General features: G+C 63.4%; 57 protein-coding genes, 1 tRNA gene, 2 pseudogenes and 1 riboswitch (1 of these 61 cut by a window edge). Of the genes and pseudogenes, 38 read left to right on the top strand and 22 right to left on the bottom strand.

The window, feature by feature from the left end; genetic code table 11:
• Both FJ443_RS05795 and FJ443_RS05790 read left to right on the top strand, forming a co-directional pair.
• Positions 1-180, top strand: partial view of an acyl-CoA dehydrogenase gene (locus FJ443_RS05795; protein ID WP_140663060.1) — the end only. 1,590 nt of this gene lie to the left of the window's left edge; 180 of the gene's 1,770 nt are visible here — the last part of the coding sequence; its start codon lies off the left edge, out of view; the stop codon is at positions 178-180.
• Positions 181-199: 19 nt separating this feature from the next.
• Positions 200-949 carry a crotonase/enoyl-CoA hydratase family protein gene (locus FJ443_RS05790; protein WP_140520816.1) on the top strand — a complete coding sequence of 250 codons (750 nt, stop codon included), beginning with the start codon at positions 200-202 and terminating at the stop codon, positions 947-949.
• A gap of 140 nt (positions 950-1,089) precedes the next feature.
• Here the strand turns inward: FJ443_RS05790 and pdxH are convergent, their stop codons facing one another.
• A complete protein-coding gene (gene pdxH, locus FJ443_RS05785; RefSeq protein ID WP_140498039.1) occupies positions 1,090-1,707 on the bottom strand; it encodes a pyridoxamine 5'-phosphate oxidase in 618 nt (205 codons plus the stop codon).
• Positions 1,708-1,747: 40 nt separating this feature from the next.
• Here pdxH and FJ443_RS05780 point away from each other — a divergent pair, with 40 nt between their 5' ends.
• From FJ443_RS05780 to FJ443_RS05765, 4 genes are all read left to right on the top strand, one after another.
• The gene (locus FJ443_RS05780; RefSeq protein ID WP_140498041.1) at positions 1,748-2,209 is read left to right on the top strand and encodes an RT0821/Lpp0805 family surface protein; all 462 of its coding nucleotides are present in this window, start codon (positions 1,748-1,750) and stop codon (positions 2,207-2,209) included.
• Between the two features lie 98 nt (positions 2,210-2,307).
• On the top strand, positions 2,308-3,255 hold the full coding sequence (locus FJ443_RS05775; protein WP_140580765.1) for a DnaJ C-terminal domain-containing protein: 948 nt from the start codon (positions 2,308-2,310) through the stop codon (positions 3,253-3,255).
• 105 nt (positions 3,256-3,360) lie between these two features.
• Positions 3,361-4,179 carry an enoyl-ACP reductase FabI gene (gene fabI / locus FJ443_RS05770; RefSeq protein WP_140514802.1) on the top strand — a complete coding sequence of 273 codons (819 nt, stop codon included), beginning with the start codon at positions 3,361-3,363 and terminating at the stop codon, positions 4,177-4,179.
• A gap of 51 nt (positions 4,180-4,230) precedes the next feature.
• Positions 4,231-4,818, top strand: a complete 588-nt coding sequence (locus tag FJ443_RS05765) for a histidine phosphatase family protein (RefSeq protein ID WP_140559375.1) — start codon at positions 4,231-4,233, stop codon at positions 4,816-4,818.
• A 106-nt stretch (positions 4,819-4,924) separates the two neighbouring features.
• On the opposite strand, the gene FJ443_RS05760 is transcribed toward FJ443_RS05765, so the two are convergent.
• Positions 4,925-5,185, bottom strand: a complete 261-nt coding sequence (locus FJ443_RS05760; RefSeq protein WP_140663059.1) for a DUF1344 domain-containing protein — start codon at positions 5,183-5,185, stop codon at positions 4,925-4,927.
• 182 nt (positions 5,186-5,367) lie between these two features.
• Between FJ443_RS05760 and aroC the strand changes: the two genes are divergently transcribed.
• Together aroC and ribB are read left to right on the top strand one after the other, a co-directional pair.
• Positions 5,368-6,489, top strand: coding sequence for a chorismate synthase (gene aroC / locus FJ443_RS05755; RefSeq protein WP_140520814.1), 1,122 nt, complete (start codon positions 5,368-5,370; stop codon positions 6,487-6,489).
• Positions 6,490-6,606: 117 nt separating this feature from the next.
• Positions 6,607-7,707: a 3,4-dihydroxy-2-butanone-4-phosphate synthase gene (gene ribB, locus FJ443_RS05750; protein ID WP_140514808.1), complete on the top strand. Its 1,101-nt coding sequence runs from the start codon at positions 6,607-6,609 to the stop codon at positions 7,705-7,707.
• Between the two features lie 50 nt (positions 7,708-7,757).
• Here the strand turns inward: ribB and FJ443_RS05745 are convergent, their stop codons facing one another.
• The gene (locus tag FJ443_RS05745; protein WP_140663057.1) at positions 7,758-8,981 is read right to left on the bottom strand and encodes an MFS transporter; all 1,224 of its coding nucleotides are present in this window, start codon (positions 8,979-8,981) and stop codon (positions 7,758-7,760) included.
• 120 nt (positions 8,982-9,101) lie between these two features.
• Between FJ443_RS05745 and FJ443_RS05740 the strand changes: the two genes are divergently transcribed.
• Complete coding sequence (locus FJ443_RS05740) at positions 9,102-9,707, top strand: TetR/AcrR family transcriptional regulator (protein WP_140498058.1); 606 nt, start codon at positions 9,102-9,104, stop codon at positions 9,705-9,707.
• Positions 9,708-9,752: 45 nt separating this feature from the next.
• Here FJ443_RS05740 and bluB read toward each other — a convergent pair whose 3' ends face one another.
• Complete coding sequence (gene bluB / locus FJ443_RS05735; RefSeq protein WP_140663055.1) at positions 9,753-10,505, bottom strand: 5,6-dimethylbenzimidazole synthase; 753 nt, start codon at positions 10,503-10,505, stop codon at positions 9,753-9,755.
• Between the two features lie 48 nt (positions 10,506-10,553).
• Positions 10,554-10,734, bottom strand: a riboswitch (cobalamin riboswitch).
• Positions 10,735-10,855: 121 nt separating this feature from the next.
• On the opposite strand from bluB, the gene FJ443_RS05730 reads away from it, so the two are divergent.
• From FJ443_RS05730 to FJ443_RS05705, 6 genes are all read left to right on the top strand, one after another.
• Complete coding sequence (locus FJ443_RS05730; protein WP_140655744.1) at positions 10,856-11,782, top strand: histone deacetylase family protein; 927 nt, start codon at positions 10,856-10,858, stop codon at positions 11,780-11,782.
• A 3-nt stretch (positions 11,783-11,785) separates the two neighbouring features.
• Positions 11,786-12,037: an exodeoxyribonuclease VII small subunit gene (locus tag FJ443_RS05725; RefSeq protein ID WP_140498064.1), complete on the top strand. Its 252-nt coding sequence runs from the start codon at positions 11,786-11,788 to the stop codon at positions 12,035-12,037.
• Positions 12,038-12,135: 98 nt separating this feature from the next.
• Positions 12,136-12,402, top strand: coding sequence for a DUF2277 domain-containing protein (locus FJ443_RS05720; RefSeq protein ID WP_010914875.1), 267 nt, complete (start codon positions 12,136-12,138; stop codon positions 12,400-12,402).
• Between the two features lie 40 nt (positions 12,403-12,442).
• The gene (locus tag FJ443_RS05715; RefSeq protein WP_140498066.1) at positions 12,443-13,363 is read left to right on the top strand and encodes a pirin family protein; all 921 of its coding nucleotides are present in this window, start codon (positions 12,443-12,445) and stop codon (positions 13,361-13,363) included.
• A gap of 77 nt (positions 13,364-13,440) precedes the next feature.
• A complete protein-coding gene (gene dxs / locus FJ443_RS05710; RefSeq protein WP_181167185.1) occupies positions 13,441-15,378 on the top strand; it encodes a 1-deoxy-D-xylulose-5-phosphate synthase in 1,938 nt (645 codons plus the stop codon).
• A 148-nt stretch (positions 15,379-15,526) separates the two neighbouring features.
• On the top strand, positions 15,527-15,820 hold the full coding sequence (locus FJ443_RS05705) for a hypothetical protein (protein ID WP_140498068.1): 294 nt from the start codon (positions 15,527-15,529) through the stop codon (positions 15,818-15,820).
• A gap of 25 nt (positions 15,821-15,845) precedes the next feature.
• On the opposite strand, the pseudogene FJ443_RS05700 reads toward FJ443_RS05705, so the two are convergent.
• A pseudogene (locus FJ443_RS05700) lies at positions 15,846-16,249 on the bottom strand (GFA family protein).
• 175 nt (positions 16,250-16,424) lie between these two features.
• Between FJ443_RS05700 and FJ443_RS05695 the strand changes: the two are divergent.
• The 3 genes from FJ443_RS05695 to FJ443_RS05685 all read left to right on the top strand — a co-directional run bounded on the left by FJ443_RS05695 (position 16,425) and on the right by FJ443_RS05685 (position 18,855).
• Positions 16,425-17,189 carry a TlyA family RNA methyltransferase gene (locus tag FJ443_RS05695; RefSeq protein WP_140514818.1) on the top strand — a complete coding sequence of 255 codons (765 nt, stop codon included), beginning with the start codon at positions 16,425-16,427 and terminating at the stop codon, positions 17,187-17,189.
• Positions 17,186-18,421, top strand: a complete 1,236-nt coding sequence (locus tag FJ443_RS05690) for a class I SAM-dependent RNA methyltransferase (protein WP_140498072.1) — start codon at positions 17,186-17,188, stop codon at positions 18,419-18,421. The genes FJ443_RS05695 and FJ443_RS05690 overlap by 4 nt, the downstream gene beginning before the upstream one ends.
• A 149-nt stretch (positions 18,422-18,570) precedes the next feature.
• Entirely contained in the window at positions 18,571-18,855 is a 285-nt protein-coding gene (locus tag FJ443_RS05685; RefSeq protein ID WP_140494980.1) for a hypothetical protein, read from the top strand.
• A gap of 21 nt (positions 18,856-18,876) precedes the next feature.
• On the opposite strand, the gene tldD is transcribed toward FJ443_RS05685, so the two are convergent.
• On the bottom strand, positions 18,877-20,289 hold the full coding sequence (tldD, locus tag FJ443_RS05680; RefSeq protein ID WP_140494978.1) for a metalloprotease TldD: 1,413 nt from the start codon (positions 20,287-20,289) through the stop codon (positions 18,877-18,879).
• Positions 20,290-20,453: 164 nt separating this feature from the next.
• Positions 20,454-20,999: an invasion associated locus B family protein gene (locus tag FJ443_RS05675; protein ID WP_140494976.1), complete on the bottom strand. Its 546-nt coding sequence runs from the start codon at positions 20,997-20,999 to the stop codon at positions 20,454-20,456.
• A 258-nt stretch (positions 21,000-21,257) separates the two neighbouring features.
• Between FJ443_RS05675 and coxB the strand changes: the two genes are divergently transcribed.
• From coxB to rnhA, 12 genes and pseudogenes are all read left to right on the top strand, one after another.
• Positions 21,258-22,274 (top strand): cytochrome c oxidase subunit II, encoded by a 1,017-nt coding sequence (coxB, locus tag FJ443_RS05670; RefSeq protein ID WP_181171573.1) that lies wholly within the window; start codon positions 21,258-21,260, stop codon positions 22,272-22,274.
• A 38-nt stretch (positions 22,275-22,312) separates the two neighbouring features.
• Positions 22,313-23,965, top strand: a complete 1,653-nt coding sequence (gene ctaD, locus FJ443_RS05665) for a cytochrome c oxidase subunit I (RefSeq protein WP_140494972.1) — start codon at positions 22,313-22,315, stop codon at positions 23,963-23,965.
• Between the two features lie 72 nt (positions 23,966-24,037).
• Positions 24,038-24,982, top strand: a complete 945-nt coding sequence (locus FJ443_RS05660; RefSeq protein WP_140663053.1) for a heme o synthase — start codon at positions 24,038-24,040, stop codon at positions 24,980-24,982.
• A gap of 2 nt (positions 24,983-24,984) precedes the next feature.
• Complete coding sequence (locus FJ443_RS05655; protein WP_140494968.1) at positions 24,985-25,146, top strand: hypothetical protein; 162 nt, start codon at positions 24,985-24,987, stop codon at positions 25,144-25,146.
• Between the two features lie 8 nt (positions 25,147-25,154).
• Complete coding sequence (locus FJ443_RS05650) at positions 25,155-25,787, top strand: cytochrome c oxidase assembly protein (RefSeq protein WP_140564259.1); 633 nt, start codon at positions 25,155-25,157, stop codon at positions 25,785-25,787.
• 1 nt (position 25,788) lies between these two features.
• Positions 25,789-26,667: a cytochrome c oxidase subunit 3 gene (locus FJ443_RS05645; protein WP_140494964.1), complete on the top strand. Its 879-nt coding sequence runs from the start codon at positions 25,789-25,791 to the stop codon at positions 26,665-26,667.
• A gap of 76 nt (positions 26,668-26,743) precedes the next feature.
• A pseudogene (locus FJ443_RS31560) lies at positions 26,744-26,940 on the top strand (hypothetical protein); the annotation flags it as partial.
• A 4-nt stretch (positions 26,941-26,944) separates the two neighbouring features.
• The gene (locus FJ443_RS05635) at positions 26,945-27,331 is read left to right on the top strand and encodes a DUF983 domain-containing protein (RefSeq protein ID WP_140494962.1); all 387 of its coding nucleotides are present in this window, start codon (positions 26,945-26,947) and stop codon (positions 27,329-27,331) included.
• A complete protein-coding gene (locus FJ443_RS05630) occupies positions 27,328-28,083 on the top strand; it encodes an SURF1 family protein (RefSeq protein WP_181165148.1) in 756 nt (251 codons plus the stop codon). Before FJ443_RS05635 ends, FJ443_RS05630 begins: the two co-directional genes overlap by 4 nt.
• 87 nt (positions 28,084-28,170) lie before the next feature.
• Complete coding sequence (gene ispH / locus FJ443_RS05625; protein WP_140655760.1) at positions 28,171-29,181, top strand: 4-hydroxy-3-methylbut-2-enyl diphosphate reductase; 1,011 nt, start codon at positions 28,171-28,173, stop codon at positions 29,179-29,181.
• A 5-nt stretch (positions 29,182-29,186) separates the two neighbouring features.
• Positions 29,187-30,149 carry a homoserine kinase gene (locus FJ443_RS05620; RefSeq protein ID WP_140559382.1) on the top strand — a complete coding sequence of 321 codons (963 nt, stop codon included), beginning with the start codon at positions 29,187-29,189 and terminating at the stop codon, positions 30,147-30,149.
• Positions 30,146-30,679 carry a ribonuclease HI gene (gene rnhA / locus FJ443_RS05615; protein WP_140494956.1) on the top strand — a complete coding sequence of 178 codons (534 nt, stop codon included), beginning with the start codon at positions 30,146-30,148 and terminating at the stop codon, positions 30,677-30,679. Before FJ443_RS05620 ends, rnhA begins: the two co-directional genes overlap by 4 nt.
• A 171-nt stretch (positions 30,680-30,850) precedes the next feature.
• Here rnhA and FJ443_RS05610 read toward each other — a convergent pair whose 3' ends face one another.
• The 3 genes from FJ443_RS05610 to FJ443_RS05600 all read right to left on the bottom strand — a co-directional run bounded on the left by FJ443_RS05610 (position 30,851) and on the right by FJ443_RS05600 (position 32,706).
• Complete coding sequence (locus FJ443_RS05610) at positions 30,851-31,330, bottom strand: DUF2938 domain-containing protein (protein ID WP_140663052.1); 480 nt, start codon at positions 31,328-31,330, stop codon at positions 30,851-30,853.
• A 2-nt stretch (positions 31,331-31,332) separates the two neighbouring features.
• Positions 31,333-31,815 carry a peroxiredoxin gene (locus FJ443_RS05605; protein ID WP_140514835.1) on the bottom strand — a complete coding sequence of 161 codons (483 nt, stop codon included), beginning with the start codon at positions 31,813-31,815 and terminating at the stop codon, positions 31,333-31,335.
• 84 nt (positions 31,816-31,899) lie between these two features.
• Positions 31,900-32,706 carry a protein-disulfide reductase DsbD domain-containing protein gene (locus FJ443_RS05600; RefSeq protein ID WP_140514836.1) on the bottom strand — a complete coding sequence of 269 codons (807 nt, stop codon included), beginning with the start codon at positions 32,704-32,706 and terminating at the stop codon, positions 31,900-31,902.
• A 169-nt stretch (positions 32,707-32,875) separates the two neighbouring features.
• Between FJ443_RS05600 and FJ443_RS05595 the strand changes: the two genes are divergently transcribed.
• The gene (locus tag FJ443_RS05595; protein WP_140494949.1) at positions 32,876-33,484 is read left to right on the top strand and encodes a YqgE/AlgH family protein; all 609 of its coding nucleotides are present in this window, start codon (positions 32,876-32,878) and stop codon (positions 33,482-33,484) included.
• Between the two features lie 22 nt (positions 33,485-33,506).
• Here the strand turns inward: FJ443_RS05595 and FJ443_RS05590 are convergent, their stop codons facing one another.
• The 4 genes from FJ443_RS05590 to thrC are packed head-to-tail and all read right to left on the bottom strand — an operon-like array spanning position 33,507 to position 39,715.
• Positions 33,507-36,395 carry an EAL domain-containing protein gene (locus FJ443_RS05590; RefSeq protein WP_140655766.1) on the bottom strand — a complete coding sequence of 963 codons (2,889 nt, stop codon included), beginning with the start codon at positions 36,393-36,395 and terminating at the stop codon, positions 33,507-33,509.
• 3 nt (positions 36,396-36,398) lie between these two features.
• A complete protein-coding gene (locus tag FJ443_RS05585) occupies positions 36,399-36,995 on the bottom strand; it encodes a GNAT family protein (protein ID WP_140663050.1) in 597 nt (198 codons plus the stop codon).
• A gap of 15 nt (positions 36,996-37,010) precedes the next feature.
• The gene (locus FJ443_RS05580; RefSeq protein ID WP_140494943.1) at positions 37,011-38,303 is read right to left on the bottom strand and encodes a pitrilysin family protein; all 1,293 of its coding nucleotides are present in this window, start codon (positions 38,301-38,303) and stop codon (positions 37,011-37,013) included.
• Positions 38,304-38,317: 14 nt separating this feature from the next.
• Positions 38,318-39,715, bottom strand: coding sequence for a threonine synthase (thrC, locus tag FJ443_RS05575; RefSeq protein ID WP_140558194.1), 1,398 nt, complete (start codon positions 39,713-39,715; stop codon positions 38,318-38,320).
• A 129-nt stretch (positions 39,716-39,844) separates the two neighbouring features.
• On the opposite strand from thrC, the gene FJ443_RS05570 reads away from it, so the two are divergent.
• Positions 39,845-40,570: a hypothetical protein gene (locus tag FJ443_RS05570; protein ID WP_140494939.1), complete on the top strand. Its 726-nt coding sequence runs from the start codon at positions 39,845-39,847 to the stop codon at positions 40,568-40,570.
• 35 nt (positions 40,571-40,605) lie between these two features.
• On the opposite strand, the gene FJ443_RS05565 is transcribed toward FJ443_RS05570, so the two are convergent.
• Complete coding sequence (locus FJ443_RS05565) at positions 40,606-41,295, bottom strand: HAD family phosphatase (protein WP_140558193.1); 690 nt, start codon at positions 41,293-41,295, stop codon at positions 40,606-40,608.
• Between the two features lie 165 nt (positions 41,296-41,460).
• Between FJ443_RS05565 and FJ443_RS05560 the strand changes: the two genes are divergently transcribed.
• Positions 41,461-42,594, top strand: a complete 1,134-nt coding sequence (locus FJ443_RS05560) for a site-specific DNA-methyltransferase (RefSeq protein ID WP_140558191.1) — start codon at positions 41,461-41,463, stop codon at positions 42,592-42,594.
• Positions 42,595-42,660: 66 nt separating this feature from the next.
• On the opposite strand, the gene FJ443_RS05555 is transcribed toward FJ443_RS05560, so the two are convergent.
• Complete coding sequence (locus FJ443_RS05555) at positions 42,661-43,272, bottom strand: HAD family phosphatase (protein WP_140558189.1); 612 nt, start codon at positions 43,270-43,272, stop codon at positions 42,661-42,663.
• Positions 43,265-44,539, bottom strand: coding sequence for an A/G-specific adenine glycosylase (mutY, locus tag FJ443_RS05550; RefSeq protein WP_224680328.1), 1,275 nt, complete (start codon positions 44,537-44,539; stop codon positions 43,265-43,267). The genes FJ443_RS05555 and mutY overlap by 8 nt, the downstream gene beginning before the upstream one ends.
• Between mutY and FJ443_RS05545 the strand changes: the two genes are divergently transcribed.
• The 3 genes from FJ443_RS05545 (at position 44,538) to smc (ending at position 49,492) form a co-directional block, all read left to right on the top strand.
• Positions 44,538-45,038, top strand: a complete 501-nt coding sequence (locus tag FJ443_RS05545; RefSeq protein WP_140555929.1) for a DUF721 domain-containing protein — start codon at positions 44,538-44,540, stop codon at positions 45,036-45,038. The two genes, mutY and FJ443_RS05545, sit on opposite strands and share 2 nt — an antisense overlap.
• A gap of 137 nt (positions 45,039-45,175) precedes the next feature.
• The gene (locus FJ443_RS05540; RefSeq protein ID WP_140494928.1) at positions 45,176-45,919 is read left to right on the top strand and encodes a DsbA family protein; all 744 of its coding nucleotides are present in this window, start codon (positions 45,176-45,178) and stop codon (positions 45,917-45,919) included.
• Positions 45,920-46,033: 114 nt separating this feature from the next.
• On the top strand, positions 46,034-49,492 hold the full coding sequence (gene smc, locus FJ443_RS05535; protein ID WP_140629253.1) for a chromosome segregation protein SMC: 3,459 nt from the start codon (positions 46,034-46,036) through the stop codon (positions 49,490-49,492).
• A gap of 78 nt (positions 49,493-49,570) precedes the next feature.
• On the opposite strand, the gene FJ443_RS05530 is transcribed toward smc, so the two are convergent.
• The 3 genes from FJ443_RS05530 to FJ443_RS05520 form a co-directional block, all read right to left on the bottom strand.
• Complete coding sequence (locus FJ443_RS05530; RefSeq protein ID WP_140555925.1) at positions 49,571-49,939, bottom strand: VanZ family protein; 369 nt, start codon at positions 49,937-49,939, stop codon at positions 49,571-49,573.
• A 67-nt stretch (positions 49,940-50,006) separates the two neighbouring features.
• Positions 50,007-50,081: transfer RNA gene (locus tag FJ443_RS05525), tRNA-Gln, on the bottom strand.
• 133 nt (positions 50,082-50,214) lie between these two features.
• Positions 50,215-50,559, bottom strand: coding sequence for a VOC family protein (locus FJ443_RS05520; RefSeq protein WP_140494922.1), 345 nt, complete (start codon positions 50,557-50,559; stop codon positions 50,215-50,217).
• A 214-nt stretch (positions 50,560-50,773) separates the two neighbouring features.
• Here FJ443_RS05520 and ppdK point away from each other — a divergent pair, with 214 nt between their 5' ends.
• Positions 50,774-53,452, top strand: coding sequence for a pyruvate, phosphate dikinase (gene ppdK / locus FJ443_RS05515; RefSeq protein ID WP_140514847.1), 2,679 nt, complete (start codon positions 50,774-50,776; stop codon positions 53,450-53,452).
• A gap of 144 nt (positions 53,453-53,596) precedes the next feature.
• Complete coding sequence (locus FJ443_RS05510) at positions 53,597-54,337, top strand: polysaccharide deacetylase family protein (RefSeq protein ID WP_140494917.1); 741 nt, start codon at positions 53,597-53,599, stop codon at positions 54,335-54,337.
• A 38-nt stretch (positions 54,338-54,375) separates the two neighbouring features.
• Here the strand turns inward: FJ443_RS05510 and FJ443_RS05505 are convergent, their stop codons facing one another.
• A complete protein-coding gene (locus tag FJ443_RS05505) occupies positions 54,376-54,765 on the bottom strand; it encodes a DUF427 domain-containing protein (protein WP_140494914.1) in 390 nt (129 codons plus the stop codon).
• A gap of 139 nt (positions 54,766-54,904) precedes the next feature.
• Entirely contained in the window at positions 54,905-55,261 is a 357-nt protein-coding gene (locus FJ443_RS05500) for a hypothetical protein (RefSeq protein ID WP_140514848.1), read from the bottom strand.
• Positions 55,262-55,271: the final 10 nt, after the last annotated feature.

Genomic DNA, 55,271 nt, shown 5'->3' with positions numbered 1-55,271 from the left:
GTCTCGCTTGCAGCCGGCGGCGCCTACTTGGCGCGGGGCGCCGTTGCCGATCACGGCCGCGTCGCCCTTTGCCGCTTTTTCGCCGAAAACCTGCTCGGCGAGACAAGTGCCTTGAAGGAGCGCGTTGTCGACGGCGCCGCAAGCCTCGCCGCTGCCGGCAAGACATTGATCTCCGCCTGACGTTCACAAGGAAAGAACCGTGACAGACCATATCCTCGTCGAGCGCCAGGGCGCCATCCAGATCATCCGCATAAACCGCCCGGACAAGAAGAACGCGCTGACGCGCGCCATGTACGCCAAGATGTCGCAAACCTTGGCCGAAGGGGATGCGGATCCGGCAATTCGCGTCCATGTCTTTCTCGGCGTGCCCGGTGCCTTCTCCTCCGGCAACGACCTCGCCGATTTCATGGTCGTCGCCACTGGCGGCGAAGGCGGCACGGAAGTCTGGGATTTCCTGATGGCGCTGGCCAGGGTCGCAAAACCCATCGTCTCCGGTGTCGACGGCATCGCGGTCGGCATCGGCACCACGCTCAATTTGCACTGCGACCTGACCTTCGCCACGCCGCGCACCGTGTTCAGGACACCCTTCGTCGACCTCGGCCTTGTGCCCGAAGCGGGATCGAGCCTGCTGGCGCCGCGCATCCTGGGCCAGCAGGGCGCGTTCGCGCTGCTCGGCCTTGGCGAAGGCTTCTCGGCCGAACGCGCCAAGGCCGCTGGTCTGATCTACGAAGTTGTCGAGGAAGGAGCGCTGGAGGCGTCGGTTCTGGCGGCCGCCGGCCAGATCGCCGCCAAGCCGCCGCAGGCGCTCAGGATCGCGCGCGACCTGATGCGCGGCTCTCGCGAGGACCTCGTCGCCCGCATCAACGTGGAAAGCGAGCATTTTCGCGAGCGGCTGAAATCGGACGAAGCCCGCGCTGCACTGACGGCATTCATGACCAGAAAAAAATAGTTCGGCCCCCGCCTCCCTTAGATGGGGAGGTCGGCCCGCAGGGTCGGGTGGGGTGGAGCGCCGACCTATCCCGCGTGCCTCGGTCGCCACTGGCCAGCCCGGGCTAGGCGCAGTGAGGATGTCGGCGCTAGTTTACAAACTCAGGGATAAAGCCGCGTCTTCTCCCAACCGCCCCCGGCATTGCGCGAAAACACCACGCGGTCATGCAGCCGAAACGGCCTGTCGTGCCAGAACTCGATCGTCTTCGGCACGATGCGGAAACCCGACCAGTGTTTTGGGCGCGGAATCTCGCCGATGGCGTAGCGGGCCGTGTATTCGGCCACCGCCTTTTCCAGCGCGAACCGGCTTTCCAGCGGCCGCGACTGTTTCGAGGCCCAGGCGCCGATGCGGCTGCCGCGCGGCCGTGTCGCGTAATAGGCGTCGGCCTCGGCATCGCTGACGATCTCCACCGGCCCGCGCACGCGCACCTGGCGGCGCAGCGATTTCCAGTGGAAGCACATCGCCGCCTTCATGCTGCCTAGGATCTCCCGGCCCTTGGCGCTTTCGAAATTCGTGTAGAACACAAAGCCGCTCTCATCGAAGCCCTTGAGCAGCACCATCCGCACATCCGGCATGCCCTCGGCATCGACGGTTGCCAACGCCACGCCGTTGGGGTCGTTCATTTCGCTTTTGGTGGCGTCGTCCAGCCATGCGGCAAAAAGGCGAAACGGCTCGGCGGCCTCGGTAAAGTCACCGCTTGTTAACTCAGTCTCACTCATAGTTTTTCTCAAATTTTCATCAAACAGGGGAGGTTGCCGATTGTCGCGTATCGCGCAAGCTTTTGACAGCAGGCAAGGCAGCCTATTTGCTTCAGCCAGCGCCAAAGCCGCGATCGTGATGATTGCCTTGCCGCTTGCCGCATGTGGCGCGGGCGGCTTCAGCCTGCAAAAAGCCGAGGTCGATCGCTCGATCCTGACCGGCAGCATTTCGGCTCCAGCCGCGTCGGCCGATTCGGACCGCGATTCCGACCAGACGACGATCGGCAACGCGGTGTCCTCCGCCGACATCGAGCAGCTCGGCGGTCAAGCCGTGCCGTGGGCCAATGCCGGTACGGGTTCGCGCGGCTCCATCACCGAACTGGCGGAATTGAAGGACGGGGGTCAGACCTGCCGCCGCTTCAAGGCTTCGCGCGAAAGCTTTGACGGCGTTGCCATGTTCGCGGGCGAACTTTGCCTGGCCAGCGCCGGCGGCTGGCGCATGCAGGACTTCAGGGCGCTTTGAGCTTCCACCTTTGAATAACGTCCAGCACTGGAATTTCTTCCTATGCGAGCGCATATAAGAGGCGACTATGGACTCACTCTTTCTCCAGGGCAGGAAGCATGCGCGACCCCTATGAGGTGCTGGGCGTTGCAAAGAACGCATCGGCCAAGGACATAAAATCGGCGTACCGCAAACTCGCCAAGAAGCATCATCCGGACCAGAATCCGAATGATCCCAAGGCGAAGGACCGTTTTGCCGCGGCCAATCAGGCCTATGAGATCGTCGGGGACGAGAAGACCCGCGCCGCTTTCGATCGGGGCGAGATCGACGCCGACGGCAAGCCGCGTTTCCAGGGCTTCGAGGGCGCCCCCGGTGGCGGTGACCCCTTCGCCGGTTTTCGCCGCCAGCAGCAGGGAGCCGGCGGTTCGCGATTCGAGTTCCGCTCCGGACGCCCGGGCGGCGATCCGTTCGACGGCAACAGCGATATCTTCAGCCAGATTTTTGGCGACGTCTTCTCCGGGTCGCGCGGCCCCGGCCAAAGCGGGGCAGGAATGGGTGACCGCCGCCAGCCGGCAACCGCCGCCGACCTGAATGTCACGCTCGACATCACCATCGAGGAAGCGGCGAACGCTGAAAAGGTCACGGCGATGTTCCCTGACGGCCGCAAGGTGGCGGTCAAGCTGCCGGCCTATGTCGAGGACGGGCAGACCATCCGGCTGAAGGGGCAGGGCGAGCAAGGGCCGGGCCAGCCCGGCGACGCGTTGGTCAAGATCCGCTTCCGCCGGCATCCGCGCTACCGCCTGGAGGGCCGCGACCTGCATGCCGATTTGCCGGTGGGGCTGGCCGATGCCGTGCTTGGCGCCAAGGTGGCCGTAGAAACGCCGACCGGCAAGCTCGCGGTCAACGTTCCCGCCTGGTCGAGCTCGGACAAGGTCCTGCGCCTGAAGGGCAGGGGCCTGCCGGAAAAGGCCGGCGGCCACGGTGATCTCTACGCCCATGTGCGCATCATGCTGCCAGAAGGCGGCGACAGCGCGCTCGAAGGGCTGTTGCGCAGCCAAAAAGGCTGATTGGCGGCTCTTGTCCCCGAACTGTCCCGTTTGAGCGCTTGAAGGGGCTCTGTGCCTGTGCGATAGGGCTCTCCACAAATAAGAAATCTTGCGGAGAGCACGCATATGGCGGGTGGACAGGGCCTGATGGCCGGCAAACGCGGCCTGATCCTCGGCGTCGCCAACAACAGGTCGATCGCCTACGGCATCGCCAAGGCATGCGTCGACCACGGCGCCGAGATCGCGCTGACCTATCAGGGTGAAGCGTTCAAGAAGCGGGTCGAGCCACTGGCTGCGGAACTCGGCGCCTTTGTCGCCGGCCATTGCGATGTGACCGATCCGGCGAGCCTCGACGACGTTTTCGCAAATGTCGCCAATCATTGGGGCAAGCTCGACTTCCTCGTCCATGCCATCGCTTTTTCCGACAAGGACGAACTGACCGGCCGCTATGTCGAGACGACGCGCGATAATTTCCTGCGCACGATGGATATTTCGGTCTATTCCTTCACCACCATCGCCAAGCGCGCCGAGGCGCTGATGACCGATGGCGGTTCGCTTTTGACGCTGACCTATTACGGCGCCGAAAAGGTGATGCCGCATTACAACGTCATGGGCGTCGCCAAGGCCGCACTCGAGGCCAGCGTGCGTTACCTCGCCGTCGATCTCGGCGCCAAGAAGATCCGCGTCAACGCGATCTCGGCGGGCCCGATCAAGACGCTGGCCGCTTCCGGCATTGGTGACTTCCGCTACATCCTGAAGTGGAACGAGTACAATTCGCCGCTGAAGCAGACGGTCACCCAGGAAGAGGTCGGCGATTCCGGCGTCTATTTCCTGTCCGACCTGTCGCGCGGCGTCACCGGCGAAGTGCATCATGTCGATTCCGGCTATCACGTCGTCGGCATGAAGGCGGTCGACGCACCTGACATTTCGACAGTCAAGGATTAACTCCTCCGCCTATCCTCCGCCCAGGCCCTGGCCCGACCTCCGGAAGACCTGATGTACCCGCTGGTTTATATCGTGCGCCACGGCCAGACCGCGTGGAATGCCGAATTCCGGCTTCAGGGGCAGGCCGATACCGACATCAACGCGCTCGGCCGCGAGCAGGCGAGCGCAAACGGGCATCGGCTGGCTGACCTGATCTCCAATCCCGCAGAGTTCGATTTCGTCGCCAGCCCGATGCGGCGCACGCGCGAGACCATGGAGCGCATTCGCGCCGCCATGAAGCTCGACCCGGCTGCCTACGGGACCGACCCCCGCCTTGTTGAAGTGAATTTCGGCGATTGGCAGGGTTTCACCTTTGCCGAGTTGGAGACGCAATTTCCGGGTGCGAGCAGGACGCGTGCGCTGGACAAATGGAACTTTCAGCCGCCGGGCAAAGATGCCGAGAGCTACCAGATGCTGCTCGAACGGGTAAAGCCGTGGTTCGACGCGCTCGAGCGCCAGACAGTCTGCGTGACGCATGGCGGCGTCATGCGCACCTTGTTTCGCTTCGTGCTTGACATGGCCGAGAACGATGCGGCGAAGCTGGCGATACCGCAGGACCGCGTGCTCAAGCTGGAAGGCGACAGCCTGGGGTGGCTTTAGGGACCCGGCACGATCCAGGAAGGCTCATGCAGGCTGCCGGTTGCGGGGTGCATAAAACGGCTGTAACGGCTCAACAAACGCCGAACAGCCGATTTGCATTGGAAGCCTAGTCGGAGTCGCTGTCAGGCAACTGCATATCGGTGACCACGTTTTCGCCATTGGTCACGTCATAGGCGATGACGATGTCCATGCCGGGCTTCAGCGCGTCGAGATCGGTTTCCGCGTTCAGCTTGTAGGATTTGCCGTCGTCCAGCGTCAGGGTCAGCGCGTCCTTGTCGATCTTCTTGATCAGGCCTTCGGTCTGCCCGGCGAAAGCGGCGGTGCAAAGCAGGAATGTGGCGGCAACAGCGCCAATCAGGGTAGGCATCATCGTCCTCTTTGGTATTGCGCCGGCATGGGTAGCGGCGGATCCTCAACGGCGAATGGAGCAGAGCAGAAACCAATCGAATGTGTCAAAACTAAATCCGAAGATCACGGTTTGACCCCTGTGGAAAACGCCAATAGAAGGCAGGCTTCAGTCGGCTCCGATGCCGGGCAGGGCACTTTGCGATGTCTCACAATACGTTCGGCCATCTTTTCCGCGTCACCACCTGGGGCGAAAGCCATGGGGCCGCATTGGGCTGCGTGGTCGACGGCTGCCCACCCGGCATCCGCTTCACGCGTGACGAAATCCAGGCCGAACTCGACAAGCGCCGGCCCGGCCAGTCGCGCTTCGTCACACAGCGCCGTGAGCCTGACGAAGTGAAGGTGCTGTCGGGCTTCATCCTTGACGATGACGGCGAGACGATGATCACGACAGGTACGCCGATCTCCATGCTGATCGAGAATGTCGACCAGCGCTCGAAGGACTATGGAGAGATCGCCCGCCAGTACAGGCCGGGCCATGCGGACTACACCTATGACGTCAAATACGGCGTGCGCGACTATCGCGGCGGCGGCCGATCCTCGGCGCGCGAGACCGCGGCTCGGGTCGCTGCCGGAGCCCTCGCCCGCAAGGTCGTGCCGGGCATGGTGGTGCGCGGTGCACTGGTATCGATGGGCGAGAAGTCGATCGACCGCGCCAACTGGAACTGGAATTTCATTGGCGACGCGGACAATCCGTTCTTCACTCCGGATCCGGCGTCCGTTCCCGTTTTCACGAGCTATCTCGACGGCATCCGCAAGGCGGGTTCCTCCGTCGGCGCCGTGATCGAGATCGTCGCCGACGGCGTTCCGGCCGGCCTCGGCGCGCCGATCTACGCAAAGCTCGACCAGGATATCGCGTCAGGCCTGATGTCGATCAACGCCGTCAAGGGCGTCGAGATCGGCAACGGCTTCGAGGCCGCCCGCATCACCGGCGAACAGAATGCCGACGAGATGCGCATCGGCAATGACGGCCAGCCGGTGTTCCTGTCCAACAATGCCGGCGGCATCCTTGGCGGCATCTCGACCGGCCAGGCGATCATCGCCCGCTTCGCCGTCAAGCCGACGTCTTCAATCCTGACGCCCCGGAAGTCGATCGACAAGGACGGCAACGACGTCGAAGTGATGACCAAGGGTCGCCATGATCCGTGTGTGGGCATTCGCGCCGTACCGATCGGCGAGGCGATGGTTGCCTGCGCAATCGCCGACCATTATCTGCGGCACCGAGGACAGACAGGCAAGGAAGGCAGTAGGGCAGTAGGGCAGTAGGGCAGTAGGGCAGTCTGTTAAGCTGCCCGCGAGACGAGCAATTTTTCCTTTCCCTTACTCCCTTACTCCCTTACTGCCCTATTCCCCTACTCCCTTGCGAGCGAAGCGAGCATTTCCATGTCTTACGACCAGAAAAAGATCGTCGAAGCAATCCGCGCCTTCGAGCGGGGCGAGATCGTCGTCGTCATGGATGATGACGGGCGCGAGAACGAGGGCGACCTGATCGTCGCCGCCGTCCATTGCACGCCGGAAAAGATGGCCTTCATCGTGCGCAACACTTCGGGCATCGTCTGCACGCCGATGCCGCGCGAGGAGGCCAAGCGCCTCAACCTTGCGCCGATGGTCGCCGACAATGATTCGGCGCACACCACCGCCTTCACGGTTAGCGTCGATTTCAAGCACGGCACCACGACTGGCATTTCAGCTGACGACCGCACGCTGACCGTGCGCAATCTCGCCAACGGCAATGTCGGCGCCTCCGATTTCGTCCGCCCCGGCCACATCTTCCCGCTCATCGCGCGCGAAGGCGGCGTGCTTATGCGTTCGGGCCATACCGAGGCGGCCGTCGATCTGTGCAAGCTCGCCGGCCTGCCGCCGATCGGCGTGATCTCGGAACTGGTCAATGATGACGGCACCGTCAAGCGCGGCCCGCAGGTCGCGGCTTTTGCCGAGGAGCACGGCCTCAAGCAGGTCTCGGTCGCCGACCTCATCGCCTATCGGCAACGCAAGGAAACACTGGTCGAACGCGTGGCATGCTCCGAGATCGACACGCTCGGCGGCAAGGCGCAGGTCTTCACCTACACGCTGCCCTGGGATTCCATGCATCATGTCGCCGTCGTCTTCGGCGACATCCGCGATGGGGAAGAGGTGCCTGTGCGTCTGCACTCCGAGGACGTGGTGACCGACGTCTTCGGCACCAGCCACCGGCTGGACGCCATCATGAAGGCGATGGGCGAGCGCAAGCGCGGCGTCATCGTCTATCTGCGCGAGGGCTCGGTCGGTGTCGCCCACCAGGAGCGCAACCGGCCGGCGAGCGGCGACCGGGAGGACCACGAAGAGGCGCGCCGCCGCGAGAATGAATGGCGCGAGATCGGGCTCGGTGCTCAGATCCTGAAGGATCTCGGCATTTCCTCGATCAATTTGATCGCCTCGCGCGAGCGCCACTATGTCGGCCTCGAAGGTTTTGGCATCCACATCGCCAAGACCGAGATTCTCTAGGTTCGACGGCGGCAATAGCGTCCGATCCGCTGAACCGGACGCGTCATGGTTCATTCCGCGGCAGCGACGGCCGCTTCACACCCATCCAACTCGCATTTGTGAGTGGCAAGACTGCGCTGGCCGAGCAGCACCGTGACCAGCGCGATGCCGCCCGCGACCACCGAGACCCAGAACCCGTTCTGGGCGCCGAACGCATCCACCACCGCGCCGGCGGCGAAAGAGCCCAGCGCTATGCCGATGCCGATTCCCGTTGTCACCCAGGTAATGCCCTCGGTCAGCATCGCTTCCGGCACATGCCGTTCGATCAGGCCGAATGCCGTGATGAAAGTCGGCGAGATCGCCACGCCGCTGATGAAGACGGTCAGCGCCAAAATCGGCACGCTGTCGGCGGTGAGCGGCAAAATCGTGCTGACTGCGATGATGGCGACCGCGACGGTCAGCTGGCGCTGTAGCGGCGTCTTGAGGTTGAGCGCGCCGACCACGATGCCCAACACGAACGATCCCAGCGCATAGACGCCGATCACCAGGCTTGCGGCACCGGCTTGGCCGAACTCGTTGGTGATCGCCACGGTGCTCACTTCCGTCGTCGCGAAGGTCGCGCCGATGAAGATTAGGGCGAAGGTGATGATCTGTACCGGCCGCAGGCGGATTGCCGAGCCAGTCGAACCATGGTCCACCGGCCGCACTTTCGGCTCGGTCGATCGCTGCAGGATGAATGCTATCGAGCCCAAAGCGAGAAACAACGTGCTCGCCAGCATGCCTGCTTCCGGAAACAGCGCCGCACTGAGGCCCACCGACAGCGACGCGCCGGCGATATAGACCAGTTCGTCGGCCGCCGATTCGAAGGCGAAGGCGGTGTTCATCTCCGGCCGGCCGCGAAAAAGCTCGGTCCAGCGCGCGCGCACCATTGCCGGCATGCTGGGCATGGCCGCTGCCAGCAGCGCCGACACGAACATTGTCCATACCGGCCAATCCTGATTGGCCGACGCAATCAGCAGCAGGAATGCCAGCACGGAGATGATGGTGGTGGGCACGACGATCCATGTCTGGCCGAGGCGGTCGACCAGCCTGGAGATCTGCGGCGCCAGGAAAGCGTTGGCCAGCGCGAATGTCGCCGAGACGGCACCCGCCAGCCAGTATTCGCCACGCGTCTGCGACAGCATCGCCACGATGCCGATCGGCGCCATGGCGACCGGCAGGCGCGCCATGAAGCCTGCAGCGGCAAAGCCCTTGGCGCCAGGGGCTCGAAAGATCTCGGAATAGGGGTTCTGCATGGTCCGTTCCTCGACAAAAGGCGATTCGGAAATTACATACGATGCGTATGAATACTAAATAGATCATACGTCGCGTATGTCAATTGGCATACGTGACGTATGTGGATAAGGCCAGAAGAGATGCACAAGCCCCGCAGGGAAATGATCGCCGAAACGCGCGCCAAATTGATTGCCGCGGCCCGGCATGCGTTCGGAACGATCGGTTATGCCGAGGCATCGATGGATGATTTCACCGCATCGGCCGGGCTGACGCGCGGTGCGCTCTATCATCATTTCGGGGACAAGAAGGGGCTTTTGCAGGCGGTTATCGCCGAGATAGACGCCGAGATGGCGGCACGGGTGAATGAGGTTGCAGCGAAAGCACCGACCCGCTGGCAAAGCTTCGTCGACGAATGCACGAGCTACATCGAAATGGCGCTGGAGCCGGAAATCCAGCGCATCATGTTTCGGGACGGTCCGGCCGTGCTGGGGGATCCCGCGCAATGGCCGAACGCCAATGCCTGCGTCGCGTCGATGACCGATCACCTGACGACGCTGCAGGGCGACGGGGTGGTTGTCCCGGGCGTAGACCCCGAGACCGCGGCACGGCTGATCAACGGGGCGAGCAGCCAGGCGGCGCAGCGGATCGCCAATTCGAACGACCCGGAAGCGACGTCGAAGACCGTGGTGGCGGCATTCAAGCAACTGCTCGAAGGATTGTTGAGGAAGGATGCCGGAGCCGCCTGACGACGGCAGGCCGCCGGCAGCGCGCTGCGCATGCCATATCGGCAATCAAATCAAGGGTTTGTCAGACTTTTCGCATGTTGCCGCCTTGAGGCGTGCGATCGTTGATTTGAGCGGAACTTCGCCCTGTCCGCAAAACGTCTCGCTCATGATCAGCTCGGGCAGCGGCAGCCGCCGCCCCCAGCCATGTGTTTCGAGGTCCGGTTTCGGCGCGAACTCCGAGACACGGCCGACACAGAGATAGGCCACCGGCGTCACATGCCCGGGAATCGACAGAAGGTCTTTCAACGCCTGCGCCTCGATAATGCTGACCCAGCCGACGCCGACGCCTTCGGCGCGCGCCGCCAGCCAGAAATTCTGCACCGCGCAGACCGTGCTGTAGAGATCCATCTCGGGATTGTGCCAGCGTCCCAGCGGCGAACCCTGTGAGCGTCGGCGGTCGCAGGTGATACAGATATTGAGCGCGCTTTCGCAGATGCCTTCCAGCTTGAGCTTGCGGTAGAGCGCCCGCCGCTCTTCCTCGATCGCCGGCAATTCCTGCTCGCGCGCCGCGAGGACCAGGTCGCGCACCTGTTCCCGTCGTTCGGTGCCACGAATGACGATGAAATTCCATGGCTGCATGAAGCCGACCGATGGCGCGTGATGGGCGGCAAGCAGCAGCCGCGCCAAGACCTCGTCGTCGACGGCCTCTGATGTAAAATGGCTGCGAACATCGCGCCGCGTGAACATGGCGCGGTAGACCGCATCGCGCGCCATCTGGTCGAATCCGTCACCCACGGGGATGGTCATATTGTCCGGCATCGCTTGTCCCCTTGCGATTGCAATCAACTGCCGTCCGCCTGACCATGCGGATGACGATGCCTGCCAGGCCGGTCTTCTGGCTCGGGATCAACCCGCATCCGGCGCCTTCCCGTCATCGACAGTGGCATTTACCGGCGCGGTCCCCCTTACAGCGTTGGGCACGCCACGGTATCAAACCGTGTTCCCGATTCTCCCGCTCGCGGCGGGCACCAGGCAGTGGCCGGGACTTTACGACGAAGCCCCTGCGCCGCCAATCCCCGCGGCGACGCGAATGGACGCAGGCGCGATTTTCCCCAGCCATCAGGCCGCAACGCATGGCCATCGCCGCGCCGGGGCACTAGATAGGGGGCATGGCCACTCGTCTCTACACCCATCCGATCTTCCTTGAGCACATCACGCCGCCCGGCCATCCGGAGCGGCCGGACCGCTTGCGCGCCATCGAGCGCGTGCTCGACGACGAGGCTTTTGCCGCGCTCGACCGCCTCGAGGCGCCGGAAGGCGACGAGGCCACCATTCTCTACGCGCATCCCGAGGATTTCGTCGAGCGGGTACGCGCCGCCATTCCCGAGACGGGCATCGCCCGCATCGATGCCGACACAACGGCCAGCCCGAAGAGCTGGCAGGCGGCGATCACCGCGATCGGAGCCGCCAACGCCGCCGTCGACGACGTCTTTGCCGGCAGGGCAGACAACGTTTTCGTCGCCGCCCGGCCGCCCGGCCATCATGCCGAGAAAGCGACCGCGATGGGCTTCTGCCTGTTCAACACGGCGGCCATCGCCGCACGTTATGCACAGCGCAAACACGATATCGAACGTGTCGCCATCGTCGACTGGGACGTGCATCACGGCAACGGCACGCAGGATGTTTTCTGGGACGATCCGTCCGTGCTTTATTGCTCGACGCACCAGATGCCGCTCTACCCCGGCACCGGAGCAAAGAACGAAACCGGCGCCGGCAACATCGTCAACGCGCCGCTTGCGCCGCAGACCGGCAGCGAGGCGTTCCGCGATGCCTTCCTGTCGCGCGTGCTGCCCTCGCTCGACAATTTTGCACCCGACCTGATCATTATTTCGGCCGGCTTCGATGCGCATCATCGCGACCCGCTGGCCGAGATCAACCTGACCGAGGATGATTTCGACTGGGCGACCGGCCAACTCATGCAGCGCGCGGCGCGCCACAGCGGCAACCGGCTCGTCAGCCTGCTCGAGGGCGGCTACGATCTGCAAGGATTGGCATTTTCGGTCGCCGCCCATGTCGGGCGACTGATGAAAGGATGAATGATGGCTGGTGAAACCAACGAAGACGTCAAGGCGATGAGCTTCGAACAGGCTCTCGACGCGCTGGAGAAGATCGTCGATGATCTGGAGCGTGGCGATGTGCCGCTCGACCAGTCGATCAGGATCTACGAGCGCGGCGAGGCGCTGAAGGTGCATTGCGACCGGCTGCTGAAGGCGGCCGAGGACAAGGTGGAGAAGATCAGGCTGTCCCGCGACGGCAAGCCGGTCGGGACGGAGCCGCTGGACGCGGATTGAGGCACGCAGCCGTCTCTCTGGTTTTTGACATGATCATGATTGAGGATAGAACGCGTCCCGATTGAAACGGCTCCAGGACAAGAGGAGATACGGAAGCGATGTGCAGAAACATCAAGACCCTGTTCAATTTTGATCCGCCGGCGACCAACGACGAGGTGCGCGATGCAGCCCTTCAATTCGTTCGCAAGCTGAGCGGAACGACGCGGCCTTCGAAGCAGAACCAGCACGCATTCGACCATGCCGTCGAGGCCATCGCGGCGTCGGCGCGCGAGCTTCTCGATTCGCTTGAAACCAACCAGCATCCGCGCAATCGCGAGGAGGTTGCGGCCAAGCTGCGGGCGAAGGCGGCGATCCGCTTTGCCTGATCTGGCCAAAGCAGCCATCGGCCGCTGACAAGGAGAGTTCATGAGCTTCTTTCCCGGGAAGGATCCTGAAGCCGGCGATGCCTTTGCCAGCGACCAGATCGAATTGATGGTCATTCCGAACGCCAAGGACATTGGCGGTTTTCAGGTTCGCCGCGCCTTGCCGACTGCCAAAAGGCGGCTGGTCGGTCCCTTCATCTTCTTCGACCGCATGGGCCCGGCCATCCTGCGTGCCGGTCAGGCGCTCGACGTCCGGCCGCATCCTCATATCGGCCTGTCGACGGTCACCTACCTGTTCGACGGCAGGATCAGGCATCGCGATTCGCTCGGCACCGAGATGGTGATCGAGCCGGGTGACGTGAACCTGATGACCGCCGGCCGCGGCATCGTCCATTCGGAGCGCACGCCGGAAGAACTGCGCGGCGCGCCGATGTCGATCTCGGGGCTGCAGACATGGTTGGCGCTGCCGGACGGCAAGGAGGAAGTGGCGCCGGTTTTCGAAAACACCGCTGTCGCGCGGCTTCCCGACATCGACGCGGAAGGCGTCAGCGGCCGCATCGTTATAGGCGATTTCCAGGGGCTGCGTTCCCCGGTGCGAGCCGATTCCGAGACGCTCTACGCCGACCTCAGGCTGGCGCCCGGCGCCAGCGTGAAAATCCCTGCTGACGCGGAAGAACGCGCCATCTATACGCTGGAAGGCGAGGTCTCGATTTCCGGCGACGTGTTTCCGGCGGAACGGCTTCTGGTGTTCCGGCCCGGCGACGAGATCGTCGTATCCTCACAGGCTGGTGCCCATTTCATGCTTTTCGGCGGTGCCTCGCTGGGCTCGAAGCGCTACATCTGGTGGAATTTTGTCTCGTCCTCCAAGGAGCGCATCGAACAGGCCAAGCAAGAATGGAAGACCGGCCGCTTCGACATCGTTCCCGGCGATGAGGAAGAGTTCATTCCACTGCCGGAAGGCTGAGGAAGTCGACGACGGGGCGTGCCTTTCGCGTCATTTGGCAGGCATTTACTTTCGCCTGCCGGCGGCCTATCCCGCGCATGAACAGAAGCTTGGGCCTACCCGTGAACGCAACGCCGCATACGCCGCTTCTCGACAAGGTCCGCATCCCGGCCGAGCTGCGCACGCTTTCCGAAAGCGAATTGCCGCAACTGGCATCGGAGCTTCGCCTCGAACTGATCGACGCGGTGTCGCGCACCGGCGGTCATCTCGGCGCCGGGCTTGGCGTGGTCGAACTGACCGTGGCGCTGCACTATGTCTTCAACACGCCCGATGACCGGTTGATCTGGGATGTCGGCCACCAGGCCTATCCGCACAAGATCCTGACCGGGCGCCGCGATCGCATCCGCACCCTGCGGCAGGAGGGCGGCCTCTCCGGCTTCACCCGCCGCACCGAAAGCGAATACGATCCGTTTGGCGCCGCCCACTCCTCGACGTCGATATCGGCCGGCCTCGGCATGGCGGCGGCCCGCGATCTTGCCGGCGGCCGCAACAATGTCATCGCTGTCATCGGCGACGGCGCCATGTCGGCCGGCATGGCCTACGAGGCGATGAACAATGCCGGTGCGCTCGACGCCCGCCTGATCGTCATCCTCAACGACAACGACATGTCGATCGCCCCGCCGACCGGCGCCATGAGCGCCTATCTGGCGCGCCTGGCCTCTGGCAAGGCCTATGTCGGCCTGCGCGACTTCGGCAAGAAACTGACCTCGTATCTTGGCAAGCGTGCCGACCGTGCCATCACCAGGGCGGTCGAGCATGCGCGCGGCTACGTCACCGGCGGCACGCTGTTCGAGGAGCTCGGCTTCTACCACATCGGTCCGATCGACGGTCACAATCTGGACCATCTGATCCCGGTGCTGAAAAATGTCCGTGACAATGGCAAGGGCCCCGTGCTGATCCATGTCGTCACCCAGAAGGGCAAGGGCTACGCGCCGGCCGAGGCCGCGGCCGACAAATATCACGGCGTCAACAAGTTCGACGTCATCACCGGCGCTCAGGCCAAGGCCCCGGCCAACGCGCCGGCCTATACCAAGGTGTTCGCCGAAAGCCTGATCCGGGAGGCCCAGGAGGACGAGCGCATCGTCGCCGTCACCGCCGCTATGCCGGGCGGCACCGGGCTTGATCTGTTCGGCGAAGTGTTTCCGGCCAGGACCTTCGACGTCGGCATCGCCGAACAGCATGCGGTGACGTTCGCGGCCGGCCTCGCGACCGAAGGCTACAAGCCGTTCGCGGCGATCTATTCGACCTTCTTGCAACGTGCCTACGATCAGGTCGTGCACGACGTGGCGATCCAGAAATTGCCGGTGCGCTTCCCCATCGATCGCGCCGGCTTCGTCGGAGCCGACGGCGCCACCCATTGCGGCGCCTTCGACACCACCTTCCTGGCCTCCCTGCCGGGCTTCGTCGTCATGGCGGCGGCCGACGAGGCGGAACTGCGCCACATGGTGCGCACTGCGGCAACCTACGATGACGGCCCGATCGCCTTCCGCTATCCGCGCGGCAATGGCGTCGGCGTCGACATGCCCGATCGCGGCTCGGTGCTCGAAATCGGCAAGGGCCGCATCATCAGGGAAGGCGGCAAGGTGGCACTCCTCTCCTTCGGCACGCGCTTGCAGGATTGCCTGATCGCGGCCGAGGAGCTGGGCGCGGCCGGGCTTTCGACCACCGTCGCCGATGCGCGCTTCGCGAAGCCGCTCGACGAGGACCTGATCCGACGGCTGGCCCGCTCGCACGAGGTTCTGGTCACGGTGGAGGAGGGCGCCGTCGGCGGCTTCGCCAGTCACGTTTTGCAGTTCCTCGCCCATGAGGGCCTGCTGGAAAGCGGCCTGAAAGTGCGCCCGCTTGTGCTACCGGACGTGTTTGCCGACCACGCCAAGCCGGAAAAGATGTATGCCGATGCCGGTCTCGATGCCGCCGGCATCGTCCATACGGTTTTCACCGCCCTCGGGCAGGCGGCCCACGCCCAGCGCGCCTGACTCGACACATCAAGCGCTTGAATCGGTTTGCCGGCTCGATGTCGTAACGCATTGTTGACATTGCGGTTTGGCGTTTTGCTTACCGTGTCTCTTGCCCGTTTTTCAACGGCACGCTGCTAGGTTCTGGCCAGGCAGGGAGACAACAACAGTGAAGACGCTTCTGTGGGGCATGGCGATCCTGACCGCCATCGCAGCGCCGGCCATCGCCGGAACGCGCTACGACCGCAATCTCGAGAAGGCGGCCGTGGATATAGTCGCCAGCAGGATGGGGCATATCAGGGGCGGCTTCTCCTACAAGCAGCTGCCGCAGCTTGTTGTCCCGCCGGACGCCGCATCGGCATCCGCCGCGCCAGTCGAGCGCCCGCGCAGGGAAGTTGCCCGCGATCGGGATGACGGCCTGTCTCCCGCCGTCGAACGGCAGGCTCCCCGCACCATCTTCTGATCTCGCCCAAATCAAACCACCCAAATCAAAACCACATGTCGCGCACGCAGCGGCCATCGCGCGGCAGATCGTCGTAGGTCTCGAGACCGTCGAAATGGTCGATCGGCAGGTCGGCCACGGCTTCCGGCGGCGCAAGCCTTACATTGACGGCGATCCGCGTGCGACCGGACTCGGCTGAGCGCAAACCGCGCCAGGCAAGCACGCACGCACATGTCGGGCAGAACAGGATCTCGAGCGTGGGTTCGGCCTTGCCGGCACGTTTATAGCTTTTTATCGGCCCCACGACGCGGATACGTTCATCGACAAAGTCGTAGGCCCAGAGCGCGCCGTAACGTCGGCACAGCGTGCAGTTGCAAGCGGTGATCGGCCCGGGATGATCGCCCTTCAAGGTCCGTGGGCCGCACCGCAATGGCAGGTTCCCGTAAGCATCCGTCCTCCTTCGCCTTCGGCAGCAAAACGGCGTTTCTTCCTTATCATCGTGGCCGACCTGATGCGATATGCGACTGGCCGCGAGCGGCTCTCTGCGGTCGCTGCCCTGCGGCGATGTTGCTTCTCCTGCTCCAATCTCCTTGCCTTCGCCGCCGGCTTTCGCCAAGGAAGACCGATGAATTTTCCCCGGCCAGCCAGCACGCGCCAGCGGCTCGACGATCTGCTCGTAGCGCGTGGGCTGTTTTCCAGCCGCTCGCGTGCACGTGACGCGATCGAACGTGGTACGGTAACTGTTGATGGCGTCATTGGCCGCAAGCCGGGTCAGGCCGTGCAACCGGAATGCGTCATCGCCGTTGATGACCCGGCCCAAGGCTATGTCTCACGCGCGGCGCTGAAGCTGATCGCCGGGCTCGACCATTTCGGCCTCGATCCGGCCGGCTGTGAGGCGCTCGACATCGGCGCCTCGACCGGCGGATTCACCCAGGTCCTGCTCGAACGCGGCGCGACCCATGTCACGGCGATCGATGTCGGTCACGGACAGATGCATGCTGATATCGGCAAGGACGCGCGCGTGACGGTCATCGAGGGGCTGAACGCCCGCGATCTCTCAACCGCCGATCTTGGCGGCCGGAGTCCGGACTTCATAGTCTCCGACGTCAGTTTCATTTCACTGAAACTGGCCCTGCCGCCTGCGCTTGCCATCGCCAAGCCGGGTGCCGCAGCGATGTTTCTGGTCAAGCCGCAGTTCGAGGCGGGTCGCGAGGCGATCGGCAAGGGCGGCCTGCTGAAAGACCCCTATCATGCCGCCCGTGTCGCCGGCTTGCTGCAGGATTGGCTGGATGCCGTGCCCGGCTGGCGCTCGCTCGGCTTGCATCTGTCGCCAATCGAGGGCGGTGACGGCAATCGCGAATTCCTGCTTGGTGGGGTCAAGGATCGATGAGCGCACGCTTCACCATCAAAAAGCTTGGCGCCCAGGGAGATGGCATCGCCGACACCGAAAGCGGCGATCTGTTCATTCCTTTCACGCTGCCAGGCGAGGTCGTCACCGCGGCGCGTGAAAGGGATCGCGCCACGCTGATGGCGCTGATCGAGGCCTCGCCCCTGCGCATCGAACCCGCCTGCCGACATTTCGGCGAGTGCGGCGGCTGCGCCCTCCAGCATTTGGAGGCGCAAGCCTATCAGCAGTGGAAGCGCGAGAAGGTCGTGCATGCGCTGAGAGGCATCGATTGCGAAATAGGCGGTCTGGTCGCCTGCGCGCCGCACACGCGCCGCCGCGTCGTGCTCGCCGCCAGGCGCACCGAAACAGGCATGCTGCTCGGCTTCAATCGCCATCTGTCGCCGGAAATCATTTCCATCTCCGAATGCCCGATCTCGCTGCCTGGGATCGTCAGCGCGCTCGACGGCTTGAGGGCACTCGCCGAATTGATCTGCGCCACCCCGAAATCGTTTCGCATGGCGGTCACAGTGACGGATTCCGGCCTCGACGTGGCGGTGCATGAATCGGGCAAGCTCGGCGAAAACCAGCGCCGCATCGCCGCCAATTTTGTCATTGCGCAGGGCTTTGCCAGACTGTCCATCGATGACGAGATCATCATCGAGCCGAAGAAGCCTGTCGTCATGTTCGGCAGCGTTGCCGTCGCGGTGCCGCCGGGCGCCTTCCTGCAGGCGACGGAGGCAGCCGAACGGACCATGGCCGATATCGTCGGCGGACATCTGAAACGTGCCAAAAAAATTGCCGATCTCTTCGCCGGCTGCGGCAGCTTCGCCCTGCGGTTGGCCGCGAGATCGGAAGTGCATGCGGTGGAGGGCGATGCGGCCGCACTTTCGGCGCTCGATCGGGGTTCACGCTTCGCCACCGGCCTGAAACGCGTGACCGGCGAGCGCCGAGACCTGTTCCGCCGTCCGCTGACGTTCAAGGAGTTAAACGCCTTTGATGGCGTTGTCTTCGATCCGCCCCGCGCGGGCGCGGAGGATCAGTCGAAGCAGATCGCCCGCTCGGATGTTCCATTCGTTGCCGCGGTCTCCTGCAACCCGGTGACGCTCGCGCGGGATTTGCGCATCCTCATCGACGGCGGCTACGCGGTGAAAAGCGTGACGCCGATCGATCAGTTTCTGTGGTCGCCCCATGTCGAGGCTGTTGCCTTGCTGGAGAAGCCGCGGAAAAGACGTTAGGCGCTTAGCCCTGCTCAGCGAGACTGGTCGCGTCATGCAGTCTGCCCCGAAATCCCAGCCAGATTTATCGCTAAAGTTGTGGATCATCGCCACTGCAGTTGAATCTGCCCCGCAAAAAGGCATAATCCAAATTGGGATAGGGGGAGAAGATGATTTCACCAGGTTTTGTTGCCGAGATTTTTGGTTCGGCTCTCATCATGGCGCTCACCGGTGCGGTGCTCGCTTGGATCTTGAGAAAATTCACGCGTGTGGGGCTGGTGCCATCCTATGCGCTTGGCGTCGCGGTCATGACGTTTGTCGGCGCTGCGCTCTATGTCTCGGGCCATGATGGGACCGTCGACTACCTGAGTGCATGGACCCAGTACGCGATCGGCGGCGTTATCGGCTTCCTGATCCTGTATGCCACGTCGCGCCGGTCTGTGAGCAAGACCTAGCAGACTGGCCACGAGGCGGCTTCAAACCCTTGTGCCGCCGACCGTCATCTGGTCCATCCTGAGGTGCGGCTGGCCGACGCCGACCGGCACGCCCTGTCCAGCCTTGCCGCACATACCGATGCCGTTGTCGAGCTTCATGTCATTGCCGATCATCGAAACGCGGTGCATGGCGTCGGGCCCGTTACCGATCAGCATGGCGCCCTTGATCGGTTGCGTCACCTTGCCGTTCTCGATCATGTAGGCTTCGGTGCAGCCGAACACGAACTTTCCGGAGGTGATGTCGACCTGGCCGCCGCCGAAGGAGACGGCATAGATGCCGTTCCTGACCGAGGCGATGATCTCGTCCGGCTCCATGTCGCCCGATGTCATGTAGGTGTTGGTCATGCGCGGCATCGGCTGGTGCGCGTAGCCCTCGCGCCTTCCGTTGCCGGTGGCCCGCATGCCCATCAGCCGGGCGTTCTGGCGGTCCTGCATGTAACCGACCAGCTTGCCGTCCTCGATCAGCACGTTGCGCGCCGAAGGCGTGCCTTCATCGTCGACGGTGAGCGACCCGCGTCGTTCCGCGATCGTGCCGTCATCGACGACGGTGACGCCCTTTGCCGCCACCTGCTGGCCCATCAGGCCGGCGAAAGCGGATGTCTTCTTGCGGTTGAAGTCGCCTTCCAGCCCGTGGCCGACGGCCTCGTGCAGCATGACGCCGGGCCAGCCGCTGGAGAGCACGATGTCGAAAGTGCCGGCCGGCGCCGGTACGGCTTCGAGATTGACCAGCGCCTGACGCAGCGCCTCCTTGGCGGCGTGCTTCCAGCTGTCCTCGACGAGGAAGTCGCCGAACGCCTTGCGTCCGCCCATGCCGTAGGAGCCGCTTTCCTGGCGGTCGCCGTCGCCGACCACCACCGACACGTTCACCCTGACCAGCGGCCGGATGTCGCGCACCACCTGGCCGTCGGCGCGCACGATCTCGACATGCTGCCAGGACGAGGTCAGCGATGCCGAGACCTGGCGCACGCGCGGATCCTCGGCGCGCAGCCATGCGTCGACTTCCTGCAACAGCTTCGCCTTGGCCTCGAAGGATGGGGAGGGGATCGGGTTCTCATCGCCATAGAGATGGCGGTTGGTGCGGGCGGGCGCGGCGGCAAGCGTTCCGGAATAACCGCCCTTGACGGTCGAGACGGCATTAGCCGCGCGTCGCAGCGAAGCCTCGGACAGGTCGCTGGAGTGGGCATAGCCGCTGGCTTCGCCGGCAACCGCGCGTAGGCCGAAACCCTGGTCGGTGTTGAAATTGGCCGTCTTCAGCCGACCGTTGTCGAACATCAGCGCTTCGCTCTCGCTGTATTCGACGAACAACTCGCCATCGTCGGCGCCGTTGATGGTCTCTGCGACGATCTCCTTGACGCGATCGTCGGAAATATCGAATTGGCCGATAAGGCTGTTCATGGCGTATGTCCGTGGATGAATGGTTATATCCGGGATGTAGGCGCGAAGCCGCGCCCAGACAATCGCCAATCGTCATTCAAATGCAGGGCGGCGGCGTCCCGGATCTATCCCAGGTCCGGAAAACCTATCGTTGATCGGCAGCTCCCGGGTCGAGGCGCGGGAGTCTACGGCAGGGCCGCAAATCCGTCGGCAAAACCCTTGAGGTCCACCGGGATGCCGATGCCTTCTTCTGGCGTCTGGAAGACGATGAACGTGGCCGACGTGCCGGTCTTCAGCGTATCGAGCAGCGGCTTCTCGAGAATGACCTCAGCGTAGCAGCCGTCCTGGAAGCAGCGCACGAAATAAGCGCGGCCGATATCCTTGCCGTCGACATTGAGGCCGAGCCCGTTGGGCAAGAGCACGCCGAGCGGCGCCAGCACGCGCAGGATCTCCGCCTTGTTGTCGGCGGTGCGCAGCACCACGACCGACAGCCCCATCTCGGGGCGGTCCTCGGCGACGACGTTCTGCATCATCACGCATTGTTCCGACGTGGCGCCGGCCGGCGTGTCGCAGATGATCGACCACGCGCCATGGGTCGAGCGCACCGTGCCGCTCGGCTGGGCCGCGTTGGCCTGGCCGGCGGCCGACAAGCCGGCGACGGACAAGGCGGCGAGAAAGATGACCTTCGCCAAGGGGCTCGAAAGCCCAAATCCCGACAGCCAAGAGTTCATGACGGCTCCATTGCGAATCACGGCACTTTAAGCCGCGCCAAAGCCAAGTAAAGGACGAGACAGCGGCCGAGCCGCCACGAAAATGCCCATGCGGCGCTTTTCCTAGCCAATTTCGCCCGAATTACGACGCCAGGCGCGCCGGCCGGCAGCAAGCAGCCGATCCGTCGAACATAGCCGATTCGCCATGGCGGCCGCCGCCTTCAAAGATGCATTCCGGCTTGCGCGCAAAAATGCCGCACGGTTTCCTCCGCTCCTTTCTTGCGGAGGGAAAAAGAGTATGGTTTGAACCAGCTTGAGACAGTCGGGATTCCCGTCCCGGCATTGTTCGTTATTCTCGTGGACACAGCCGCGAGGAACTGGGAGACGAAGAGGGCGATGAGAAATTTCCTGGCAAACGCCAAGTTTCCAGCAAGTGCCAAGTTTCTAAGCGCTTGTGCCGTTACCACGTTTTTCGCCGGCACGGCCGCCCATGCCGATCAGCCCGTCGAGTGGGAGACGACCTTCCAGGCGCCGGCAACCGACATGATGCGCCAGATCGAGTGGTTCGGAAACTACACGATGTGGTTCATCATCCCGATCACCGCCCTGGTATTGGTCCTTCTGATCTACTGCATCGTGAAATTCCGCGCGAGCGCCAACCCGGTTCCGTCCAAGACCAGCCACAACACGCTCATCGAGGTGATCTGGACTGTCGGTCCTGTCGTCGTCCTGCTCTGCCTCGCCATCCCCTCGTTCCAGCTCTTGACCGCGCAGTACACGCCGCCGGAAGAAGCTAAGCTCACCGTCAAGGCGACGGGCAACCAGTGGAACTGGGATTACGAATACCAGACCGACAACACGCTCTCGTTCAACTCGGCGATCCTCCAGGATGGCGACCGTGCCGCCGCCGGCAAGGAAGATCGCAAGGTCTATCCGCGCCTGCTTGCCGTCGACAACGAGATGGTGGTGCCCGTCCACACGATGACCCGGGTGCTCGTCACCGCGACCGACGTGATCCATTCCTTCGCCATGCCGTCCTTCGGCATCAAGATCGATGCCATTCCCGGCCGCACCAACGAGACCTGGTTCAAGGCGGAGAAGGAAGGCCTCTACTACGGCCAGTGCTCGCAGCTCTGCGGCAAGGACCATGCCTTCATGCCGATCGCCATCCGCGTCGTCTCCGACGCGCAGTTCAAGACCTGGCTGGCTGCGGCCAAGACCGATCTGCCCGGCGCCAACAAGACGCTGATGGCCGAGGTCGATGGCCAGAACAAGGTAGCGGCCGCCGGCAACTGATGCCGCGGGTTAGCAAGATTTAGGGAACGGAGCGGAACATGGCAGACGCTGCAGCTCACGACGGGCACGACCACAAGCCTTATCATGGTTGGGTGCGCTGGGTTTATTCGACCAACCACAAGGACATCGGTACGCTCTACCTGATCTTCGCGATCATGGCCGGCATCATCGGCGGCGCGCTGTCGGTCGCCATCCGCATGGAGTTGCAGGAGCCTGGCATCCAGATCTTCAGCGGTCTGGCGCAGATGGTCTACGGCATGAACGGTGACGCCGCGATCGACGGCGGCAAGAGCATGTACAACGCCTTCGCCACGGCGCACGCGCTGATCATGATCTTCTTCATGGTCATGCCGGCCCTGATCGGCGGTTTTGCCAACTGGATGGTGCCGATCATGATCGGCGCCCCGGACATGGCGTTCCCGCGCATGAACAACATCTCGTTCTGGCTGCTGCCGCCGGCTTTCATCCTGCTGCTTATCTCGATGTTCGTGCCGAGCGCGCCTGGCGCCTACGGCGTCGGCGGCGGCTGGACGCTCTATCCGCCGCTTTCGACCTCCGGTCAGCCCGGTCCGGCCATGGATCTGGCGATCCTGTCGATCCACATCGCCGGCGCGTCCTCGATCCTGGGTGCCATCAACTTCATCACCACCATCTTCAACATGCGCGCGCCAGGCATGACGCTGCACAAGATGCCGCTGTTTGCCTGGTCGGTGCTGGTCACCGCATTCCTGCTGCTGTTGTCGCTTCCGGTCCTTGCCGGCGGCATCACCATGCTGCTTACCGACCGCAATTTCGGCACGACCTTTTTCGCTCCCGATGGCGGCGGCGATCCGCTGCTGTTCCAGCACCTGTTCTGGTTCTTCGGCCATCCGGAAGTGTATATCCTGATCCTGCCGGGCTTCGGCATCATCAGCCATATCGTCTCCACCTTCTCGCGCAAGCCGGTGTTCGGCTATCTCGGCATGGCCTACGCCATGGTCGCGATCGGCGCGGTCGGCTTCATCGTCTGGGCGCACCACATGTACACGACCGGCCTGTCGCTCGACACGCAGCGCTACTTCGTCTTCGCCACCATGGTCATCGCGGTGCCGACCGGCGTGAAGATCTTCTCCTGGATCGCGACGATGTGGGGCGGATCGATATCGTTCAAGCCGCCGATGCTGTGGGCGCTGGGCTTCATCTTCCTGTTCACGATCGGTGGTGTTACCGGGGTTCAGCTGGCCAATGCCGGTCTCGACCGGTCGCTGCACGACACCTATTTCGTGATCGCGCACTTCCATTACGTGCTGTCGCTGGGGGCGGTGTTCGCCATCTTCGCCGGCTGGTACTACTGGTTCCCGAAGATGACCGGCTACATGTATTCGCCCGTCATCGCCAACACCCATTTCTGGGTCATGTTCGTCGGCGTCAACCTTGTCTTCTTCCCGCAGCACTTCCTCGGCCTTGCCGGCATGCCGCGCCGCACCATCGACTATCCGGACGCGTTTGCGGGCTGGAACATGGTGTCGTCCTACGGTTCGTACATTTCGGCCGTCGGCGTGGTGATCTTCCTCTATGGCGTGTTCGAAGCCTTCCAGAAGAAGCGGATCGCTGGCGCCAATCCATGGGGCGAGGGCGCAACGACGCTGGAATGGCAGCTGCCGTCGCCGCCGCCGTTCCACCAATGGGAGCAGCTGCCGAAGATCAAATAAGGCGGCAGCCCGGAATCGAAACCGCCGGCCTGCCGGCGGTTTCGGCCAAACGGAATATGGATTTGAGTACGCATGGCCCTTGTCGACGAAACCAGCATTGACGAAGCGGGCTTCCGCATGTCGGAAGCGACGGCGGGTGATTTCTTCGCCCTCCTGAAGCCGCGCGTCATGTCGCTGGTGGTGTTCACCGCCTTTGTCGGACTGGTCGCGGCACCGGTGACCATCAATCCGCTGCTGGCGGTGATCGCGATCCTGGCTATTGCCATCGGGGCTGGTGCCTCCGGCGCTCTCAACATGTGGTACGATGCCGATATCGACGCGGTGATGACACGCACTGCGACCCGCCCGGTGCCGGCCGGCCGCATCCAGCCCCACGAGGCGTTGACCTTTGGGTTGGTGCTTTCGGTTTTGTCGGTGATGACGCTCGGCGTGCTGGTCAACTGGCTGTCGGCGGCGCTGCTGGCCTTCACCATCTTCTTCTATGCCGTCGTCTACACAATGTGGCTGAAGCGCTGGACGCCGCAGAACATCGTCATTGGCGGTGCTGCCGGCGCCATCCCGCCTGTGATCGGCTGGGCCGCGGTGACCGGCACGGTCAGCCTGGAGAGCGTCGTCCTGTTCCTCATCATCTTCCTGTGGACGCCGCCGCATTTCTGGGCGCTGGCGCTGTTCAAGTCGCAGGATTATGAACGCGCCGGCATCCCGATGATGCCCAATGTCGCCGGCCCGGCGTCGACCCGCCGTCAGATCTTCGCCTATGCTCTGGTGCTGGCCCCAGTCGGTGTGCTGCCGTGGCTGCTTGGCTACACCACGCCGTTCTATGGCGTGGCTGCCCTGCTGCTCGGGCTCGGCTTTGTCTGGTATGCGTGGAAAGTGCTTGGCATGTCCGACGACGATCGCGCGATGAAGCCAGCCAAGGCGTTGTTCGGCTATTCGCTGCTCTATCTCTTCGCCATCTTCGCCGTCTATCTCGCCGACAGCGTCGTCGAACGTGCACTTGCGGTGGGTGGAGCATGAGCATGATCGAAGACAAGCTCGAAACGGTCACCTTGACCGAACGCCAGCGGAAGGCCCGGCGCAACCGCTCGGTCGCCATCGGCGTAGCCTTGGCCGTGCTGGTCGTTATCTTCTATATCGCGACGATCGTGAAGTTCGGTCATAACCTCTCTGGCACGATGTGAGGCGGGAGATGGGTGTCGACACGAGTGCCAAACCGGCCGGGCACAACAGCAACCGCCTTGTTGCGGCCATCTGCCTTGCCTTCTTCACCGGCATGATCGGCATGGCCTATGCCGCGGTGCCGCTGTACAAGATGTTCTGCCAGGCGACAGGCTATGGCGGCACGACGCAACGCGTCGAGAAGCAGTATGCCGGCCGCGTGCTCGATCGCGAGATCACCGTCCGCTTTGACGCCAATATCGCCGGCGTGCCGTGGGATTTCCAGCCGGTCCAGCGCTCGATGACCATGAAGATCGGCGAGACGGTGCAGGCGCACTATCAGGCGACCAACAAGTTCGATCGCCCCATCACCGGCCGCGCCACCTTCAATGTCCAGCCTGAACTGGCGGGTCCCTATTTCAACAAGGTCGAATGCTTCTGCTTCACCGACACCACGCTGAAGCCCGGCGAAACGCTTGACATGCCGGTCCTGTTCTACGTGGACCCCGATATCGTCAACGTGCCGGAACTGAAGGACGTGAAGACGATCACCCTGTCCTACACGATGTTTCCGGTCGAGAAGAACAAGCCGGTCGCATCGTCAGAGCCGGTCCAGGGCAACAGCAAGACAATTTCAAATACCGAAGGAAATCTCGGGGGTTGATATGGCAGACGCGCACGCAAAACATCACGACTATCATCTCGTCGACCCGAGCCCGTGGCCTTTCCTGGGATCGATAGGGGCGCTCGTCACCGCCTTTGGCGGCGTTTGCCTCATGGAATACCTGAAGGGCGGCTCGTTCCCGATCTTCGGCTTCAACATCGCCAATCCGTGGCTGTTCTTCATCGGCCTCGCGATCGTCCTCTACACCATGTTCGCCTGGTGGTCGGACACGATCAAGGAAGCGCATGAGGGCCATCACACGCGGGTCGTGTCGTTGCATCTGCGCTATGGCATGATCATGTTCATCGCCTCCGAGGTGATGTTCTTCGTCGCTTGGTTCTGGGCCTATTTCGATGCCAGCCTGTTTCCGAGCGAAGCCCACCAATATGCCCGCACCGCGTTCACCGGCGGTGTCTGGCCGCCGAAGGGCATGGAGGTTCTCGATCCTTTCCACCTGCCGCTCTATAACACCGTGATCCTGCTGTTGTCGGGCACCACGGTCACCTGGGCGCACCACTCCCTTATCCACGGCGATCGCAAGGGGCTGATCAACGGGCTGGTGCTGACCGTCGGCCTCGGCATGCTGTTCACCATGGTGCAGGCCTACGAGTACATGCATGCTCCGTTCGCCTTCAAAGATTCCATCTACGGCGCCACCTTCTTCATGGCGACCGGCTTCCACGGCTTCCATGTCATCATCGGCACCATCTTCTTGGCCGTCTGCCTGATCCGGGCCATGAAGGGCGATTTCACGCCCAAGCAGCATTTCGGTTTCGAGGCTGCCGCATGGTACTGGCATTTCGTCGACGTGGTCTGGCTGTTCCTGTTCGCCTCGATCTATGTCTGGGGATCGGTCGGCGCGGTAATCGAAGCCCATTGATACCGGTCTGATGACTTTGAAGGGGCGGCTGCGGCAACGTGGCCGCCCTTCTTCTTTTCGGTGCAATGCGATCCGGGCGGTTGCGAGGGCGCGCAGTGTCGATGCCGGCGGCATGATCATGATCCACGGCCAGCCGAACGGATTCGGCGGCTGCTTCAATTGGTCGGCTGGACCGACGGCGGCATTGCCGTTACGGACTCCGGCATGGACGAAGTCTGGGCAGTGGTGGTCGATGGAACACCCATCGGAACACCCATCAGGATTGAGCGGTAAAGCAATGAGCGACGACAAGGCGATCTGGCCTCCGATCGACCCTATTTCGGCGGGCTTGCATGGACGCTGCCCGCGCTGCGGCGAGGGGCGGCTGTTTTCCGGCTTTCTCACCGTAGGCAAACGCTGCACCAATTGCGGCCTTGATTATTCCTATGCCGATGCCGGCGACGGGCCCGCGGTTTTCGTCATCCTGATCATCGGCTTCATCATCGTCGGCCTGGCGCTCTGGGTCGAAGTGACGCTGAGCCCGCCGCTCTGGCTGCATCTGCTGGTCTGGATCCCGCTGGCGCTGGTGCTGTGCCTGACGGCGCTCCGGCTGATCAAGGGGGTGCTGCTTACGCTACAGTACCGCAACAAGGCGGCCGAGGGCCGGCTGGATCGCGGCGAATGACCGACATGTCCGCCAAAGACGGCGGTCGTTCGCGGCCAGGATCGGTATTGCTGCTCGGCATTGGCGTCGTCCTGCTCCTGATCCTGCTGGCGCTCGGCACTTGGCAAGTCCAGCGCCTGCACTGGAAGGAAGGTCTTCTCCAGACCATCGACCAGCGCACCCACTCGCGGCCGCTCCCGCTGGCCGAGGTGGAGAAACAATTCGCCTCGACTGGGGACGTCGACTACACGCCGGTGACGGTGACCGGCACGTTCCTGCATTCCGGCGAGCGGCATTTCTACGCGACATGGGAAGGCGAAGCCGGCTTCAACGTCTACACGCCGCTGGCCCTCGACGATGGCCGCTTCGTCCTGATCAATCGCGGTTTCGTGCCATACGATCTGAAGGATGCCGCCAAGCGCGCCAAGGGACAGGTCGCGGGCAAGGTCACGGTCACCGGCCTCGCTCGCAATCCGCTGCCGGCAAAGCCGTCGATGATGCTTCCCGACAACGACGTGGCGAAGAACATCTTTTACTGGAAGGACCGTGACGTGATGGCGGCGAGCGCTGGCTTGCCGGCGAGCGCCAAGCTGGTGCCAATCTTCATCGACGCCGACAAGACGCCGAATCCGGGCGGTTTGCCCATCGGCGGTGTCACCATCATCGACCTGCCGAACAGCCATCTGCAATATGCTATGACCTGGTATGGGCTTGCCGCGGCACTTGCCGCCGTTCTCATCCTGCGGCTTCGCAGGCCAGCGAAAGAGGAATGAGCGCGACCGACCCGCTTGAAGGGCCATCGCCCTTGACAGGACGGGGGTAGGCACCTCATTTCGGCTCTGATCAAACGGCCCGGATTCATGCTTCAGACCACGACAAAGCCTTCTCTGACGATCCGCCTCTGCCAGCCGCGCGGTTTTTGCGCCGGCGTCGACCGTGCTATCCAGATCGTCGTGCTGGCGCTGAAGAAATATGGCGCGCCGGTCTATGTCCGCCACGAGATCGTGCACAACCGCTATGTCGTCGAGGGTCTGCAAAGCCTTGGCGCCGTCTTCATCGAGGAACTTTCCGAGATCCCGGCCGAACATCGGCAGTCGCCCGTCGTCTTTTCCGCGCATGGCGTGCCGAAGTCGGTACCGGCGGATGCCCAGGCGCGCAATTTGTTCTATCTCGACGCCACCTGTCCGCTGGTCTCCAAGGTCCACAAGCAGGCGATGCGCCACCAGCGGCTCGGCCGCCACGTGCTCCTGATCGGCCATGCCGGACACCCCGAGGTCATCGGCACGATGGGACAATTGCCGGAGGGCGCGGTAACGCTGATCGAGACCGAAGCCGATGCCGCGAGGCTTGCGCCGGCGGACCCGAAGGCGCTCGGCTTCGTCACCCAGACCACGCTATCGGTCGAGGACACGGCCGGCATCATCCGCGCGCTGCAGGACCGCTTTCCCGACCTGCAGGCGCCGGCGGCGGAATCGATCTGCTATGCCACCACGAACCGTCAGGAAGCGGTCAAGGATACCGCCGCGGGCGCCGATCTCTACCTGATCGTCGGCGCGCCCAATTCCTCCAATTCGCGGCGTCTTGTCGAAGTGGCTGAGCGTGCCGGCGCCACCATGTCGCTTCTCGTGCAGCGCGCCGCCGAGATTCCGTGGGACGACATCGGAGACATCTCGACGCTCGGTCTGTCGGCGGGGGCATCCGCCCCGGAGATCATCGTCGACGAGATCATCGATGCATTCCGCCAGCGCTTCGATGTCACGATCGACCTGGCCATCACGGCCACCGAAACGGAGGATTTTCCCGTCATGCGGGTACTGCGCGATGTCGAACTGACGGCGGCCGACATGGCTTTCGTCAACGGGGCGCCGTAAGGCACATGGCGGTCTACACCGACGTTGCGGAAGGCGAACTCGGCGCATTCCTGAAGCACTACCCAGTCGGCGATCTCCTCTCCTACAAGGGGATCGCGGAGGGCACCGAGAACTCGAATTTTTTGCTGCACACCTCCAGCGGCTCCTACATCCTGACGCTCTATGAAAGACGGGTCGAAAAGGCGGATCTGCCGTTTTTCCTCGGGTTGATGGGCCATCTCGCCAAAAAGGGCGTGTCCTGCCCGCTGCCGGTAACCGCGCATGACGGCAGCGTCATCGGCACGCTGGCGGGCCGGCCGGCCGTCATCATCACTTTCCTCGAGGGTCTCTCGCTCCGGCGGCCGACATCGATCCATTGCGCCGAGGTCGGCAAGGCGCTGGCCTCCCTGCATCTGGCCGGTGCCGACTTTCCGATGACCCGCCCCAATGCGCTCGCCATCGACGGCTGGCGCAAGCTCTGGTCGGCAGCTCGCGACCGTGCCGATGAGGTCGAGCCGGGCCTTGCGGCCGAAGTCGACGTCGACTTCGCCGACTTCGAGCGGAATTGGCCGAAGGGTCTCCCGGAAGGCATCATCCATGCCGATCTTTTCCCGGACAATGTGTTCTTTCTCGGCGAGAAGCTCTCCGGCTTGATTGATTTTTATTTCGCTTGCAACGACCTCTACGCCTATGACGTCGCCACATGCCTGAACGCCTGGTGCTTCGAGAAGGATTTTTCCTTCAATCTCACCAAGGGCAAGGCGTTGCTTGCCGGCTACCAGGATGTGCGGCCTCTGAGTAATCAGGAAAAGGCAGCACTTCCGATGCTGGCACGGGGCTCGGCGCTGCGTTTCATGCTGACCCGGCTGTATGACTGGCTGACCGTTCCCGATGGCGGGCTGGTGATGAAACGCGATCCGACCGAATACATCAGGAGAATGCGGTTTCATCGGACGATCAAATCTGCTTCGGAATATGGGCTGGCATGAGCAAACACGTTGAGATCTTCACCGATGGCGCCTGTTCGGGCAATCCCGGCCCGGGCGGCTGGGGCGCGATCCTGCGCTTCAACGGCGCCACCAAGGAACTATCGGGTGGCGAGGCCGAGACGACCAACAACCGCATGGAATTGCTTGCCGCCATCTCGGCGCTGAATGCGCTCAAGGAGCCTTGCACCGTCGATCTTCACACCGACAGCAAATATGTCATGGACGGCATTTCAAAGTGGATCCATGGCTGGAAGAAGAACGGCTGGAAGACCGCCGACAAGAAGCCCGTCAAGAACGGCGAACTCTGGCAGGCGCTGGATGAAGCCAATCGGCGTCACAAGGTCACCTGGATCTGGGTCAAGGGCCATGCCGGCCATACCGAGAACGAACGCGCCGACGAACTCGCTCGTGAGGGCATGGCGCCGTTCAAGAAGGGCCCGGTCAGGCTTGTTTCTACCCCACCCAAGCCGGTCTCGCAGTCCAAACAGCCGGCGGTGGCAAAGGCGCGGCGTTCGACCCAAAGCTATTGAATTCCGGGGCGGCACCATCCCAGGCTGGGATCTCTGTCATGCCGGGCCTGCACTATGTGACGCATCCCCAGGTTCAGGTGGACGCCAAGATTCCGGTGCCGGAATGGGACGACGCGCGCCGAATTGTCCACGGGTGGCGGCCGATCGGCAGGCCGGCACAGCCGCAGATCCTCAGCGGATCAGCAGCGCCGTACCGTAGAGTCCGAAAGCGAACACGGTGTGTGACACCAGGTTCAGCGCCCGTACCTTCATCGGGTTGGGCCGCTTCGACGCTGCCCAGCCCGCGCCCATGCCGGGCGCCAGCAGGAACCAGCCGGCGCCGACTGTGACCATGCCAAGGATGAAAGCCGGCAGGAAAATCGGCGCGACAAGCCAGCCCGCTCCGGCCACCACGACAAGGATGATGCCGTAGACGATGCCGACAACATAGTGAAAGGCCCAGCCCAAAGCCGATTCGTGTACATAGGGCGTCGCATCGCCAATATCGTCGTGAAACACTTTTTCCCGTAAATGCCAGACCCAGCGGCCAACGGGGGCCCAGTTCGGCCGTGCTTGACCGAACATCTTGTAGAGAAGAAAGGCCCAGATATCCATCAACAGCGTGGCGCCGATGCCGATCGCCACGCTACGCCAGACGATGTCGAACGTCATGGTCAGAGCAGTTCGAGGATCTTGGCGGCGCCGGATTCATCGACGCCGGGCTTGGTCTCGACATTGAGGGCGGTGACCTTGCCGTCATCGACGATCATTGAAAACCGCTTCGACCGAAGACCCATGCCTCCGCCGGAGAAGTCGGCGTCGAGGCCGATCGCCTTGGCGAAGTCGCCATTGCCGTCGGCGAGGAACAGGATCTTGCCTTCACCGCCGGTGAAGCGTGCCCAGGCGCCCATGACATGGACGTCGTTGACCGAAACCACGGCGACCGTATCGACACCGCGCGCCAGGATGGCGTCGCGGTTCTCCAGGTAGCCGGGCAAATGATTGTTGCTGCAGGTCGGCGTGAAGGCGCCCGGCACAGCAAACAGCACGACCTTCTTTCCCGCAAAAATCTCGGCCGTCGTGATCGGCTTGGGACCGTCGGCAGTCATCGTCTTGAACGTCGTATCGGGCAGTCTGTCGCCAGCGGAAATGGTCATGAGTTCCTCGCTTGGGAGAATGGGGAAGGACGTAGCCTTGGGTAGCGAACTATGCGGTTTCCCGCAACCATCGCGGGGGCTGGATCAAGGGAAAGGCAAGAGCCCTTCGACCGCGCCTGCCGAACTCGTCAGCGTATAGTGAAGTCCGCCATCCGTGGGTGTCGTCGATGGCCGGTCGAGGATCGGCACGGTGAAGACCAGCTTGCCGTCCTTCTGGCTACGGGCCGGCGAACCGAACATGTAGTCGCGGTCTCCTGCGACGAAGAAGTCCGCCGCTTCCGGATCGCCGGGAAAGCTCGCCTCCACAACCAGCGTTTCATGGTCGCCCGGCAGCACGTTGATGCCGAAGTCGGATCTTGCCGGCGCGGGCAAGGCGGCGAAGCTCGCCTTGACCAGCTCCGCGTCCTCGGCATTGTCCGGGTCGGAGCCGGGGTCGACGGTCAGCCGCGTCTGCACAGGGATGCATATCGTCTCGCAAATGCCGAGGAAAATGTCGGCGTCGATGACGGACGGATCCTTCGCGGCCGACAGCGTGAACGTCACCGGCAGCGAGACCGGATAGTCGTAGCCCGCCCATTTGCCGTAGCCGTCGTCATGACGCTTCGGCGCCGGGAAGGAGAGGCTGGCATCGGAAATGTTGGTGCTGGCGGAGATATCGAGTTGCGGCGGCACACCCGCGTCGCCCGGGTCGCGCCAATAAGTCTTCCAGCCAGGCTTGAGCGCTATGTCGAGAACGCCCCGGATGCGGCCGGCATCGTCGGGCTTGCCGCTCGTCACCAGCCGTACCTTGCCGCCTTCGCTGTTGTACCAGGCGGACGAAGAGGCCGCGGCTGGGAGTGTGATTGCCGATCCGATAACGGCGCCGAGCAACAGGATTTTCAAGCTTTGCATGGTGATGATTTGATCGTCCGTTCATGGCCGTGCAATGATTTCATGGTCTTGCCGGTATCATATTTGCGTGACCTTTGCCGCAGGTAATGATCGGCCGGCGGCACGGGCTTGGTCGAAAACCGGCGCGGTACATCTTTTCGGCGCCCGGGAAACGCGTTACCCTCTGATTATGGACTTGTTGCGCCACAAGAAGACAGCCGCCGGCAGCGGCTTTCTCGACGATCAGTTCCTCATTGCCATGCCCGGCATGAAGGACGACCGTTTCACGCGCTCGGTCATCTACATCTGCGCCCACAGCGATGAGGGCGCGATGGGCCTGATCATCAACCAGACGCAGCAGATGCTGTTTCCGGACCTTTTGGTGCAACTTGGCATCATGAACGAGCACGAGGCGATCCGGTTGCCCGCCCGTACCCGTGATTTCGTCGTTCGCAATGGTGGGCCCGTCGACCGCAGCCGCGGCTTCGTGCTGCATACGGGCGATTACCGGGTGGAGTCTTCGCTGACCGTTTCCGACGATGTCTGCCTGACCGCGACCGTCGACATATTGCGCGCCATATCGTCGGGCCGGGGACCCCGTCACGCGCTGATGGCGCTGGGCTATTCGGGTTGGGGCGCCGGCCAGTTGGAAACCGAGATAGCCGAAAACGGCTGGCTGACCTGTCCGGCCACTCCGGAGCTTCTGTTCGATACCGACATCGAGCGCAAATACGACCGGATTCTCGCCTCGATCGGCATCGACCTCGCGCATTTGAGTGTAGCGGCCGGCCACGCCTGAGCTCCAGCGGCGTGAAAGCCAACTACGCCTGCGTCAGCGGATACTGTTCCTTCAGCGTCTTCAGCACCTGATCCCCGGGCATCGGGGCGCCGAACATGAAGCTCTGCACATATTCGCAGCCCATCTGGCGCAGCTCCAGCGCGTCGCGCTCGTCCGAAATGCCTTCGGCGACCACCGACAGGCCGAGCTCATGCGCCATGCTGACCATGGATTTGAGCAGCACGGCGCGTTTGGGCGTGCTGTCGTCCACGAAACTCTTGTCGATCTTGATCGTGTCGAAGGGAAAGCGCGTCAGATAGGCGAGCGAAGAATAGCCGGTACCGAAATCGTCCAGCGACAGGCCGATGCCGAGCTGCTTCAGCTTGGTCAGCACATGGGCAGTCTGCTCGGGATTGTCCATAACCAGCGATTCCGTGAGCTCGAGCCGGAAGCAGCGCGGCTTCAGATTGGCCCGCGCAATCACGGAGCGGACGTCGCTGACCAGGTCGCGGCGGATGAGCTGGCGGCTGGAAAGGTTGACCGAAACCGACAGCGGCGCGTCGCCGATCTGCTTTTGCCATGCCGCCAGATCCTCGGCGGCCTGCTGCATGGCGAACAGCCCAAGCTGTACGATCAGCCCGCAGCTTTCGGCGACCGGAATGAAATCCGCCGGCGGGATCATGCCGCGGCGCGGATGGTCCCAGCGCAGCAATGCCTCGAAGCCGGCGACGCTGCCATCTTCCAGCCGAACGATCGGCTGGTAGGCAAGCGTGAATTCGCGCCGTTCGATGGCACGGCGCAGGTCGGATTCGAACTGCAGCCGATCGGTGCCGACGGTGCGGAAGGCCGGGCGGAACGGTTCGATCCTGTCGCCGCCGAAGCGCTTGGCCTGATGCATGGCAAGCTCGGCGTCCTTGACCATGTCCTCGGCCGAGGTCTGCGCCGAGGTCCAGGTGATCAGCCCGATCGAGGCGGTCAGCACGATCTCGCGCTTGGCAAAGGTGATCGGGGCGTTGATGGCATGCTTGATGGCGTCCGCCACCGCCGCGATGCGGGCCGGGTCCTGCTCGGAAAGCAGCATCAAGGCGAACTGGTCGCCGGCGAAGCGTGACAGCGAGTCCTTCGGCTTCAAGAGCCGGTGCAGGCGTCGCGCGATGGTGAGCAGGATGGTGTCGCCGGCCGAGATGCCGAGCCCGTCATTGACCTGCTTGAAGCGGTCGATGTCGATGACGAAGACGGTCGGGCGCACCTTCTCTTCGGTCCGTGCGATCGAGATGATCGCCTCGAGCCGGTTCATGAACAATTCGCGATTGGGCAGGCCGGTGAGGTTGTCGTGCACCGCGTCGTGCAGCAGCCTCTCCTCGGATTTTTTCTGCTCGGTGACGTCAACCATGGTGCCGACACAGCGGATGACCTCACCGTCCGATCCGATAACCGGGCGCGCGCGCAGCGCAAACCAGTGATAGTGGCCGTCGGCGCCGCGCAACCGGAAGTTCTGCGCCACCTTGCCGCGACGGTGCTCGAGCACCACGTCGAGCGTGGTGCGGAACGTGTCGCGGTCATCGACATGCAGCACCGGCAGCCAGTTGCGGGCTGCACCCCCCAGGCTGTTGGGGGCGAGGCCGAGCTGGATGCTGACGTCGGGCTTGGTGACGACGCGGTCGCGCAGCACGTCCCAGTCCCACACCGTGTCGCCCGAGCCGGCCACCGCCAGCGCCTGCCGCTCGAGGTCGGAGAACAGACCCTGGTGCAGCGCGCCGCCGGCAAAGGCATGCTGCATGACGGTGAAGCCGATCAGCAGGATGATGAGGATCAGACCGCCGCCAAGCGCCGGCTGGGCGATGTCGTTGTCGAGCATGCCGGTTATCGCCATCCACGATCCGCATAGCCACAACAGCACCATCACCCAACTGGGCACCAGCATGATGGCACGGTCATAGCCGCGTATGCCGAGGAAGATGATCAGGCCGAGCCCGGTCAGCGCGGTGGCGGCGAAGGACAGCCTGGCGATGCCCGCGGCGACCGCCGGGTCGACGATGGCGACGCCGGCGATCAAGAGCAGCCCGAGGATCCAGACCAGCGCCCCATAGCTGAAATGGCCGTGCCATCGGTTGAGGTTGAGATAGGCGAACAGGAACACCACGAAGGTCGCCGCCAGGGCCACCTCCGTTCCCGCCCGCCACATCTGCTCGTTGCCGGGCGATATCTCGATGATCTTGTTGAGGAAGCCGAAATCGACGCAGATATAGGCAAGCACGGCCCAGGCGAGTGCTGCGGTCGCAGGGAACATGGAGGTTCCCTTGACCACGAACAGGATGGTCAGGAACAGCGCGAGAAGCCCGGCGATGCCGATGACGATGCCGCGGAACAGCGTGTAGGAATTGACTGAGTCCTTGTAGGATTCCGGGTCCCAGAGATAGACCTGCGGCAGCTTGGGCGAGGCGAGTTCGGCGATGAAGGTGATCACCGTCCCCGGGTTCAGCGTCACCCGGAAGACGTCGGCGTCCGGGCTGCTCTGGCGGTCGAGCGCAAAGCCTTCGCTGGGCGTGATGGCGGCGATACGGGTCGAGCCGAGATCCGGCCAGAAGATGCCGGAATTGACCAGTCGGAAATGCGGCGCCACGATCAGCCGGTCGAGCTGCTGGTCGGTGGTATTGGCAAGCGCGAACACGGCCCAGTCGCCGGTGGAACGGGCGTCATTGGCCTCGACCTCGATGCGTCGCACGATGCCGTCGGGTCCGGGCGCGGTTGAAACCTGGAAGTTTTCGCCCTGGTTCCGGTAAATTTCCACGGCGCCGGACAGATCGAGCGCGACATCGTCGCGAGCGATCTTGATCGGTTCGACGGCAAAGGCCGAGGACGCCGCGTACAGCGTCAGGATCGTCGCGAGGACAAAGGCGAACAGCGGCCCGTTGCGCAGGAATTTCGTCAAAAATCAGTCCTTCGTTCCAGCGCCTGGCGGATCGTCCGCGATCCGGGCGTAGAGGTAATGGTCCTGCCAGATGCCATTGATCCTGAGGTAGGATCGCAGAAGTCCTTCGCGCCGGAATCCGGCTTTTTCAAGCACACGGATCGACCTGATATTGTCGGGAATACAGGCCGCTTCGATCCGGTGCAACCTCAGCGTATCGAAGGCGAAGCGGGTCACGACCTTGACGGCGTCGGTCATCAGGCCACGGCCGCCGAAGCGCTCGCCGATCCAGTAGCCGACATGCCCGCTCTGCGAGACCCCGTGGCGTATGTTGCCGAGCGTAATTCCGCCAGCCAACCTGCCGCTCGACTTCTCGAATATGAAGAAGGCGATCGCGGTTCCCTGCGCATAGTCCTCGCGGTAGCGGCTGATGCGCAGCCGCCATGCCGCCCGGTCAAGCTCGTCCGGCGCCCAGCGCGGCTCCCATGGTTCGAGGAATGCCCGGCTCTCGCCGCGCACAGTCCACCACTCCCGGTAGTCATTGGTGAACGGCACGCGCAGCGTCACGCGGTCGCCCTTCAGTGCCGGCAGGTCGCGGCGAAAGAAAGGGAGCGCGAACACGGCGCTTGTGCGGGCTTAGACGGCGAGCTTGCGGGCCGTGGTGGGCGTGCCCGGAAGCGAATCGAGGATCGCTTCGTATGGCGCCAGCGTACCCACAGGCCCTACAGCGGTAAGCGTCGGTTTGGTCGAGAACAGCCGTGACGACAGGTCGGTCAAACGATCGACCGTCAGCGCCGACAGCCGCTCCATCAGTTCCTCCTTGGCGATCGGCCGGCCGAACAAGAGCAGCTGTCGCGCGATCTGCGAGGCGCGGCTGGCCGGGCTTTCCGCCGACATGATCAGACCTGCGCGGTATTGCGCGCGCGCCCGGTCGAGCTCTTCCTGCAGGATGTTCTCGCCGGCCTTCTGCAATTCCTCGATGATGACGGGCACCAGTTCGGCGATGTCGCTCTGCCCGGTCGCGGCATGGACGCCGAATATGCCGGTATCGGAAAAGCCCCAGTGGAAGGCATAGACCGAATAGCACAGGCCACGCTTTTCGCGGACTTCCTGGAACAGCCTGGACGACATGCCGCCGCCGAGGATCATCGACAGCACCTGCGAGGCGTAGAAATCGCGCACATGGTAGGCGCGGCCTTCGAAGCCCAGCACGATCTGCGCGTCCATCAGGTCGCGGTCCTCGCGGAAATCGCCGCCGACATATTGCGCATATTGCGGGATGGTGTTGTCGGCCTTGGTGCGGAAGCCGCCGAGCTGCTTTTCCACTTCGCGCACGAAATTGTCGTGCTTGATGTCGCCGGCGGCCACGATCACCATGCGTTCGGCGCCATACTGGCGCTCGATGAAATCGTGCAATTGCTTCGAGGTAAAGGATTTGACGGTTTCCGGCGTGCCCAGAATCGAGCGGCCGATGGTCTGGTGGCGAAAGGCCGTCTCGGTGAACCGGTCGAACACGATGTCATCGGGCGTGTCGTGCGCGGCGCCGATTTCCTGCAGGATCACGTGCTGCTCGCGTTCGAGCTCCTGCGGATCGAATTCCGATTCCTGCAGGATGTCGGCAAGAATGTCGACGGCCAGCGGCACGTCGTCGGAGAGCACCCTGGCATAGTAGGATGTGGTCTCGACGCTGGTGGCGGCGTTGATCTCGCCGCCCACGTCCTCGATCTCCGATGCGATCTCGAAGGCTGTTCGCCGCTTTGTGCCCTTGAACGCCATGTGCTCGAGCAGATGGGCCATGCCATGCTCTTCGTCACGTTCATTGCGGGCACCCGACTTGACCCAGGCACCCAGGGCAACCGATTCGATGCTTGGAAGGGTTTCGGTGGCGACTGTCAGGCCGTTCGACAGACGGCTTACCTCAACACCCATATGGTTCGTACTCCTTAACGCGCCGCTCGCGCACGGCGGCTGACGTAATCTTCCACCATTTTCAGGTCGGATGGAAGTACCGTGTATTTTTCCTCCGATGTCATCAACCCACCTAGCCATGCGGGCAGCGCGGGTGACACGCCGCTGGCGGCCTCGACGGCAGCCGGGAATTTTGCTGGGTGCGCAGTGCCCAGCACCACCATCGGCACGGCATTCGAAGCCTTGCCGGCCGCGACATGCACGGCTGCCGCGGTATGCGGATCAAGCAGGTAGTTGCTGGCCGCGAGCGTCGAGCGGATCGTCGCGGCGACCTCGTCCATATCTGCGCGGCCGGCATCGAATTCGGCTCGCATCCCTGCGATTTCCGTGGCTTCGATGGTGAAGGCGCCGGATTGTTTGAGCCCGGCCATGTAGCGCCGCACAGTCGCCGGGTCGCGGCCCGACGCCTCGAACAGCAGGCGCTCGAAATTCGACGACACCTGAATGTCCATGGAAGGCGAGGTGGTCGCGAACACGCCCTTGGTGCGGTATTCGCCGGTCGCGAAAGTGCGTGCCAGTATGTCGTTGTCGTTGGTGGCGATGACCAGCCGATCGATCGGCAGGCCCATTTTTTTGGCGGCGTAACCGGCAAAGATATCGCCGAAATTCCCTGTGGGCACGGTGAAGGAGACGGGGCGATCGGGCGCGCCGAGCGACAGGGCCGAGGAGAAATAATAGACGATCTGGGCCATGATGCGGGCCCAGTTGATTGAATTCACCCCCGACAGCGAGACACGGTCGCGAAAGCCGTGATCGTTGAACATGTCCTTGAGCATGCCCTGGCAATCGTCGAAATTGCCTTCGATCGCCAGGGCATGCACGTTCTCAGCCTTCGATGTCGTCATCTGCCGTTGCTGCACCGGCGACACGCGGCCATGCGGGAAGAGAATGAAGATGTCGGTGCGGCTGCGCCCGGCGAAGGCGTCTATCGCTGCTCCGCCGGTGTCGCCCGATGTGGCTCCGACGATGGTGGCATGCTGGTTGCGTTCGGCGAGCACATGGTCCATCAGCCGGGCGAGCAGCTGCATCGCGACATCCTTGAAGGCGAGCGTAGGTCCATGGAAGAGTTCGAGGATAAAAGCGTTGGGGCCGGTCTGGACCAGCGGGCAGACAGCCTCGTGGCGGAAGGTGGCATAGGCCTCCCGCACCAGACGCTCGAACACGGGAGCCGGGATTTCGTCGCCAAGAAACGGCGACAGCACGCGGATGGCCAGCTCGGGATAGGCCAAGCCGCGCATGGCGCGGATCTCGGCCATCGAGAATTGCGGCCACTGGCGCGGCACATAGAGCCCGCCGTCACGTGCCAGGCCTGTCAGGACGGCATCGCAAAACCCAAGCGCGGGCGCCTCGCCGCGGGTACTCACATATTGCATCGTCACAATTCCGTTACTGCCTTGGGTTTTCGACCCACGCAAGGTGGTTAATTTCTACGCTGGCTCAGTCGCATTTTTGCCGCGCGGTTGATATACGTCACCAGCTTTGCGAGAGGGAAGTGCAGTTTCATGGCGTTTCATACATTCAGCGGTCGCTTTTTCGCGGGTCTTGCGCTCACCGGCTTTATGCTTGCCGCCGCCGGCTGCCAATCAGGCGACAACGGTATGCTGAACCTGGGTTTTGGCAAGAAGGACCCGACCGCGCCACCGCCGCCGCAGGACCCCAAGATTCTGGCCAGCCAGTTGAATGCCTATTGCCCGAGGGTGATGCTTCGCGACGGCACGGCATTCTTCAACACCTACGCCAACGAAGCCCGGAAGCCCAGGCCCAAGCTCAAGAAGACCGGCGACGCCGCGCAGGATGCCGCGGCCCAGGCTGCGGCCGATGCTGCCGCTGCTACTCCGCCGGACGATTCGGCGAGGGTCATTTATCAGGCCTCGATCAGCGACGTGACCCGCGATTGCAGCCGCGCCGACGGACAGCTGACGATGAAGATCGCCGTCGCCGGCAAGATCGTGCCAGGGCCGAAATTCACGCCCGGCACCATCACCATGCCGATCCGCACCGCGGTGATGCATGGCACCGAGGTGCTTTATTCGCAGATCCACCAATATCAGGTCCAGGTTACCGACCCCTCGGTCGCCACGCAGTTCGTCTTCACCGATTCCAACATCGTCGTGCCGGCGCCGACGGCGCAGGACTATCAGGCCTATGCCGGCTATGATGAAAATGCGCCGAAGGCCGCGACCGACAAATCGAAGAAAAACAGGAAGAAAGCCGCCGCGACCAACTAAATCCGCAGGGGTGCTCGTCGGGGCCTAGCGGACGCTCACACGTCCGCCGACCATTCTGATAGGGCGGCCAGCGTGCCGCTCAGATCCGCCCAGCGGCGGATCACCGTCTCGGCGCCCGCCTCCGTCAGCGCATCGGCATGGCCGGGATAGCTATGGGCGGCGCCCGTGAACCCGATGACACGCATTCCTGCCGACCTTGCGCCGGTCACGCCGTGCACGGAATCCTCGATGACGAAAGTGTTTGCCGGATGGGCGCCGAGCTTTTCGGCGGCGAACAGGAACACGTCCGGAGCCGGTTTGGTTTTTCCGGTCGGCGTCTCCATCGCGGAGAAGATGCGCCCGGCAAAGAATGGCAGCAGATGCACCTTCTCCAGCATGAATTCTATCCGCTCCGAGCGTGAGTTGGAGCAGATGCAACGTTGCGCCGTCACCGAGGCGACCGCTTCGCGCACGCCCTCGATGGCACGAACGTCGCTGCGCAGTTTCCGGTCGACCAGCTCTTCGGCGCGATCGATCAGCGAAACCTGGAACGGGATGTTGGACTTCTCCTCAACCCGCATCAGAATGTCCTTGAACGTCAGCCCCGCATAAGTCTCGGCAATCTCCTCGGCCGAGATTTCGTATCCGGACAAGGTCAGGAGCTCGGCCTCGACGCGCGCGGCGATGATTTCGGAATCGACGAGCACGCCGTCGCAATCGAAGATGACAAGGTCTGGCTGGGGCATGGTGATCCGGGCAATGAGAACGGGCAGGCTTCAGGCGGCGCGGCATACACCAACGGGCACGTCGGCGCAAACCGGCGGCGTCCGATCGCTGCCCTTCACCGAATATTTACGCTGATCGGTAACCATAACCGGGAGTAAACAGTAACGCGTGCCTTGGGTGTAAAAATGTCAGCCGTGCGTCTTGTCGACGAGCTTTCCCATGCTCCCCAGCAATCCGAATGGCTGGACACGATCCTGAAGGGCGACTGCGTCGCGGCGCTCGACCGGCTGCCCGAAAAATGCATCGACGTCATCTTCGCCGATCCACCCTACAATCTGCAGCTCGACGGCGACCTGCACCGGCCCGACCAATCCAAGGTCGATGCGGTGGACGACGACTGGGACCGGTTCGAGAGCTTCGAGGCCTACGATGCCTTCACGCGCGCCTGGCTGCTGGCCGCGCGCCGGGTGTTGAAGCCCAACGGCACCATCTGGGTCATCGGCTCCTATCACAACATCTTCCGGGTCGGCGCCAAGATGCAGGATCTCGGCTTCTGGATCCTCAACGACGTCGTCTGGCGCAAGACCAATCCGATGCCGAATTTTCGCGGTCGCCGCTTCCAGAACGCGCATGAGACGATGATCTGGGCCTCCCGCGACCAGAAGGGCAAGGGCTATACCTTCAACTACGAAGCGTTGAAGGCGTCGAACGACGACATACAGATGCGTTCCGACTGGCTGTTCCCGATCTGCACCGGTGGCGAGCGGCTGAAGAACGACAATGGCGATAAACTGCACCCGACGCAGAAGCCGGAGGCGCTGCTCGCCCGCATCATGATGGCCTCGACCAAGCCGGGCGACGTCGTGCTCGATCCCTTCTTCGGCTCCGGCACGACAGGCGCGGTGGCCAAGCGCCTTGGCAGGCATTTTGTCGGCATAGAGCGCGAGCAGGCCTATATCGACGCCGCCAATGAACGCATCGACGCGGTGCGGCCGCTCGACGGCGCGGACCTGACCGTGCTCACTGGCAAGCGCGCCGAGCCTCGCGTCGCCTTCGTCAGCCTGATCGACACCGGGCTGGTGACGCCCGGTGCTACGCTCTACGACGCCAAGAAGCGCTGGGCGGCCAAGGTTCGCGCCGATGGCACGGTGGCGATCGGCGACAGTGCCGGATCGATCCACAAAATCGGCGCCGAAGTTCAGGGCCTGGATGCCTGCAACGGCTGGACCTTCTGGCACTATGAACGCAGCGGCGGCCTGACCCCGATCGACGAACTGCGTCGCATCGCGCGTCTCGGCATGGAAAGGGCAGGGGGCTGACCCTGCCGATTGCCGCGGCTTTGGCGTTGGTTCAAAGTCTCAACGAAGTACTGGAAGCGATTCAAATCACGCCTTGATTCCGAGCCGCTCAAGGTCTGCTTGAAGTGTCTTGGCATCGGTGAACAGCACTGCCTGCCAGCCGGCCGCTTTGGCGCCGTCGACATTCTTCTGGCTGTCGTCGATGAACAGCGTCGCGGACGGTTCGAGCTCGAACGCGGCGACGTGATGGTCGTAGATGTCGCGATCCGGCTTGATCTTGCCGATCTCACCCGAAATGGTGACACCGCGCGGACGATTGAGAAAATCGAAGCGTTTGCGCGCTTCGGCCAGCGTATCGGCGGCGAAGTTGGTCAGCATGGTGACATCGTGGCCGCTGTCGATCAGGCCGACCATGATGGCGACGCTGTCGTCATAGGCATGCGGCACCATGTCGTGCCAGTGGCGGCGAAAATTGCGGATGTTATCCGCGTGATCCGGGTGGTCCGCGATCAGCAGCGTTTCCGCCTCTTCCCATGTCCGGCCGCGGTCCTGCTCGATGTTCCAGTCATGCGTGCAGACATTGTCGAAGAACCACTTTCTCTCCTCGGCATCGGGAATAAGCCGGCTGAACGGGATGTTCGGGTCGTAGTGGATCAGCACTTTGCCGATGTCGAACACGATGTGGCGGATTTCAGTCATGGGGCCTCTCTGCACTGTTCGGTGACGGCTTTTTCGTCGCGCCGGGTATCGCAGCCTCGATTGCCTTTTTCATGACAGTGGGCAGCGCTTCACCCGAAATGTCCGATGGCAGCGACCAGAAATGCCCGGCGGGCGTCTCGCCGGTGCTTCGGGCGAGGAAGATTTCGAGCTCGAGCGCAAAATGGGTGAAGACATGCGCGATCCGGCCGGCTTGTCGCCAGTCGCCGGGAAAGGGTGCGGCCGCCGCTGTGGTCGCGCCGTCCAGCCGCGCCGTCCAGCCGGTCGTCGGCACCTCGGTCATGCCGCCGAGCAGCCCTTTGTCGGCGCGTTTGCGCAGAAGAATGGCACCGTCGCTTCGCACGGCGACGAAGGCTGCGCCGCGCCGCAGCGGTTTGTCGGCCTTGGGCAGGCGCACGGGATATTGTTCAGGATCGCCTGAAACGACCGCGCTGCAGCCCTCGCGCAGCGGGCAAAGCATGCAGCGCGGTCGGCGCGGGGTACAGATCGTGGCGCCGAGGTCCATCATCGCCTGGGCGAAATCGCCGGGCCTCGTCGTGGGAACCATGCGCTCGACACGGGCGCGAATGTCGGCCTTGGCTTCGCTGAGCGGCGTGGCAATGGAGAACAGGCGGGTCACGACACGTTCGACATTGCCATCGACGACGGCAGCCGGCCGGTCGAAAGCGATCGCCGCGATCGCCGCCGAAGTATAGGCGCCGATGCCCGGCAATTCCTTCAAGCCGGCTTCCGTATCCGGAAACCGGCCGTCGCGCCCGGCCACCAGATCGGCGCAGGCCTTGAGGTTGCGGGCACGGGAATAGTAGCCGAGCCCTGCCCAGGCTTTCATCACGTCCTCGACGGGCGCCGCCGCCAGCGCCGCGACATCAGGCCATTTCTCGACAAAGGCGCGAAAATAGGCCTTCACGGCTTCAACCGTGGTCTGCTGCAGCATGACCTCCGACAGCCAGATCCGGTAAGGATCGGGCCGCACGCCACGGGCATTGTCGCGCGGGGTCACGCGCCACGGCAACTCGCGATGATGCACGTCGTACCATGCGAGCAGGCGGGATGCGGTATCGCCAGCTTTGCTGCTGTCCCCGGACGCAGCTCTGCTGCTGTCACTAGACGCAGCTTTGCTGCTGTCACTAGACGCAGCTTTGCTGCTGCTGTCCTCTGATATGGCCTTGCGGGTCTGCTCGTGCGGTGCCATTGATCTCGTATCGGCCTCGGCCGGGAAGAGTGGAGGTGGTGGCTGGAGAACGCACATGGCAGGGAAAAGGCCCTTCGGCAATCCCGTTCCGGTGAGCGATCTCGCCACCGCGATCCTCGACCCGGTGCTGCGCAAGCGGGCGGGCATTTCGGTCAGCCTGGTCCAGTCGTGGGAAGAGATTGCCGGTTCGCGCCTGGCCGGCCATTCGCGCCCTGAAAAGATCCAGTGGCCTCGGCGGCTGCACGAAGACGACCCGTTCGAGCCGGCCGTGCTGGTGATCGCCTGCGAGGGCATGGCGGCGCTCCATCTGCAGCATGAGGCCGGCGAGATCATCAATCGCGTCAATGCATTTCTCGGCTTCACGGCCATCGGCCGCATCAGGATAGTGCAGAAGCCGGTTCTAAGTGAAAAGGCGCGGCCGAAACCACCCGTCAGGCCTCTCAATGAGGCGGAAAAATCAAGACTGTCGCACATCGTCGGCAAGATAGAAGACGATGGCCTGCGTGCCTCTCTGGAGCGGCTCGGCGCCACTATTCTGGGACAAAGAAAGTCATAGCACCGTCGCCAATCTCGCGATTTCGTGATTATAAGCTTCAAGTTTCACGATTGGGGACGGCGATGCCTTAATTCGCGCCAACTCTCGCCTTTTCGTGCCTTTGCGTTGCAAAATCCAACCCCTGTCAGGTGATTCGTATGAACCGTCCTCCGTTCGGCAAAAGCTTGTCCCGCAGAAACCTGCTGTCTTCGCTGGCCGCCATTCCGGTGGTGGCCGTGCTTGCGGCATGCAGCGACTCTGGTGAGGAAGCCAAGGCGGCCGATGTGAAGCCTGCCGCTCCCGCCGCACCCGCGACATCGGCCACGCCGGCCGCCGTCAAGGCGCCGGAGGCTCAAGGCACCGTCGACATGGCCGAACTGCTTAAGCCCGGCGCATTGCCCGACAAGCAACTCGGCAAGGACGACGCCAAGGTCACGATCGTCGAATACGCCTCGATGACCTGCCCGCATTGCGCGCATTTTGCCGAAACCACCTTTCCGGAATTGAAGAAGAAATACATCGATACCGGCAAGGCGCGCTATATTCTGCGCGAATTCCCGTTCGATCCGAGCGCCGAGGCCGGTTTCATGCTGGCGCGCTGCGCCAAGGACAACTACTTCCCGATGGTGGATGTCCTGTTCAAGCAGCAGGCGAACTGGGTGGGCGTGTCCAACACCAAGGATGCGCTGCTGCAAATCTCCAAGCTCGCCGGTTTTACACAGGAGTCCTTCGAAGCCTGCTTGACGGACCAGAAACTTCTGGACGATGTGAGGGCGGTCCAGAAACGCGGCGCCGACGAATTCAAGGTCGACTCGACGCCGACCTTCTTCATCAACGGAAAGACCTACAAAGGGGCGATGTCGATTGAGGAAATGTCGGCCATCATCGACCCTCAGCTCTGACGTCTTGGCGATGCCGAAGCGGCAGCGCTTCGGCATGCGTGGCCTTTGGCCGTGCTGCGCGCCGCCGCAAACCCGCGGCGCGTTTTCGCAAAAGTCGCTTTCAGGGCGGCGTGAATGAAGTTTTCGCGCCTTCGCCTCCTCGGTTTCAAATCCTTCGTCGAACCAGGCGAGTTCGTGATCGAACGCGGCCTGACGGGCATTGTCGGGCCGAACGGCTGCGGCAAGTCTAACCTTGTCGAGGCGCTGCGCTGGGTGATGGGCGAAAGCTCCTACAAGAACATGCGCGCGTCCGGCATGGACGACGTGATCTTTTCCGGCTCGGGCACGCGCCCGGCACGCAATACCGCCGAGGTCACGTTGTTCCTCGACAACAGCGATCGCTCGGCGCCGGCAGCCTTCAACGACGCCGACGAATTGCAGGTCTCGCGCCGCATCGAGCGTGAGGCGGGCTCGCTCTACCGTATCAACGGCAAGGAAGCGCGCGCCAAGGACGTGCAGCTTCTGTTCGCCGACCAGTCGACCGGCGCGCGTTCGCCCTCGATGGTTGGCCAGGGTCGCATCGGCGAGCTGATCCAGGCCAAGCCCCAGGCGCGCCGCGCCCTGCTGGAAGAAGCGGCCGGCATTTCCGGCCTGCATACGCGCCGCCACGAGGCCGAACTCAGGCTCAAGGCCGCCGAGCAGAACCTCGAGCGCCTGGATGACGTCGTTGGCGAGCTGGAAAGCCAGATCGAAAGCCTGAAGCGCCAGGCACGCCAGGCCTCCCGCTTCAAGAACCTGTCGGCCGACATCCGCAAGGCCGAGGCGACGCTGCTCCATCTGCGCTGGACGCTGGCCAAGGCCCAGGAAGGCGAGGCACGTTCGGCGCTGGCCGTCGCCACCGCCCTGGTTGGCGACCGCGCCGCCGCCCAGATGGCGGCCGCCAGGGAGCAAGGTATCGGCGCGCATCGGCTGCCCGATTTGCGTGACGCCGAAGCTGCGGCGGCCGCGGCCTTCCAGCGCCTGTCGATCGCCAGATCGCAGATCGAGGAAGAAGCCGGCCGCATCCGCGCCCGTCAGGCGGAACTCGAGCGCCGGCTCCAGCAGCTCGACGGTGACATCGCCCGCGAGGAGCGCATGGTGCGCGACAATGCGGATATCCTCGAACGCCTGCGCGCCGAGGAAGCAGCGCTCAACTCCGAAAATGCCGGCGCGGCCGAGCGTGAAGCAACCACCCGCGCCGCCTTCGAACAGGCAGCCGCGACGCTCTCGCAGAGCGAAGCCAGGCTTGCAGCACTTACCGCCGAGCGGGCCGAGGCCGCCGCTTCGCGCAATCAGGTCGAGCGGACGCTGCGCGAGACCGCCGAGCGTCGGGACCGTTTCGCCCGCCAACTCGCCGATGTCGACCGCGAATTGTCGGAAATACTCTCCAAAGTCGCGGGCCTGCCCGACCCGGCCGAGAAGCGACTTCTGGTCGAGGACGCGCTGGCGCGGCTCGAAGAGAGCGAGGCCGGCGCGATTGCCGCCGAACAGGCGGTCGCCGAGGCGCGCGCCGCCGAAAATGCCGCCCGCCCGCCATTACAGGACGCCAGGGCCGAACTGGCGCGCATCGAAACCGAAGCCCGCACGCTGGCCAAGATCCTGAACGCAGCCAGCGGCGATCTCTTCCCGTCCGTGCTGGAACAGATCAGCGTCGAGCGCGGCTATGAGACGGCCTTGGGCGCCGCCCTCGGCGAGGACCTTGACGTGCCGCTCGACCGCAGCGCCCCGGTGCATTGGGGCGAGAGCGCGATCCAGGCCGATGACGCCGCGCTTCCCGAAGGCATCAAGAGCCTGGCCAGCGTGGTACGTGCCCCGGCGCAGCTTGCCCGCCGGCTGGCGCAGATCGGCATTGTCGAAGCCGCCGACGGCCGCCGCCTGCAAGGGCTGCTCGCGCCCGGCCAGAGGCTGGTCAGCCCTGAGGGCGCGCTGTGGCGGTGGGACGGGCTGACCGCCAGCGCCGACGCGCCGACCGCGGCCGCGCAACGCCTGGCGCAAAAGAACCGGCTGGCCGAGCTCGATGCCGAAGCGGTGCAGGCGACGCTTGTGCTGCGCGAGGCCGAGGCGGTGCTCGCACAGGCCGAACAGTCGCTTCGCGAGGCCAGCGAGGCCGAGCGCGCCGCGCGTCAGGCCGGACGCGACGCCCAGCACGGGCTGGACGCCGCCCGCAACGCGCTGGCCGAAGCCGAAAAGGCCGGCGGCGAGTTGGCGAGCCGGCGCGCCGCCCTGGACGAGGCCCGCGCCCGTATTGTCGACAGTCATGAAGAAACTTCGGCCGCCTTTGCCGAGGCGGAAATGCTGCTGCAGGACGCGCCCGATCTCGGCGACCTGCAGATACAGCTCGAGCAATCCTCGGCCAATGTCGCCCGCGACCGCGCCACGCTCGCCGATGCGCGTGCCGTCCATGAAGGGTTGCGGCGGGAGGCCGAGGCGCGGTCGCGCCGGCTCGATGCGATCGGCGCCGAGCGCAGCAACTGGCTGGAGCGCGCCGAGAACGCTTCGACGCAGATCGCCTCGCTGGGCGAACGCAAGGCAGAGGCCGAGGCCGAACGCGAGAGATTGGCCGACGCACCCGACGAGATCGATGCCAAGCGGCGCGCCTTGCTGTCACAGCTCACCGAGGCCGAGACCTTGCGCAAGGCGGCGGCCGACCGTCTGCAGGAAGCGGAGAACAGGCAGGCCGAACTGGACAAGGCGGCCACCAGCGCCATCCAGTCGCTGGCCGAGGCGCGCGAGACCCGTGTCCGCGCCGAGGAGCGCTTGACCGCGGCCGACGAGCGCCGGCTGGAGGTCGAGGCGCGCATCCAGGAGACGCTGAACACGCCGCCACATCTGGTCATCCGCCATACCGGGCTGGAGGCCGACGATCCGATGCCCGAAATGGCCGAGATCGAGCGCCAGCTCGACAGGCTGAAGATCGAGCGCGAGCGGCTCGGCGCCGTCAATTTGCGCGCCGAGGAGGAGCAGAAGGAGCTTTCGGACCGGCTGGAGACCATCGTCTCGGAGCGCGAGGACATCATCGAGGCGATCCGCAAGCTCAGGCAAGCGATCCAGAACCTCAACCGCGAAGGCCGCGAGCGGCTTCTCGCCGCTTTCGACGTGGTCAACGGTCATTTCCAGCGGCTGTTCTCGCATCTCTTCGGCGGCGGCACGGCGGAATTGCAGCTGATCGAATCCGAGGATCCGCTCGAGGCAGGACTTGAAATCCTTGCCCGTCCGCCCGGCAAGAAGCCGCAGACCATGACGCTGCTGTCCGGTGGCGAGCAGGCGCTGACGGCGATGTCGCTGATCTTCGCCGTGTTCCTCACCAACCCGGCGCCGATCTGCGTGCTCGACGAAGTCGATGCGCCGCTCGACGATCACAATGTCGAACGCTTCTGCAATCTGATGGACGAGATGGCCAAGACCACCGAGACGCGCTTCGTCATCATCACCCACAATCCCATCACCATGGCGCGCATGGACCGGCTGTTCGGGGTGACCATGGCCGAGCAGGGCGTCAGCCAGCTCGTTTCGGTCGATCTGCAGGCAGCCGAAGCCATGCGCGAGGCAAGCTGACTTCACCTTCAACGTGCCGTGCTGAAGCCTGATTTTGAGCGTTGTCTTTCGCGGTAAGGCAGTCGGTTCGGCTTCTTCTCACCTTGCGCGTTGCACGATCCAGGTCGCCCAGATCGCGGCCAGCAGACCGCATGCAATGCCAATGCAATCGGCAACCCAGTCGAGCACGTCGAAATCGCGGCCTATCGCCGTGGTGCCCTGGAGAACTTCTATGGCAGCGCCGACAAAGGCGAGGAAGACGATCAGCGCCGGCTTGTGCCGCGGCCAGCCGAGGCTTCCCAGGAAAGCCAGCACGGCGAATGCGCTGGCGTGATTGAGCTTGTCATAATGGAAGCCGATATCGATTCCGAATTGCTTGAGGCGATGTGCCGGCAGCAGCGCGAGAACGAGGACGGCCAGGAGCGTGACGACAAAGGCAATCCGCTCGGCGACGGAATAGATTCTCATTCTGCTCCAACAACATGTCTCCGGTATAAACCGTAACCTATGTGTCCGGAACGGACCCTTGCGCGCTTGGCTGGGGCGCCAGGATTCGAACCTGGGAATGTCGGTACCAAAAACCGATGCCTTACCACTTGGCGACGCCCCAGCAGCTGACATGCGTCGACTGCGCGTGGCCTTATAGGCTGTGCCGGTGGAAAGCTCAATGCCTGGAGATTGCGACTTTCCTGCTGATCCACGACTCCGTTGGCGACGGTCGTCTCATGCGCCGGTCGTGCCGCCTATTCTCCCCACACCGCCATCTCGTTTCCAGCCGGGTCGGCAAAGTGGAACCGCCTGCCGCCCGGAAACGAAAAGATCGGTTTGATGATCGTGCCGCCGGCATTCTCGACGGCGGCCAGCGTCTCTTCCAGATCCTGGGAATAGAGCACCGGCAACGGCTTGGCGGTGGCGTCGCCGCTGTCGGCCTGGAAACCGCCGTCCAGTCCCTCGCTAAAGGCCGAATAGGTCGGGCCATAGTCGGTGAACGACCAGGCAAAGGCGGCGCTGTAGAAGGCTTTCACACTGTCCAGCGTCGCGCCGGTTGCCGGCAGTTCCAGATAGTCGAGTTTTCCGGTGAGCTTCATGATGCACCTCTTCGTTCCCTGTATGTTCTAGTCTTGGACCGTTGCACTGGCAAGTCCTTTTGCCGCAGCTTTTGCTTAATCGATTGTAGCGGCCAAACGGCTTTGCCGACGCCTTGCCTTTCGCATTGCAGCATCATATCCGTCCAAAGTCGGGATATGGCGGGGCTTTCTGTTTCGTCAATCTTTCCAATCTCCTGCAACCGGAGAGCAAAGCATGACCAAGTGGGTTTTCACCTTTGGCGATGGTGCGGCCGAAGGCCGGGCTGGCGACAAGAATCTGTTGGGCGGCAAGGGTGCCAATCTGGCCGAGATGTGTAGCCTTGGCCTGCCGGTGCCGCCGGGCTTCACCATCACGTCGGAGGTCTGCAACGCCTACTATGCCAACGGCCGCGCCTATCCGGCAGGGCTTGAAGCGGACGTCGCCGTGGCGCTGGACCATATCGGCCGGCTCACCGGCCGCCGTTTCGGCGATCCGTCGAAACTGCTGCTTGTGTCGGTGCGCTCCGGCGCCCGCGCCTCGATGCCTGGCATGATGGACACCGTGCTCAATCTCGGCCTCAACGACGAAACCGTCGAGGCGCTGGCCGCCGATTCCGGCGATGCGCGCTTTGCCTATGACAGCTACCGGCGCTTCATCCAGATGTATTCCGATGTCGTCATGGGGCTCGACCACGAGGTGTTCGAGGAGATCCTCGAGGATCAGAAGGCCAGCCTCGGCCATGAACTCGACACGGAACTGACAGCTATCGAGTGGCAAGGCGTCATCGCGCTCTACAAGGCCAAGGTCGAAGAGGAGCTCGGCAGGCCGTTCCCGCAGGATCCGCACGAACAGCTCTGGGGGGCGATCGGTGCCGTGTTCTCGAGTTGGATGAACAACCGCGCCATCACTTACAGGCGCCTGCACGATATTCCCGAAAGCTGGGGCACGGCGGTCAATGTCCAGGCCATGGTGTTCGGCAACATGGGTGAAACTTCGGCCACCGGGGTCGCCTTCACTCGCAATCCGTCGACCGGCGAAAAGCAGCTCTATGGCGAGTTCCTGGTGAATGCGCAGGGTGAGGACGTCGTCGCCGGCATCCGCACGCCGCAGAACATCACCGAGGCGGCCCGCATCGCCGCCGGCTCCGACAAGCCGTCATTGCAGAAACTGATGCCGGACGCCTTCCAGTCCTTCGTCACCATCTCGGACAGGCTGGAAAAGCACTACCGCGACATGCAGGACCTCGAATTCACCATCGAGCGCGGCAAATTGTGGATGTTGCAGACGAGGTCCGGCAAGCGCACCGCCAAGGCGGCGCTCAGGATCGCCGTCGAGATGGCCAGGGACGGCTTGATCTCGAAAGAGGAAGCGGTCGCCCGCATCGATCCCGCCTCGCTCGACCAGCTCCTGCACCCCACCATCGATCCGAAGGCCGCACGCGACGTCATCGGTGTCGGCCTGCCGGCGTCTCCAGGCGCCGCTACCGGCGAGATCGTCTTTTCCTCCGCGGACGCCGAGGATCTCAAGGCGCAAGGGCGCAAGGCTATTCTGGTGCGTGTGGAGACCAGCCCCGAGGACATCCACGGCATGCATGCGGCGGAAGGCATCCTGACCACGCGCGGCGGCATGACCAGCCATGCTGCCGTCGTGGCGCGCGGCATGGGCAAGCCGTGCGTTTCGGGCGCCGGTTCGCTGCGCGTCGACTATAAGGCAGCTACGCTGATGTCGATGGGGCAGACCTTCCGCAAGGGCGACATCATCACCATCGACGGCGGCAACGGGCAGGTGCTCAAGGGCGCCGTAGCGATGCTCCAGCCCGAGCTTTCCGGCGATTTCGCCGCCATCATGGAATGGGCGGATGCGGTGCGGCGCATGAAAGTGCGCACCAACGCCGAAACCCCGCTCGATGCGCGCATGGCGCGCTCCTTCGGTGCCGAAGGCATCGGCTTGTGCCGCACCGAACACATGTTCTTCGATGGCGCCCGCATTATCGCCATGCGCGAGATGATCCTGGCCGACACCGAAAAGGACCGGCGCGCCGCGCTTGCCAAGCTGCTGCCGATGCAGCGAGCGGATTTCCTGGAGCTGTTCGAGATCATGGCCGGTCTGCCGGTGACCATCCGCCTGCTCGATCCGCCGTTGCACGAATTCCTGCCCAAGACCGAGGCCGAGATAGCCGAAGTCGCGGCGGCGATGAATGTTGCGCCGGACAAGCTCAGGCAGCGCACCGAGGCGCTGCACGAATTCAACCCGATGCTCGGCCATCGCGGCTGCCGGCTTGCTGTGTCCTATCCCGAGATCGCCGAGATGCAGGCGCGCGCCATTTTCGAAGCCGCCGTCGAGGCTGGCCGCAAGGCCGGCGCGCTGGTGGTACCCGAGATCATGGTGCCGCTGGTCGGGCTTGTGAAGGAACTCGACTATGTCAAGGCGCGCATCGATGCGGTGGCCAAGAGCGTCATGGACGAAAGCGGCGTCAAGATCGACTACCTGACTGGAACCATGATCGAGCTCCCCCGCGCGGCGATCCGCGCCCATGTCATCGCTGAATCGGCCGAGTTCTTCTCTTTCGGCACCAACGACCTGACCCAGACGACATTCGGCATCTCGCGCGACGACGCGGCCTCGTTCCTGGAGACCTATCGCCAGAAAGGCATCATCGAACAGGATCCGTTCGTATCGCTGGACATCCATGGCGTCGGCGAACTGGTGCGCATGGCCGCCGAGAAGGGCAGGGCGGCGCGGCCAGGGATCAAGCTCGGCATTTGTGGTGAGCATGGCGGCGATCCGGCCTCCATCCGCTTCTGCGAGGAGGTCGGACTGGACTATGTGTCCTGTTCGCCCTACCGCGTGCCGATCGCCAGGTTGGCGGCCGCGCAGGCGGCCGTTCAGGTGGCAAAGGCGGGCCGCGGCTGAGCGCCTGCCGCCGATCGGAACGAGGAACTGCCGCAAGACGGTCAGATTGTCGCGTCTGGTGCTTTTCTGCTATCCAGCTCCGATTTTCGCCTTCATGCGGGTCTTGGGATGCCTGCGTGAAACGCCCGATTGGAATTGGATTTGATGCGCCTGCTGCAAAAAAATCTCTGCATTGTCGCCATGTCTTTGGCCGTCGTGTCCAGCGGCCATGCCGCATCGCTGGTCGAACCCATCCTGCACATCAAGCCGGATGCAGGTGGAACCGGGCGCATTGCCTTGACCCTCGACGCCTGCGGCGGACGGACCGACAACCGCATCCTCTCGGCGCTGGTGGAAAACAGGATACCTGCGACCATCTTCGTCACCGGCATCTGGCTGAAGCGGAACGCCGCCGCCGTCGAGATCATGCGGGCGCATCCCGACCTGTTCGAACTGGAAAACCACGGCGGCCATCACATCCCGGCCGTCGACACGCCGCAGAAGATCTATGGCATACGCAGCGCCGGCAGTCCGGAAGCGGTTCTGGCCGAGGTCGAGTCGGGCGCCGTCGCCTTGGCCGGGACTGGCGAGCCGGCGCCGAAATGGTTTCGTGGCGCGACCGCGGAGTATAGTCCGTCGGCGATCGCCATGATCCGCAAGCTGGGCTTCAAGATCGCCGGCTTCTCGATCAATGGCGACGGCGGTTCGCTGCTCGGCGCCAGGGAAACCACAAGGCGCATAGAAGCGGCCAAGGATGGCGACGTCATCATCGCCCATATCAACCAGCCGACCCATGCCGCCGGGGAGGGCGTCGTGCAGGGCCTGCTGGCGCTCAAGCAGAAGGGACTGACCTTCGTGCGGCTCGATGATGCCGGAGGCTTCGGCAATAACGGCACCACCGACTGATCGGCAGGACGGCAGGTCCGGCCTCCTCGTTCGTCCGTTCAAGCTGGCTTGGCTTCGATGCTGACCTTGCTTGCGTAGAACGCGCCGTGGTTGCGGATTTCAGCCATTTCGTCGAAAGGCTGCTCATAGGCCCACATCGCATCCTTGCCTGCCTCGGCGGCAGGCAGCACGCTCCAGTAGCTTGCGTCGCCCTTGTAGGGACAATGGGTGGAGGATTGCGTGCCGCTCAGCTTGTTGAAATCGATGTCTGCGAACGGGATGTAAAAGGCGGCCGGATAGGGCGCTTCCGTCAGCACCTTGGCGTTCGTCGATGAGGCGATAACAGTGTCGCCTGCACGCACGGTGACGGTGCCCTTATACGGTTCGACGGTGATGACCTTATCGGGGTTGCGCTGGAAGCCGGGTGCCGGGTTGGCGATCTTGTCCATGCTGTTTCTCCTCGTCTCAGCTTTAAGTGTGTCGACGAGGTGGTTTGCGCAAGGCCGACGGTCGCCGGCAATCCGCAATCAATCTCCAGCCGTGGGCGCTGCCGACGGCATTTTTAGCGATGACCTTGTCCGGCGAGGCTCAGGCCGCGGTTCTGAACGCGTCCATCAGGCCGGCATAGGCGGCCGCGATACCGGCCACGGGATTGCTGCTCCTGGATGCGGTCTCGACTTTCAAGTGGCCGCCGCCGGTCGGCAAGGTTAGCAGCAGGAATTGACGACTGCCGCCATCGCCCACGGATGCCGCGGCCACGTGCTCGCCTTCCCCTTCGTTCTGGACGCACATCTTGAACAGCAGCGTGCCGCCCACCGCTTCGAGCGCACCGCCGACAACTTCAACAAATTCATCTTCGGAAACAGTCTTTGTGTCCGGCACCAGATCGCCCAGGCTTTCGGCAAGCGTGCTTTCCAGTGCCTTATCGTCGAGCTGCGTGTCCATGCGAACCTCT

The sequence above is a fragment of the Mesorhizobium sp. B2-6-1 genome, from assembly GCF_006440475.1.
GTDB lineage: Bacteria > Pseudomonadota > Alphaproteobacteria > Rhizobiales > Rhizobiaceae > Mesorhizobium.
The sequence above is the reverse complement of the archived record's forward strand: the minus strand, read 5'-3'. Positions and strand labels throughout refer to the sequence as shown.

Excerpts from the sequence above, each read along its gene's own strand:
- FJ443_RS05500 (WP_140514848.1), bottom strand. The coding sequence starts at position 55,261 with ATGGACACGCAGCTCGACGATAAGGCACTGGAAAGCACGCTTGCCGAA.
- FJ443_RS05675 (WP_140494976.1), bottom strand. The coding sequence starts at position 20,999 with ATGAACTCTTGGCTGTCGGGATTTGGGCTTTCGAGCCCCTTGGCGAAG.
- FJ443_RS05745 (WP_140663057.1), bottom strand. The coding sequence starts at position 8,981 with ATGCAGAACCCCTATTCCGAGATCTTTCGAGCCCCTGGCGCCAAGGGC.
- FJ443_RS05605 (WP_140514835.1), bottom strand. The coding sequence starts at position 31,815 with ATGACCATTTCCGCTGGCGACAGACTGCCCGATACGACGTTCAAGACG.
- FJ443_RS05635 (WP_140494962.1), top strand. The coding sequence starts at position 26,945 with ATGAGCGACGACAAGGCGATCTGGCCTCCGATCGACCCTATTTCGGCG.
- FJ443_RS05555 (WP_140558189.1), bottom strand. The coding sequence starts at position 43,272 with ATGACTGAAATCCGCCACATCGTGTTCGACATCGGCAAAGTGCTGATC.
- tldD (WP_140494978.1), bottom strand. The coding sequence starts at position 20,289 with ATGAACAGCCTTATCGGCCAATTCGATATTTCCGACGATCGCGTCAAG.
- FJ443_RS05650 (WP_140564259.1), top strand. The coding sequence starts at position 25,155 with ATGGGTGTCGACACGAGTGCCAAACCGGCCGGGCACAACAGCAACCGC.
- rnhA (WP_140494956.1), top strand. The coding sequence starts at position 30,146 with ATGAGCAAACACGTTGAGATCTTCACCGATGGCGCCTGTTCGGGCAAT.
- FJ443_RS05545 (WP_140555929.1), top strand. The coding sequence starts at position 44,538 with ATGGCAGGGAAAAGGCCCTTCGGCAATCCCGTTCCGGTGAGCGATCTC.
- FJ443_RS05560 (WP_140558191.1), top strand. The coding sequence starts at position 41,461 with ATGTCAGCCGTGCGTCTTGTCGACGAGCTTTCCCATGCTCCCCAGCAA.
- FJ443_RS05775 (WP_140580765.1), top strand. The coding sequence starts at position 2,308 with ATGCGCGACCCCTATGAGGTGCTGGGCGTTGCAAAGAACGCATCGGCC.
- FJ443_RS05595 (WP_140494949.1), top strand. The coding sequence starts at position 32,876 with ATGGACTTGTTGCGCCACAAGAAGACAGCCGCCGGCAGCGGCTTTCTC.
- ispH (WP_140655760.1), top strand. The coding sequence starts at position 28,171 with ATGCTTCAGACCACGACAAAGCCTTCTCTGACGATCCGCCTCTGCCAG.
- FJ443_RS05760 (WP_140663059.1), bottom strand. The coding sequence starts at position 5,185 with ATGCCTACCCTGATTGGCGCTGTTGCCGCCACATTCCTGCTTTGCACC.
- ribB (WP_140514808.1), top strand. The coding sequence starts at position 6,607 with ATGTCTTACGACCAGAAAAAGATCGTCGAAGCAATCCGCGCCTTCGAG.
- FJ443_RS05505 (WP_140494914.1), bottom strand. The coding sequence starts at position 54,765 with ATGGACAAGATCGCCAACCCGGCACCCGGCTTCCAGCGCAACCCCGAT.
- fabI (WP_140514802.1), top strand. The coding sequence starts at position 3,361 with ATGGCGGGTGGACAGGGCCTGATGGCCGGCAAACGCGGCCTGATCCTC.
- FJ443_RS05725 (WP_140498064.1), top strand. The coding sequence starts at position 11,786 with ATGGCTGGTGAAACCAACGAAGACGTCAAGGCGATGAGCTTCGAACAG.
- FJ443_RS05630 (WP_181165148.1), top strand. The coding sequence starts at position 27,328 with ATGACCGACATGTCCGCCAAAGACGGCGGTCGTTCGCGGCCAGGATCG.
- FJ443_RS05740 (WP_140498058.1), top strand. The coding sequence starts at position 9,102 with ATGCACAAGCCCCGCAGGGAAATGATCGCCGAAACGCGCGCCAAATTG.
- aroC (WP_140520814.1), top strand. The coding sequence starts at position 5,368 with ATGTCTCACAATACGTTCGGCCATCTTTTCCGCGTCACCACCTGGGGC.
- FJ443_RS05715 (WP_140498066.1), top strand. The coding sequence starts at position 12,443 with ATGAGCTTCTTTCCCGGGAAGGATCCTGAAGCCGGCGATGCCTTTGCC.
- FJ443_RS05730 (WP_140655744.1), top strand. The coding sequence starts at position 10,856 with ATGGCCACTCGTCTCTACACCCATCCGATCTTCCTTGAGCACATCACG.
- dxs (WP_181167185.1), top strand. The coding sequence starts at position 13,441 with ATGAACAGAAGCTTGGGCCTACCCGTGAACGCAACGCCGCATACGCCG.
- pdxH (WP_140498039.1), bottom strand. The coding sequence starts at position 1,707 with ATGAGTGAGACTGAGTTAACAAGCGGTGACTTTACCGAGGCCGCCGAG.
- FJ443_RS05655 (WP_140494968.1), top strand. The coding sequence starts at position 24,985 with ATGATCGAAGACAAGCTCGAAACGGTCACCTTGACCGAACGCCAGCGG.
- FJ443_RS05570 (WP_140494939.1), top strand. The coding sequence starts at position 39,845 with ATGGCGTTTCATACATTCAGCGGTCGCTTTTTCGCGGGTCTTGCGCTC.
- FJ443_RS05645 (WP_140494964.1), top strand. The coding sequence starts at position 25,789 with ATGGCAGACGCGCACGCAAAACATCACGACTATCATCTCGTCGACCCG.
- FJ443_RS05520 (WP_140494922.1), bottom strand. The coding sequence starts at position 50,559 with ATGAAGCTCACCGGAAAACTCGACTATCTGGAACTGCCGGCAACCGGC.
- FJ443_RS05540 (WP_140494928.1), top strand. The coding sequence starts at position 45,176 with ATGAACCGTCCTCCGTTCGGCAAAAGCTTGTCCCGCAGAAACCTGCTG.
- FJ443_RS05765 (WP_140559375.1), top strand. The coding sequence starts at position 4,231 with ATGTACCCGCTGGTTTATATCGTGCGCCACGGCCAGACCGCGTGGAAT.
- bluB (WP_140663055.1), bottom strand. The coding sequence starts at position 10,505 with ATGCCGGACAATATGACCATCCCCGTGGGTGACGGATTCGACCAGATG.
- FJ443_RS05610 (WP_140663052.1), bottom strand. The coding sequence starts at position 31,330 with ATGACGTTCGACATCGTCTGGCGTAGCGTGGCGATCGGCATCGGCGCC.
- mutY (WP_224680328.1), bottom strand. The coding sequence starts at position 44,539 with ATGTGCGTTCTCCAGCCACCACCTCCACTCTTCCCGGCCGAGGCCGAT.
- FJ443_RS05600 (WP_140514836.1), bottom strand. The coding sequence starts at position 32,706 with ATGCAAAGCTTGAAAATCCTGTTGCTCGGCGCCGTTATCGGATCGGCA.
- FJ443_RS05685 (WP_140494980.1), top strand. The coding sequence starts at position 18,571 with ATGATTTCACCAGGTTTTGTTGCCGAGATTTTTGGTTCGGCTCTCATC.
- ctaD (WP_140494972.1), top strand. The coding sequence starts at position 22,313 with ATGGCAGACGCTGCAGCTCACGACGGGCACGACCACAAGCCTTATCAT.
- FJ443_RS05530 (WP_140555925.1), bottom strand. The coding sequence starts at position 49,939 with ATGAGAATCTATTCCGTCGCCGAGCGGATTGCCTTTGTCGTCACGCTC.
- FJ443_RS05510 (WP_140494917.1), top strand. The coding sequence starts at position 53,597 with ATGCGCCTGCTGCAAAAAAATCTCTGCATTGTCGCCATGTCTTTGGCC.
- FJ443_RS05720 (WP_010914875.1), top strand. The coding sequence starts at position 12,136 with ATGTGCAGAAACATCAAGACCCTGTTCAATTTTGATCCGCCGGCGACC.
- thrC (WP_140558194.1), bottom strand. The coding sequence starts at position 39,715 with ATGCAATATGTGAGTACCCGCGGCGAGGCGCCCGCGCTTGGGTTTTGC.
- ppdK (WP_140514847.1), top strand. The coding sequence starts at position 50,774 with ATGACCAAGTGGGTTTTCACCTTTGGCGATGGTGCGGCCGAAGGCCGG.
- FJ443_RS05620 (WP_140559382.1), top strand. The coding sequence starts at position 29,187 with ATGGCGGTCTACACCGACGTTGCGGAAGGCGAACTCGGCGCATTCCTG.
- FJ443_RS05580 (WP_140494943.1), bottom strand. The coding sequence starts at position 38,303 with ATGGGTGTTGAGGTAAGCCGTCTGTCGAACGGCCTGACAGTCGCCACC.
- smc (WP_140629253.1), top strand. The coding sequence starts at position 46,034 with ATGAAGTTTTCGCGCCTTCGCCTCCTCGGTTTCAAATCCTTCGTCGAA.
- FJ443_RS05565 (WP_140558193.1), bottom strand. The coding sequence starts at position 41,295 with ATGCCCCAGCCAGACCTTGTCATCTTCGATTGCGACGGCGTGCTCGTC.
- FJ443_RS05660 (WP_140663053.1), top strand. The coding sequence starts at position 24,038 with ATGGCCCTTGTCGACGAAACCAGCATTGACGAAGCGGGCTTCCGCATG.
- FJ443_RS05690 (WP_140498072.1), top strand. The coding sequence starts at position 17,186 with ATGAGCGCACGCTTCACCATCAAAAAGCTTGGCGCCCAGGGAGATGGC.
- FJ443_RS05695 (WP_140514818.1), top strand. The coding sequence starts at position 16,425 with ATGAATTTTCCCCGGCCAGCCAGCACGCGCCAGCGGCTCGACGATCTG.